Below are 57671 nucleotides of genomic sequence, written 5' to 3' on the forward strand. Positions count from 1 at the left end.
GTGGGCCGGCGCAGCGGTGTCGTCGGCGGGTCGACGGGCGGTGGCGCGGGGCCGGCCGAGCGGGGGATCAGCTGCGGCGGCTCCGGCCCGCGCGGCGGCCGGGGGCCGCGCCGTCCCGGTGATCGGTCGCCGTTCACCCGGATAACCTACGTGCCGGGTGGGGACCGGGGTTACCAGCGGTTACCTCCGGGCCCGCAGCCCGTTGAGGAACGGGCAGCCCATCAGCAGCCGGATGGCCTGGCTCAACCCGGTCATGTCGTCCACCGGTTTGTGAAACGGGAGCCGGACGTCGTGGTCGCCGTCCTTGCCCTCGACGCGGAACCGCATGCCGTATCGGTCGAGCCCGAGCGGGCGAACCTGCCCGCGGCGCAGTGGCGGCGGCAGCCTCGACACCAGGCGCGCGACCACGTCGTTGTGGGCGGTGTCCAGGTGCCACAGGAGGCCGGCCTCGACTTCGCAGAAGGGATCTGGCCGGGCGGCGAGCAGGTCCGCGACGCCGACGGGTTCGGCGCCGGTGGCATCGGTGACGACCACGGACGCGATCTCCAGCCGGAACAGCGCGTACCGCGGGTCCCCGTGGGACGGCGCCGATCGCGGCGTCTCGACCTGGAGCAAAGCCGGGTTCGGGTGCTCGGCGGCGATCAGGTCGAGCGTGTCGGTCACGTCGTCGGCTGGGACCCGCTGCAGGCGCCCGCGCACCCACACCAGCGAACGAACCGGCTCCCGCAGCGGCAGCGGGGCGTAGTCCGTCAGCTCCAGCAGCGCCTGCGATCCGGACGCGCTGCCGTCCGCACGGCCGGCGCAGTCGACCGGCAGCGCGATGGCGAAGGAGCCGTCGGCCAGCAGGTGACGCACCGGTGCGGCGACCGGGCCCCCACCCTCGACTGCCACCAGCGCGGCACCGGCCCGCGCGCAGGCGCTGCGAATACGTTCCGGAGTCGTCGGTGCCGGGCCGACCGTCGATGCCATCGTGCTCCTCAATCGATTAGGTAAGCCTAAGTTAACTTACGACCCATCGCGCCGCAAGGACCGTTTGACGTGGACCGCCGTTAGGGTTGGGGCGTGGTCCGCATCGCTTACCTCGGTCCGGAAGGGACGTTCACCGAGGCGGCGCTGCGGCAGATCACCGCCGCCGGCCTGGTTCCGCAGGAGGAGCCGGGCCCCATCCGGCAGATGCCGCTGGAAAGCACGCCCTCGGCGCTCGACGCGGTGCGCGACGGCGATGCCGACTACGCGTGCGTGCCGATCGAGAACTCGATCGACGGTTCGGTGGTCCCCACCCTGGACAGCCTGGCCATCGGTTCGCCCCTGCAGGTGTTCGCCGAGACCACGCTGGATGTGGCGTTCAGCATCGTCGCCAAACACGGCCTGGGCGCCGCCGACGTGCGCACGTTGGCCGCCTTCCCGGTCGCGGTCGCGCAGGTGCGCCAGTGGCTGGACGCCCAGCTGCCCGGTGTCGAGTTGCGGCCGGCGTACTCCAACGCCGACGCGGCGCGCCAGGTGGCCGAGGGCCAGGCCGACGCCGCGGTGACCTCGCCGCTGGCCGCCGCCCATTGGGGACTGGGCGTCATCGCCGACGGCGTCGTCGACGAGCCCAACGCCCGCACCCGCTTTGTCCTGATCGGCCTGCCCGGCCCGCCGCCGGGCCGCACCGGGGCCGATCGAACGTCGGTGGTGTTGCGCATCGACAACGTGCCGGGCGCGCTGTTGTCCGCACTGGCCGAATTCGGCATCCGCGGCATCGACCTGACCCGGATCGAATCCCGGCCGACCCGAACCGAACTCGGGACCTACCTGTTCTTCGCCGATTGCGTCGGCCACATCGACGACGGCGCCGTCGCCGAGGCACTCAAAGCGTTGCACCGTCGTTGTGCCGATGTGAGGTATCTGGGTTCGTGGCCGACGGGGTCGGCCGTCGGGGTGCCGCCACCGCCGGCGGACGAGGCCTCGCGCTGGTTGGCGCGACTGCGGGACCCCAAACCCGGGCAGACGTTCGGGGCCGGGGGGTAGGAACGATGGGCGGTCGTTTGGTGCTGTTGCGGCACGGACAGTCCTACAGCAACGTCGAGCGCCGGCTGGACACCCGGCCGCCCGGCGCGGAGCTGACGCCGTTGGGCCGTGACCAGGCCCGGGCCTTTGCCCGGGGTTCGGGGCGGCCGGCGCTGCTGGCGCACTCGGTCGCGACGCGGGCGTCGCAGACGGCCGAGGTGATCGGCGGGGAGGTCGAACTGCGTGGCATGGAAGTGGCCGACATCCACGAGGTGCAGGTGGGGCGCTTGGAGAACCGCAGTGACGACGACGCGGTCGCCGAATTCAACGCGGTCTACGAACGCTGGCATCGGGGTGAGTTGGACCTGCCGCTGCCCGGCGGGGAGTCCGGCAACGACGTCCTGGACCGCTACGTGCCGGTGCTGACCGGGCTACGGATGCGCTACCTGGACGACGACGAGTTCAACGGCGACATCGTCGTGGTCAGCCATGGCGCGGCGATCCGGCTGGCGTCGGCGGTGCTGGCCGGGGTGGACGGCGACTTCGCGCTCGACAACCATCTCGACAACGCCGAATCGGTGGTGCTGGCCCCGATCACCGACGGGCGGTGGAGCTGCCTTCGCTGGGGACAGCTGACGCCGCCGTTCTGTCCCCAGGCCGACGAGGCGACCCCGGTGGCGGACGCGGTGCGCTCAGGCACCGATCCGATGGGCTAGCGACTCGTCCGCGCATGCGCAGCCGACGGCGTCGCAATCGATGACGAACGTGTGCACCACCAGCTCGGGGCTGTCGCAGTCCGGCTCGGTGCATTCCCACCGGTGCAACGAATGGCGAATGATGGTGCCGTGGCAGTGATCTAAGCCCGCCCGGCACTCGCGGCACTCAGCGCTCATAAGCCGTTCATAGCACCCGGGCCGGACAATGTCGGGTTGCCGCGCCCGGAAATCGGCGGCGCGTCTCAGGCCCAGCCCAGCTCCTCCAGCCGGTCGTCATCGATCCCGAAGTGGTGGGCGATTTCGTGGATGACCGTGATCGCCACCTCCTCGACAACGTCGTCGTCCGAGTCGCAGGCGTCGAGCAGCGCCTCGCGGTAGATGGTGATGGCGTCCGGCAGCGACCCGGCGTAGTCGGAGTCGCGTTCGGTGAGCGCCACCCCTTCGTAGAGCCCGAGCAGCTCGGCGTCCTCGGGATGGCGGTCCTCGACGAGGATCACGACGTTGTCCATCGCGGCCGCGAGCTCGGCAGGGATCAGGTCGAGCGCATCGGAGACCAGCTCGTCGAACCGCTGCGGATCCATCCGCACGGGCACCCGGCTAGCCTCCCGGGGCGGGCGGCGGTGGGGGTGCCTCCGGTGCCGGTGGTGCCCGTGCGGATGGATCCGCAGCGGTTCGACCTGCGCGGGCGGCGCCTGAGTGGCCGGCGCTTGAGTGGCCGGCGCCTGCGGCTGCGTCACCACAGGCTGTTGCCCGGGCAGGTGCTGGTTGTTCGGCGGGATGGCGTCCGGCGCGGTGCTGGCCTGGGTCGGCTGGCTCGGCGCCTGAACCGGAATTGGCGGCATCGTCAGCCGCTCCTCGGGGATGTCCGGCGGCGGGACCGGCGCCTGGCCGTTGATGAGCAGCTGGCCCTTGGCGCTGTTGACCAGCGTGGCCCAGCCCCCGTTGCCCAGCGTCGCGCCGATGCTGCACGCGACCTGGCGGCTGCCCGCCGACCAACTGGGCAGCGACACGGTCGGGTAGATCAAAGTCAGGGTGGTGGTCCGCAGCTTGGTCGGCGCGAGGTAGGCGTCCGTCATCTTCGTGCACGAATCCTTGATGAACCCGTCCTGGTCGGGCTCGGCGGGCAAGGCGCCCGGAAACTTCTCGGCCAGGTTCACCGTGCCGGTGACCTCCATCGCGTGCGGAGCAGCGCAGTCGACTGGGACGTCGGTCGGCTGGTTGGTCGCCGAGTCGATGCCCAGGCAGGTGCCGGCGGGCCAGACCTTGGACTGGTCGACGTCGGCGACCTTGCCCTTGAAGACCTCCTGCTGGTTGTTGGCGCCCGGCAGCTGCAGGCCGCACAGCATGCGGCGGTCGCCGGACTGGCGCCAGGCCCGGTCACCGGCCCACAGCAGGCTGACCATGAACTTGCTGGCCGGGTCGAATTTGGGTCCCAGGTAGTTGTGGACGGCGGGCTCGCACTGCTCCTGCGTCATCTGCTGGATCCGCGCCGGCGACGGGGGGGAGGCGCCCGGCCCGTACTCGGCGCCCGGGAAAGTCCGCATGTCGACGGACTCGGCGACTTCGAACTTGTGGTCGTCGGCGCAGTTGACGATGCTGGCCGACTCCGGGGTGGCATCCGGCCACGTCAGGCAATCGCCGCCCTTGGCGCGGTTGAAGGCGGCGTCGCTCTTGGTGCCGGTGCTGGGCACCGGCTCGCTGTTGATGTAGCCGGCCAGCCGTCCCGGGCCGCTGCCGGCCGGGATCGCGGTGACCAGTCCCGCGATCAACAGTCCGCCCAACGCGGTGAGCAACAGCGCTCGCCGGGTCGCCGTCGCCTGCAACCCGCGCGGCCAGGCGAAGCCGGGCGGTGGCCGTTTGGCGGGGTCGCCGGGGGAGCCGGCGGCGGTCCCGGCTTCCGGGGCTTCCTTCTCGGGCGCTTGCGACATCGGCTCCATTCTGACAGGGCCGGCTAAGTGGCGTGACAAAAGTTACGGATGTGAAACTCCCGGGATGGGCCTGGTGGGGTGCTCTGCCGGCGCGGCGGCGCGGCAAAAGTAGTCTCAGGCGCGTGATCGACCTGAAGCTGCTCCGGGAAGACCCCGACGCCGTGCGCCGCTCCCAAGTCAGCCGGGGCGAGGACCCGACACTGGTGGACGCGCTGGTGACCGCCGACGCCCACCGCCGCTCGGCGATTTCGGCCGCCGACGATCTGCGCGCCGAACAGAAGGCCGCCAGCAAGAGCGTCGGCGCGGCGTCGCCCGACGAACGCCCGGCCAGGCTGGCGCGCGCCAAGGAGCTGGCCGAGCAGGTGAAGGCGGCCGAAGCCGCCCAGGCCGAGGCCGAGGCGGCGTTCACCGCGGCGCACATGGCGATCTCGAACGTCATCATCGACGGGGTGCCCGCCGGCGGGGAGGACGACTACCGGGTCCTCGACACGGTCGGCGAGCCCGCGGCGATCGAAAACCCCAGGGACCACTTGGAACTGGGCGAGTCGTTGGGGCTGATCGACATGCAGCGCGGCGCCAAGGTGTCCGGATCGCGGTTCTACTTCCTGACCGGGCGGGGCGCGCTGTTGCAGCTGGGCCTGCTGCAGCTGGCCCTGCGGCTGGCCGTCGAGAATGGCTTCATCCCGATGATTCCGCCCGTGTTGGTGCGCCCGGAGGTGATGGCCGGCACCGGGTTTCTGGGCGCCCACGCCGACGAGGTGTACCGGGTCGAGGCCGACGACCTCTACCTGGTGGGCACGTCCGAGGTGCCGCTGGCCGGCTACCACGCCGACGAGATCCTCGACCTGTCCGGCGGCCCGCTGCGCTACGCGGGCTGGTCGTCGTGCTTCCGGCGGGAGGCCGGCAGCTACGGCAAGGACACGCGCGGCATCATCCGGGTGCACCAGTTCGACAAGGTGGAGGGTTTCGTCTACTGCCAGCCGGCCGACGCCGAGGCCGAACACCAACGGCTGCTGGGCTGGCAGCGCGAGATGCTGGCCCGCATCGAGGTGCCGTACCGGGTGATCGACGTCGCCGCGGGCGACCTCGGCTCGTCGGCCGCGCGCAAATTCGACTGCGAGGCATGGGTTCCCACGCAGGGCGCTTACCGCGAGCTGACGTCGACGTCGAATTGCACCACGTTTCAGGCGCGCCGGCTGGCCACGCGCTACCGGGATGCGAATGGCAAGCCGCAGGTGGCCGCCACGCTCAACGGCACGCTGGCCACCACCCGGTGGCTGGTGGCGATCCTGGAGAACCATCAGCGGCCCGACGGCAGCGTGCGCGTGCCCGCCGCGCTGGCGCCGTTCGTGGGTACCGAGCTGTTGGAGCCGGCCGGCTAGAGGCGCCGTGCGCCCGGGGTGTGGCCGAAGGCGCGCCGGTAGGTGTCGATGAAGGCGCTGGGCGTGGCCCAGCCACACGCCTGCGCCACCGCGGTGACGCCGCGATCCTCTGCGAGCAGCATCAACGCGTGCTGCAGGCGGACCTGGGTGCGCCACCGCGGGTAGGTCATGCCCAGCTCGTCGGCGAACAAGCGGCTCAGGGTGCGCTGGCTGACGCCGACCCGGCCGCCGAGTTGCCGCAACGTCAACGGGTTCGTCAGGTCGTCGGTGATGAGCGCGCACGCTCGCCGCAGACGGATGTCGGTGGGCGTCGGAATCCAAAGCGGCTCATGAATACTCGTGGTCTGCAGCTGGTCGTGAACCACCGCCAGCATGCGCTGGTGTTGCTCGCTGTCGAGCGCATCGGATTGCGAGCAAGCGATGATCAGTTCTCTCAGCAGGGGATTGATGGCGAGCACCGCCGGTGTCGTGGGACCTCGACGGTAGCGGTGCGGGTCGAGCGCGACGCCGTGAAAATGGGTGTGGCCGTGGAACCTGTGTTCGTGCCAGATGCCCGCCGGTATCCAGATGGCGCGGTTCGTCGGGGTGATCCACGTGCCGGCGGGGGTGGTCACCGAGACAGCACCGGAGGAGGGGTAGACGATCTGGTGCAGGTGATGCCGGTGCCGCGGGATCCGCGCGCCCGGCGGCAGCGACTGGGATGACGTCACCAGCCCGTGCTGGCCGATTTCCGACATATCACGGCAGAATATCGGAAGTCCGCATGCGGAGGAACGCCTAGCGTTGGCGATATGGCGATGAACCTTGTGCACCGGTGGCGGTGCAGCTCGACGGGCTGGCAGGACACGGTCACCGACCGGCTGCTGCCCTGGGTGCTGCGCGATGTCGAATTAGGCTCTCGGACACTGGAAATCGGCCCGGGGTACGGTGCGACGACGCGTGCCCTGCTGGATCGGGCCGAATCGCTCACCGCCGTCGAGGTCGATGCCTCGCTGGCCGATCGACTGGATCGGCGCTACGGCGATCGGGCGCGCGTCATTCACGGGGATGGCACCGAGACCGGGCTGCCCGAGGGTCACTTCAGCTCGGTGGTGTGCTTCACGATGCTGCACCACGTCCCCACCGCGGACTTGCAGGACCGGCTGTTCGCGGAAGCATTCCGGGTGTTGCGGCCCGGCGGCGTCTTCGCCGGCAGCGACGGCGTGCCGTCGCTGACCTTCCGGCTGCTCCACATCGCCGACACGTACAACCCGGTGCCACCGGCGGATCTGCGCAGGCGGCTGACGGCCGCCGGATTCGCCGACGTCCGGATCGACGTGTCGGGTGGCCGGCAGCGCTGGCGCGCCACCAAACCGGCCTGAGGGCCGGGCTTTTCGCTCAGGCGTCCACGGTCGCGGGCGCGGGCGACGATTTCTCGTGCCGGCGCTGCCGCTCCATGGTGGCGAAGTAGAAGGCGAACGCGAACGCGAAGCTGGTGAACAGGCTGGACACGAAGTACAGCCACGGGCGGCGCAGCCCGCGACGGTAGCCGTCGACGATGGTGAACAGCGGCAGCAGGATCACGTTCGCGATCGTGTAGTCCTGACTGGCCGAGCTCGCGGCCGGGTTGGTGAACATCAGCTGGATGTATTCGGCCCAACTGCCGTGGCCCCAGATCGGGTTGGTCGACCCCTTTGCGTACTCCTGCACGAAGTGGATGTTGAAATACCAGCCCAGCGCGACCGACGCGATGCCTACGACGTAGTACACGGCTTCCAGGGGTGAGAACAAGGGGCCGTCGGCCGGCCGGGCGAAAACCTTGGAATTGGACGCGACGATCCAGCCGATGACACTAAGCCCGAGAACCGCATGCACGAGAAGCGAGACCATGGCCGAAGTGTCGCTCGCGGGCGGAAGTTTTGTCAATAATGACAGAAGGCGAAGGGGGTACGTTACTGGGATGGTCCGACCCGCGCAGACGGCGCGCAGCGAGCGCACCCGCGAGGCGCTGATCCAGGCCGCGCTGGTGCGCTTCTTGGCCCAGGGCGTCGAGGACACGTCGGCCGAGGAGATCGCCTCGGACGCGGGGGTCTCGCTGCGGCCCTTCTACCGCCACTTCCGCTCCAAGCACGACCTGTTGTTCGCCGACTACACCGGGCTGAACTGGTTTCGTGCCGCGCTGGACGCCCGGCCCGCCGACGAGCCGATCATCGATTCGGTGCAGTCGGCCGTCTTCTCGTTCCCCTATGACGTTGAGGCCGTGACGAAGATCGCGGCATTGCGGGGCGGCGAGCTCGACCCCGGCCGCATCGTGCGCCATATCCAGGAAGTCCAGGCCGACTTCGCCGACGCCATCCAGGAGCAGCTGCAACGGCGTCGCTGTGCGGCGCTGCCCACGCCCGACGCGCGGTTGCGCGCGGCGGTCACCGCGCGCTGCATCGCGGCGGCGGTTTTCGGCGCGATGGAACTCTGGATGCTCGGTGAGGATCGCTCGCTGGGCGAGCTGGCCCGGATGTGCCACACCGCGCTCGAGTCGCTGCGGGCCGGCATCACCGACGCCTGGGCGGTCGGCGGCTGAGTCCAGTTTCGTCATAATTGACAAAACATGGCGGGCGTGCCAGCCTCCATTCCTGGAGGGCAGGACATGACTGAATACGACGCGATCGTCATCGGCGCGGGACACAACGGGTTGGCCGCGGCGGTGCTGCTACAAAAGGCCGGGCTGCGGACGTTGTGCCTGGACGCCAAGCTCTATGCCGGCGGGATGGCTTCCACGGTCGAGCTTTTCGACGGCTACCAATTCGAGATCGCCGGCTCGGTGCAGTTCCCGACCGCGTCGGTGGTGGTCGAGGAATTGGGCCTGGACACCCTCGAGACCATCGATCTGGAGGTGATGTCGGTCGCGGTGCGCGGCGTCGGCGACGATCCGCTGATCCAGTACAGCGACCCCATCAAGCTGTTCACCCACCTCAATGAGGTGCACGGGGCGGACGCCGTCAACGGGATGGCGGGGCTGATGGCCTGGAGCCAGGCGCCGACGAGGGCACTGGGCCGGTTCGAGGCGGGGACCCCTCCCAAAACCTTCGACGAGATGTATGCCTGCGCCACCAACGAATTCGAACGTTCGGCCATCGACGACATGCTGTTCGGTTCGGTCACCGACGTGCTGGACCGCTACCTGCCGGACCGCGAGAAGCACGGGGCGCTGCGCGGCTCGATGACCGTGCTGGCCGTCAACACGCTGTACCGCGGGCCCGCCACGCCGGGCAGCGCCGCGGCGCTGGCGTTCGGGCTGGGCGTGCCCGACGGGGACACCATGCAGATGAAGAAGCTGCGCGGCGGAATCGGCGCGCTGACCGCCCACCTGGCGCGGCTGTTGGAAAGCCTGGGCGGAGAAGTGCGGCTGCGCACCAAGGTCACCGACATCCTGGTCGACAATGCCCAGTCCGGAGGCCGGGTCACCGGAGTGCGCACGGAGGCGGGGGAGACGCTGGCCGCGCCGATCGTCGTCTCCAACCTGGCGCCCGACGTCACGCTCAACGAGCTGATCGATCCCGCCGCACTGCCCGCCGACATCCGCCAGCGGTACGCGGGGATCGACCACCGCGGCAGCTACCTGCAGATGCACTTCGCGTTGGCAGAGGCCCCGAAATTCGCCGCGCCCTACGAGGCGCTCAACGAGCCGGCCATGCAGGCGTCCATCGGCTTGTTCTGCACGCCGGAGGAAGTGCAGCAGCAGTGGGAGGACGCCCGGCGCGGGATCGTGCCGGCCGACCCGACGCTGGTGCTGCAGATCCCGTCGCAGAACGACCCGGACCTGGCGCCCGAGGGCAAGCACGCCGCGTCGGCGTTCGCGCTGTGGTTCCCGATCGAGGGCGGCGCGGACTACGGCCAAACGAAGGTCGAGATGGGCCAGCGGGTGATCGACAAGATCACCCGGTTGGCGCCGAACTTCGAGGGCAGCATCATCCGGCACACGACCTTCACGCCCAGGCACATGGGGGTGATGTTCGGCGCGCCCGGCGGCGACTACTGCCACGGTCTGTTGAGCTCTGACCAGATCGGGCCGAATCGCCCCGGCCCGAAAGGCTTTCTCGGCCAGCCGATCCCGATCAAGGGGCTGTACCTCGGCGGCGCCGGGTGCCATGGCGGCCCGGGGATCACCTTCATTCCCGGCTACAACGCCGCCCGCGCGGCGCTGGAGGAGCTGGGCCGCTAGCCGCGCTCGCCCAGCAGTTCGTCCAGCAACGCGGTGAACTCCTCCGGACGCTCCGGCGTCAGCGCGGGGCTGGGCCAGGTCCCCGGTACGTCGAGGGTGATCAGCGTCGACTTGAAGGGCCGCTGGATGTCCAGGGGCAGCCAGCGACGGAAGTCGGAGCTGCCCCAGATGCGGAACCGCTGCATGAACATGCCCAACGACTCGACCTTGTACCCGCGGATGCTGTCCAGCGCGATGACCTTGGACGTGCCAGAAGGAAAGTGGTAGCGGCGCAACGTGATCGCCGCGCGATCCAGCTGGACCAGCCCGTCGTCGTAATTGGCGTTCATTTCTTGGCGCTCCGCAGTTGGTGGCCCCGGGCGGTCAGGCAGTGGCCGTCGTCCAAGCGCCACTGCCAGCCGTGCAGGTTACAGGTCAAGGTGTTGCCCTCTACCACACCGAATTTCGACAGGTCGGCCTTGAGGTGGGGACAGCGACGCTGAATTTCCCAGCCGTCCACGGTGATCGATGCGGAGTCGTCGTGGGTCTCGGCGAACCATCCGTCGGCGTAGGCGATCCGCTCGTCGGTCAGGCACTTGAAGAACGTGTACAGGTATTCGTTGTAGCCGCCCACCCGCCATGCCGTGAAACGGGTGGACAGGAAGATGGTGTTGACCCAGTCCGGTTCGTGGTCGCGCAGCACGGTGCGCACCAGCTCCGGCGCGATGCCGAAACCGTACCGGACCTTTTCGTCCGGAATGCGTTCGCGCACGGTCCTTTTGGGGAAGTCCAGAATTACCGTCTCGGGACCGATGACGAGCTCGACGGGGTAGCCGATGCCGTCGCAGATCTCGTCGCTTTGCAGCATGATCGGCTCGAACAGCGCGCGCAGTTGGTCCAGCAACGGCTCGCCGGTGGCGGGGGCCCAACCCGCGCGCTCCGCGGCCAACACGGGCGCCATCCGGTCGGCGTAGTCGGCGATGTAGGCCGACTTGCCGGTGGTGAAGATGGCCTCGACTCCCCCGCAAGCGGGTGGTGCCCCCACGTCGGCCGGCGGCGGATGACGCAGTGAATTCAGCGTCGCGCCGGTGAAGTCCGCCCTCGACCCGGGAATCATCAGCAGGCCACCGTCGTGCCCGTGCGCGCGCATCTGCTCCAGGAAGACGATTTGGTCGGGGAAGATGTTGGCCGGGTCGCCGTGGTCGTCGTTGAGGTGGCGCAACTCGGGGTCCAAAAAGCACGGCGGCCCCGCCGACGGCACCACCCACCTCGCACCCACCTGGGCGATGTACTGGCGGGCGCGGTCCATCTGCCGCTGCCTCTTCTGGATGCCGAACGACTCCTTGGCGCGGGCCGGCATGTCGTAAACCATCGGATACCAGATCGCGCCGGAGTACTGCAGCAGGTGCACGTCCACACCGCCGAATTCGGTTTCCAGCGCATCCAGGTCCACCGGCCGGGCGTCGTTCATGTCGAAAACCGTTGTGGTGCCGTCGGAAACCACCAGCGCCGAGTCGCCGATCGGGCCGTCGGCCGGGGCGCGCAGGGCGATGATCATGATGTCGAGGTCGCCCTTTGGGCCGCTGATCCGGTGCTTGGTCGAGTCGCTGGTCTCGTAGAAGCGATGAAACCCGAGTTTTTGCAACTCGTTTCGCAGGTCGGGCACGGGGAAGTCGGGCAGCAGCACCACGGCGTCCTTGTTGACATGGTCGCTGAGATTCTTGGCGTCGAAGTGATCCTTGTGCAGGTGGGAGACGTACAGGTAGTCGCAGTCGCCCAACCCGTCCCAGTCCAGCGCGCTGTTGTCGGGGAACGGAAACCACGACGCGAAGTAGGCGGGATTGACCCAGGGGTCACAAAGGATGGTGCCCGCGCGGGTCTCGATCAGGAATCCGGCGTGGCCGACGCTGGTGACCTGCACTGATACCTTTCGGGGGACTGGGGGGACGTGCCGACGGTTGACGGCCGCGTCAGCCCCCGAGCTTAGCGCGATCCCGCGGCCGCCCTTCGGGCACTTCAGGCGGCTCATAGCCGGGCGCACTAGGCTGAAGTGCTGTGGAACCGGTATACGGGACGATCATTCAGCTGACCCGCTTGATCTGGCGCCTTCAGGGCCTGAAGATCACTGTCTCGGGGGTCGAGAACTTGCCCAAGAGCGGTGGCGCGGTGATCGCGATCAACCACACCGGCTACCTGGACTTCACCTTCGCGGGGTTGCCCGCCTACAAGCAGGGCCTTGGACGCAAGGTCCGGTTCATGGCCAAACAAGAGGTCTTCGACGACAGGATCACGGGGCCGATCATGCGCAGCCTGCGGCACATCTCCGTGGACCGGCAGGACGGGGCCGCGTCCTACGAGGCCGCCGTCCGCAACCTCAAGGACGGCGAGCTGGTCGGCGTCTACCCCGAAGCCACGATCAGCCGCAGCTTCGAAATCAAGGAGTTCAAGTCCGGGGCCGCCCGGATGGCCGTCGATGCCGGGGTGCCCATCGTGCCGCACATCGTCTGGGGCGCGCAGCGAATCTGGACCAAGGGCCACCCCAAGAAGCTGCTGCGTCCCAAGGTGCCGATCGTCGTTTTGGTGGGCGAGCCGATCGAACCGACGCTGGCGATCGAGGAGTTGAAGGGCCTCCTGCATTCGCGGATGCAACATTTGCTGGAACGGGCGCAGGAACTCTATGGCCCCCATCCGGCCGGCGAGTTCTGGGTGCCGCGCCGGCTCGGCGGCGGCGCGCCGTCGCTCGCGGAGGCGGCCCGGATGGACGCCGAGGATGCCGCCGCGCGGGCGGCCCGCCGCACCCGAGCCGCCGGGCCGCCGGAGCAGTAGCCGATGGCGGAGCCGACCTTTCGCGCCCTCGAGATCCTGGCCCGGCTCGTGGTGCTGGCCACCGGCACACGCATCACCTATCGGGGTGAGGAGAACGTCCCCGATACCGGCGGAGCGGTGATCGCGATCAACCACACCAGCTATGTCGATTTTTTACCTGCCGCGTTAGCTGTGCATCGGCGGCGCCGTCGGCTTAGATTCATGATCAAAGCCGAGATGCAGCAGGTGAAGGTCGTCAATTTCTTGATCAAGCACACTCGCACCATTCCGGTGGACCGCGGCGCCGGGGCAGACGCCTACGCGGTCGCCGTGCAGCGGCTGCGTGAGGGCGAGCTGGTCGGTGTCTATCCGGAGGCCACGATCAGCCGGAGTTTCGAGCTCAAGGAATTCAAGACCGGCGCGGCGCGGATGGCCGTCGAGGCGGACGTGCCGATCGTCCCGGTGATCGTCTGGGGGGCTCATCGCATTTGGACCAAGGACCATCCCCGGCAGATCGGCCGCAAGAAGCTGCCGGTCGCCGTGCAGGTGGGTGGGCCGCTGCGCGCGGCCGGGGACGTCGCGTCCACCACGGCCGCCCTGCGAGAATCGATGACCGCACTGTTGCACCGGGCGCAGCACCGGTATCCGCACCCCGCCGGCGCCTACTGGGTGCCGCACCGGCTGGGCGGCGGCGCGCCGACTCCGGCGGAGGCGGCGCAGATAGAGGCCGACGAGGCGGCGGCGAGGTCGGCCGGCAGGGACGCCCACCGTACGCCGCATCGGTCGCGTTAGGGGGAAGGAGAGAAACATGGCAGAGCCATTTTTCCGCTTCGCGGAGATGGTTGTCCCGGCGGTCGTCGCGATGAACGGAACCAAGCTCACGTTCGAAGGCCTCGAGAACATTCCCACGCGGGGCGGTGCCTTGATCGCCCTCAACCACACCAGCTACCTGGACTGGATGCCCGCGTCGATCGCCGCCCACGAACGCAAGCGACGGCTGCGCTTCATGATCAAAGCCGAGATGGCGGACGTGAAGGCCGTCAACTTCGTGATCAAGCACTGCCAGCTCATTCCGGTGGACCGTCGGATGGGGCAGGACGCCTACGCGGTGGCCGTGCAGAAGCTGCGGGAGGGAGAACTCGTCGGTCTGCATCCCGAGGCCACCATCAGCCGCAGCTTCGAGCTGCGGGAGTTCAAGTCGGGAGCGGCTCGCATGGCGCTGGAGGCGCGGGTGCCGATCATTCCGATGATCGTCTGGGGCGCGCATCGGATCTGGCCCAAGGATCATCCAAAGAAGGTGTTCCGCAACAAGGTTCCGATCACCGTGGCCGCCGGCCGCCCGGTACCGCCGGAGGGCAACGCCGAGCAGCTCATCGCCGCAGTGCGCCAGGCGATGAATACGATGCTGTACCGGGTGCAGGAGGAGTATCCCCACCCCGAGGGCGAGTTCTGGGTGCCGCGGCGCCTGGGTGGCGCGGCACCGACCCAGGACGATTCCCGGGCGATCCGGTTGGCCGAATTGCAGGAGCGGATTCAGCGATCCGGTAGCGATGGCGTGACGCGACCGGGACAGACGCAAAGCGGAATCCACTGAGAGGCGAAGGCGGACCCTCTCAATGACCTTGCCGGCGCTGATCGCCTGCGACGTCGACGGCACCCTGTTCGACGAAAACGAGACGATTTCCCCGCGCACCCGTGACGCGGTGCGTGCCGCCGTCGCCGCCGGAGCGCAGTTCGTCGTCGCGACCGGCCGGCCGCCGCGCTGGATACGCCCCGTCGTGGAGGCGCTCGGCTTCGCGCCGATCGCGGTGTGCGCCAACGGCGCCGTCGTTTACGACCCCGCGAACGACCGGGTGCTGTCGTCGCGGACGCTGGCGGTCGACACGCTGGCCGAATTGGCCGAGCTCGCGGCGCGTGTCATCCCCGGCGCGGGGCTGGCCGTCGAGCGGATCGGCGAACGCGCCCACGACACGGCGACCCCGCAATTCATCAGCTCGCCCGGCTACGAGCACGCGTGGCTCAATCCGGACAACACCGAGGTGTCGATCGATGACCTGCTGAGCGCCCCGGCGATCAAGCTGCTGATCCGTAAGGCCGGCGCCCGCAGCGCGGACATGGCCGCCGCGTTGGCCAAACATGTTGGCATCGAGGGCGATATCACCTATTCCACCAACAACGGGTTGGTGGAAATCGTGCCGCTGGGGATCAGTAAGGCCAGCGGCGTCGAGGAGATCGCCAAACCGCAGGGGATCACCCGCGACGAGGTGGTCGCGTTCGGCGACATGCCCAACGACATCCCGATGCTGCTGTGGGCCGGCCACGGAGTGGCCATGGGCAACGCGCACCCCGACGTCGTGGCCGCGGCCGACGAGGTCACCGCGCCCAACACCGACGACGGGGTGGGGCGGGTGCTGGAGCGCTGGTGGTTGTAGGGCAATCGAGCTTGAGGGGCTAACCCGCGGGTGCGATCGCCGCGGCGAGCTGCTGCGGTATGTAATTGACGAATAGCGGCACGAGCCCCATGAACGGCGTGCCGAAGATGGTCACCGGATAGGGGTCCGTAGCGAATGGGCTGCTGAGGGCGATCGTCCCTGTGAGGGGATGGGGCGGAACGAGAAGGCCGTCGAACGGCAGGTGTAGAACGATCTGCGCGGTGAAGGCGATGGGCGGAAGAGGGGGCGGCAGTGGGTAATTCACCGGCACCGGGATCGCCATATCCACGATCGTTTCGCCATTGAGGAAGCCGTTGGCGACGACGGCCGGCGCGTTCGCGAGCGCGCCGAGCGCGCCCACCGGGTTGCCGGCCAATAAGGCCTGCTGAACCGCCGTCGCGGAGGTGGCGAGGCCCTCCAGGCCCGCGAGCGGGGCGCCGGCCGCGGCGTAGGTGATCTGCAGCGGCAAGCCGAAGAAGGCGCTGAGCGATCCGCTCGTCGGACTCGTCAGCGGCAAGGTGGCGGTGGCCGAAATGCTTGGAATCGTAAGCGCGTTGAGCACATTGGTGAGATTCTGCGACATCTGCCGAGGGATCGAGGGGGGCATCAGGTTGGTCAAGTACTGCGCCTCTTGGCCGGGGATGTTGGCGAGGGCGAACAGATTGCCGAGCGGGCCGAGCAGCGTGGGATTGACCGTGGCGTTAACCGTCGGATTGAAGGGGATGATCGTCCCCGTCAGGGTGACCACCGGGGTGCCCGGATTGACGCCCGTGACAAGGAGATTCGCGAAGGCCTGCGCGACGTCCTGCACCGCGCCGAAGTAATCACCGGCCAGGACGGCCTGCAGTGCCACCTGGAGCTGCGCGCCAAAAGCCGGGAGGCCGGCCCAGATTCCGGTCGCCGCGGCGTAGAGGTTGGTGGCAAATTCCTGGGCGAAGCCGATCTGCGTGGTGATGAACTGCTGCGCGTAAAACGCGGCGGGGAAGGTCAGGAGTTGCTGGATGCCGGCCTGGATGGCCGCCGGCAGGCCGGCCAGGAAGGCGGGGAAGTTCTCGATGGTGTTGGTGAGCGCCGTGGCGATCTGCTGCCAATAGCCGATCTGATTGACCAGGACCTGGCGCAGAAACGGGAACGGGTCGGCGGACCAGGTGTTGAAGAGGTTCTGCAGGTTCGCCGAGGTATTGACGACGAGTTGCCCATACGCGCCGCCCGGGGCGGCAGCGGCCAGGCCCGACGCGGCCCCGGTGGACAAGCCGGTCGACAGCAGGCTCCGCTCGGCGTTGGCGATCTCGGTGCCGAGGTAGGCCGCCGCGCCGCCGTTGAGCAGGCTGACGAACTCGTCCTGAAACGCGACCGCTCGGGCGCCGAGGACCTGGAATTCGCGGCCGAACCTGCCGAACACCTCCGAGACCGCGATCGACACCTCGTCGGATGCCGCCGCGGCGACCCCGGTGGTGGGGGCCGCGGCGGCGGCGGTCGCCTCTCCCAGGCTCGAACCGATGCCCGACAGGCGCTCGGCGGCGGCCGTCACCAGCTCCGGTTCTGTGATCACGAACGACACGGCCGTCTCCCCTCGCCTCGGTCCAACCCCGTGCTTGCCGGGCATTTCGAGCGTACTGTGACCGAGCCCACACCGGACCCGAAACGATCCGATCGGCCCTAGGTGGCGGCGGGGTGGCTGGGCAGCGAGAAGTGTTCGGGCGGCACGTCGGGGCCGCTCGGCGATTGCGTCGACAGCGGCGTCGTGATGCCGTCGACAACGGAGGTGACGTTCCCGGTGAGCCGCTCGTAGTTGAGGGTCCCGTGCTGGAAATTCTGCGTAATCTGCAGGGGCTCTTGTATTTCCGCGCTGTTCGGCAGCCCGAGCGGACCGCGCTCGTAGCTCAGCGAGGCCCACGCGTCGTAGATGGCGCCGGTCACCGGCTGCGGGCCGATCTCGGGTGACCAGTACATCGCACCCTTGGCGAATTCGGCGAAGCGGGCGTTGCCCTCCGCGTTGTCTTCCGGGGAGGTGGGTGCGCCCAGGACGCTGTTCATCCCGCCCATCGCCAGCCAATGGTCGTAGATGGCGCCGCCCTTCAGCGCGTTGATCAGCTCCTCGGGCGGGTCGTTGAAATGCGATGCGATGTCGCGGATTTCGTCCATCAGGGCGTAGGCGGCGTTGCCCGGGCAGTCGGTATTGCCGACGTCGCGGTGGGTGAAGATGGTGGGCAGGTTGGCGATCGTGCCGGCCGCGTACGTGGTGTAGTGGCTGCCGGCCGACTCCAGCGCCACCGTGCCCTTGGGGTCGACGCCGTCCATGCCCAGCCGCCACCCGAGCAGCCGGCCCACGGTCCGCAGCTGGATGGGCGTCGGCGGCACGTCGTCGAAGTTCCCGATCATCGCCACGCCCCAGGTGTTGCGGTTGAATCCGCCGGTGTGAAAGGCCTCGACGGCTTTGGTGAGGCCGCCGGCGCTGCCCTCGAACACCTGGCCGTACTTGTCGACCAGCGCGTTGTAAGCGATGTCGCACCAGCCCAGCGTCTTGCTGTGGTAGGTGTAGATCGCCTTGACGATCCCGGCCGATTCGAGCGGGGAGTAGTCGTTGCTGCCCGCGGTGTGGTGGACGACCGCGGCGCGAATCCCGTTGTCGTACTGCGGACTACCGCATCGTAGCGATTCGTCGGCGCCCCACTCCGCCCGGCTGATGATCGCGGGCGGCTGCCCCGGCATCATCACCCCGGTCGGCGGCGTCCAGTGCGTCCTGGCCGGCGCTTGCGGCGGGGAGATGAGGATCGCGGAGATGTTCTGCCCGAAGGGTTGTTCCCTGCTGACCGGCTTGTACCCCAGGCCGTCGGGGGGCGCCACGGCGCCGGGTCCCGCGCCAGCGGGTGGTGCCCCCAGGGTCACCGCAGCATCCATGGGGCGGGTGACCGCGATCTGGACCGTCGTGGTGGTCCCCACGAACACCGGGTCGGTGCTGCGTGGACCCTCGCTCGGGTCGACCGGGCGGCCCGTTGGGGCCGCCGCGTCGTCGCCCACCGGCGCGGCGTCGGGAGCCGCGGTTTCGTACTCGGTCTGATACCACGGCCCCCACGAACCGTCGGGGCGCTTCGCGCGCACCCGGGTGGACGTGCCCGCGAGGTCGCCCGTGAGCGCGACCAACGAAAACGGCTTGCCCTGGGTGAGTTCGCGAACCGTGACCCCGCCCCCGAGCCCGATCAGCGGCTGCTCGACGAGCTGGGTGTCCTGGGTCCGCGGCGGCTCCGGCGCGCCGCGGTCGTGTGTCGCGTGGCCCACCCAGGCGACGATGACGACGGTCGCCGCCATGGCGGTGAGCAACATCGTTGGCGCGCGACTGCGGGACGACACCAGCTGATGTTACGTGTGTTTCTGATGTTATTTATGAGGCGACACGACGCCGGCGCCGAAAAGTCCCCGAAAACCTGTTCGACGGCACCGCAGAGGGGCTCTGCGGTGCCGTCGGGGGACAGGTTCCTCCCGGGTTCTCGTGGGGCTCTAGTGGGGCAGGACCGGCGCGGCGGCACCGGTCAGGGCGCCGGTGGCGCCCGGCACGGCGCCCGCGGCGGCGGGCAGCGCACCCGCGGCGGCCGGCAGCGCACCGGCGGCGGCGCCCGGCAGGGCACCCGCGGCACCCGGCAGGGCGCCCGCGGCACCCGCGGCGGCCGGGAGCGCACCGGCGGCGGCGCCCGGCAGGGCCTTGGCGGCGCCCGGCAGCGCACCCGCGGCGGCCGGCAACGCGGCACCCGGCGCACCACCCGCGGCGCCCTGCTGGACACCTTGCATGATGGCCGGCATCACCAGGCCCTTGAGCAGGTCGATGGCCTGGCCGGCGCCCAACTGGTTGGCGGCTTGCATCAGGTCGTTGACCAGGCCACCACCGCCCGAGCTGCCCCCGGTGCCCCCGGACGCGATCGGCGAGGCGCCGCCCAGCGTGGACGGGTCACCGAGGATCGGGTAGGTGCCGCCGGCGCCCGGGTCCAACCCGGTCGTCGAGTCGATCGGCACCTCACTGGGCGACAGGGTGGGACTCCCGATGCCCGGCGTGACTCCGGCCGGGCTGGTCAGCGCCGGGTTGAGTCCGGCGGCCGGTGTCGTGGGCACCGCGCCGGGCGTGGTGACCCCGGGCGTGGTGGGCGGCAATCCCGGGTTCGCGAGTGCCGGGCTCGTCAGGCCAGGGCTGGTCAGCCCCGGGCTGGCGAGGCTCGGGCTGGTCAAACCAGGGCTGGTCAAGCCCGGGCTGGTGAGGCCCGAGGTGCCCAAGCCGGGACTGGCCAGGCCCGGGGTGCTGGCCCCGGCCCCGCTCAACGCCGGCACGGGCGGCAAGTTGATCCCGAACTGCGACAGGCCCTGCGACAGCGCACCCATCAGTTCACCGGGCAGGTCGGTCATCACCGCGGCCTTCTTGAACTCGTGGTGTTCGGCCGGCTTGCTGTCGGCGGTCGATTCGTAGACAAGGAAGTATGCGCAAGGACTCGCCACTGCCACGGCGGCGACCGCGCTCATGGCTGTCGAAAGCTTGCGTCGGCGTCGGTTCGGCACGGAAGTCTCCTCAAATCTGGACAACTAGTGGAACTGTGTTGTGTCGGCGTGCCCCGCCCGTCCTATCCGGTATGGAGCACACAGATCCGATGGTACGAGTGGGATTGCTGTGACTAGAGTGCTGATATTGAATCGTGAGGTAATTGGGACTCCGACTGTGACCGGCGCGGCGGGCCCCCAAAGTCGCTGTCATTTGGCTTAACCCGGACTCCCTGGCCTCGCCAAATGGGTTAGGCCCGCGCGGTCGGATACCCTAAGCAACCGATGACCGCTCGTTTCGATCTTTTTGTCGTCGGTTCCGGATTCTTCGGCCTGACCATCGCCGAGCGCGTGGCTACCCAGCTCGGAAAGCGCGTGCTCGTCGTCGAACGGCGCCCGCACATCGGGGGCAACGCGTACTCCGAGGCCGAGCCCCAGACCGGCATCGAAGTGCACAAGTACGGCGCGCACCTGTTCCACACCTCTAATAAGAGGGTCTGGGATTACGTGCGCCAGTTCACCGAGTTCACCGACTACCGCCACCGGGTGTTCGCGATGCATAACGGCCAGGCCTACCAATTCCCGATGGGCCTGGGCCTGGTGTCGCAGTTCTTCGGCAGGTACTTCACCCCGGACGAGGCGCGGCGGCTCATCGCCGAGCAGGCCGCCGAGATCAACACCGCCGACGCGCAAAACCTGGAGGAGAAGGCGATCTCGCTGATCGGCCGGCCACTCTACGAGGCGTTCGTCAAGGGCTACACCGCCAAGCAGTGGCAGACCGATCCCAAGGAATTGCCGGCCTCCAACATCACCCGGCTCCCGGTGCGCTACACGTTCGACAACCGGTACTTCAGCGACACCTACGAGGGCCTGCCGGTCGACGGCTACACCGCCTGGCTGGAGAGGATGGCCGCCGACGACCGCATCGAGGTCAGGCTGGACACCGATTGGTTCGACGTGCGCGATCGACTGCGCGCGGACAGCCCCGACGCGCCCGTCGTGTACACCGGCCCGCTGGACCGTTACTTCGACTACGCCGACGGCCGGCTCGGCTGGCGCACCCTGGACTTCGAGGTGGAAGTGTTGCCCATCGGCGATTTCCAGGGCACACCGGTGATGAACTACAACGATCCCGAGGTGCCCTTCACCCGGATCCACGAGTTCCGGCACTTCCACACCGAGCGGGACTATCCGACCGACAAGACCGTGATCATGCGCGAGTACTCCCGGTTCGCCGAGGACGACGACGAGCCCTATTACCCGATCAACACCGAGGCCGATCGCGCCCTGGTGGCCGCGTACCGGGCCCGCGCGAAGTCCGAGACCGCTTCGTCGAACGTGCTGTTCGGCGGGCGGCTCGGCACCTACCAATATCTGGATATGCACATGGCCATCGCCAGCGCACTGAACATGTACGACAACGTCCTCGCGCCGCACCTGCGCGAGGGCAAAGACCTAGTGGAGGAAGGTGCGGGGGGATGACCGCAGTGAGCCTGCTTTCCCGAATCATCTTGCCGCGTCCGGGTGAACCGCTCGACGTGCGCAAGCTGTACCTGGAGGAGTCGACGACCAACGCGCGGCGCGCGCACGCGACCTCGCGGACGTCGCTGCAGATCGGCGCGGAGTCCGAGGTGTCGTTCGCCACGTACTTCAACGCGTTCCCCGCCAGCTACTGGCGCCGGTGGTCGATCTGCCAGTCGGTGGTGCTCCGCGTCGAGGTGACCGGGTCGGGCCGCGTCGACGTCTACCGGACCAAGGCCACCGGGGCCCGCATCTTCGTCGAGGGCCGCGAGTTTGCCGGCACCGAGGACCAGCCCGTCGTGGTCGAGATCGAGGTGGCGCTGAAGCCGTTCGAGGACGGCGGCTGGATCTGGTTCGACATCACCACCGACAGCAAGGTCACCCTCGTCGGCGGCGGCTGGTATGCGACCCAGGCCGCCCCGGGCACGGCCAACATCGCCGTGGGGATTCCCACGTTCAACCGCCCCGCCGACTGTGTCAACGCGCTGAGCACGCTCACCGCAGATCCGTTGGTGGACGAGGTGATTGGGGCGGTCATCGTCCCCGACCAAGGCGTCCGCAAGGTGCGCGATCACCCCGACTTTCCCGCCGCGGCCGCCCGCCTGGGTAATCGGCTGTCCATCCACGACCAGCCCAACCTCGGCGGTTCCGGCGGCTACAGCCGGGTGATGTACGAGGCGCTGAAAAACACCGATTGCCAACAGATCCTGTTCATGGACGACGACATCCGCATCGAACCGGACTCCATCCTGCGGGTGCTGGCGATGCACCGCTTCGCCAAGAGCCCGATGCTGGTGGGCGGTCAGATGCTCAACCTGCAGGAGCCGTCACACCTGCACATCATGGGCGAGATCGTGGACCGGTCGAACTTCATGTGGACCTCCGCCCCGCACGCCGAGTACGACCACGACTTCGCCGAATATCCGTTGAACGACAAGAACGATCGAAGCAAGCTGCTGCACCGCCGCATCGACGTCGACTACAACGGCTGGTGGACGTGCATGATCCCGCGGCAGGTCGCCGAGGAGCTCGGGCAGCCGCTGCCGCTGTTCATCAAATGGGACGACGCCGACTACGGCCTGCGGGCCGCCGAACACGGGTACCCGACCGTCACGCTGCCCGGCGCGGCGATCTGGCACATGGCCTGGAGCGACAAGGACGATGCCATCGACTGGCAGGCCTACTTCCACCTGCGCAACCGGCTGGTGGTCGCGGCGATGCACTGGGACGGCCCCAAAACGCAAGTGACCGGGCTGGTCCGCAGCCACCTCAAGGCGACGCTGAAACACCTTGCCTGCCTTGAATATTCGACCGTGGCGATCCAGAACAAGGCGATCGACGACTTTCTGGCCGGTCCCGAACACATCTTCTCCATCCTGGAAAGCGCGCTGCCGGAAGTGCACCGTCTGCGCAAGGAGTACCCGGACGCCGTGGTGCTGCCGGCGGCGAGCGAGCTGCCGCAGCCGATGCACCGAAGCAAGGCGATGAAGCCGCCGGTGAACCCTTTGTCCATCGGATACCGGTTGTCCCGTGGGGTCTTTCACAACATGACCAAGGCCGACCCGTCGGCCCACCTGCGCCCGGAGTACAACGTGCCCACGCAGGATGCGCGCTGGTTCCGGCTGTGCACCGTCGACGGCGTGACCGTGACGACCGCGGATGGCTGCGGTGTGGTCTACCGGCAGCGCGACCGCGGCAAGATGATCTCGCTGCTGCTCAAGTCGCTGCGGCGGCAGCGCCTGCTGCTGAGCCGGTTCGACGAGATGCGGCGGGTGTACCGGGAGGCGCTGCCCGTGCTGTCGAGCAAGCAGAAGTGGGAAGCGGCGTTGTTGCCCGCGGCCGGCCACGAGCCCGACAAAAGACCGGCGCATGGCTGAAACGGCCGCTCCGCGCGGTGAAGTGGCCGCGCTGGTGGCCGTCCAGTCGGCACTGGCCGACCGCCCCGGCGTGCTGACCGTGGCGCGCGGGCTGTCGCATTTCGGGGAGCACAGCATCGGCTGGGTGGCCGCCGCGGCGCTCGGCGCGGTGCTGATGCCGGGGCGCCGCCGCGATTGGCTGATGGTGGGGGCCGGCGCGTTCGCCGCGCACGCCGCCGCCGTGGTGGTCAAGCGGTTGGTGCGGCGCCAACGGCCGCATGATCCGGCGGTGGCGGTCAACGTCGGCACACCCAGCCAGCTGAGCTTCCCCTCCGCGCACGCCACCTCCACCACCGCCGCCGCCATCCTGATGGGCCGGGTCACGGGCCTGCCGCTGCCGGCGGTCCTGGTGCCGCCGATGGCGCTGTCGCGGATACTGCTGGGCGTGCACTACCCCAGCGACGTGGCTTTCGGCGTCGCCCTGGGTGCAGCCGTCGCGGGGATCGCGGGCCGAGCGCGAGAGGTGTGTGCCGAATGAGCGAAGACGTGATGATCGGGCCCCCGTCGAACCTGATCGTCGGGGTGATCAAGGCGATCCGCCCCCGGCAATGGGTGAAGAACGTGCTGGTCCTCGCCGCGCCGTTGAGCGCGGCGGGCCGGGGCCATCGCTACGACTACGGCCAACTGGGAATTCAGGTGGCGATGGCCTTCGTGGTGTTCAGCCTGGCCGCCTCCGCGGTGTACCTGATCAACGACGTTCGCGACGTCGAGGCCGACCGGGAGCATCCCACCAAGCGGTTCCGCCCGATCGCCGCCGGCGTGGTGCCCGAATGGCTGGCCTACGGCCTGGCCGTTGTGCTCGCGGTGGTGTCGCTCGGGCTGGCCTGGTGGCTGACGCCGAACCTGGCGCTGGTGATGGCGGTCTACATCGCCATGCAACTCGCGTACTGCTTCGGCCTCAAGCACCAGGCGGTGATGGACATCTGCATCGTGTCGTCGGCGTATCTGCTGCGGGCCATCGCCGGGGGTGCGGCCACCGATACCCATCTGTCGCAGTGGTTCCTGTTGATGGCGGCGTTCGCGTCGCTGTTCATGGTGGCCGGCAAGCGGTACGCCGAGCTGCAGCTCGCCGAGCGCACCGGCGCGGCCATCCGCAAGTCGCTGGAGAGTTACACGAGCACCTACCTGCGGTTCGTCTGGACGATGTCGGCCACCGCGGTGGTGCTGTGCTACGGGCTGTGGGCGTTCGAGCGCGAACACGGCGAGGCGGGCTGGTTCGTGGTGTCGATGGTCCCGTTCACCATCGCGATCCTGCGCTACGCGGTCGACGTCGACGGCGGGCTGGCCGGGGAGCCCGAGGACATCGCGTTGCGTGACCGGGTGCTGCAGCTGTTGGCGCTGGCCTGGATCGCGACAGTTGGGGCCGCCGTTGCCTTCGGCTAGCCCCCACCTAGAAGGTCTGAAGGCGCTGAAGGGCACTGTGCTGCGCCGTCGCCCGGTGATCAGGCGGGCAGGTCGGCCGCTGTTCCCCTACGTCACCATGGTGCGGGTCAGCCTGTGGATCAGCGTGGTGGTGGTCGCCGTCCTGTTCGCATGGGGCGCCTGGCAGCGACGCTGGATCGCCGACGACGGGCTCATCGTGCTGCGCACCGTGCGCAATTTGCTGGCCGGCAACGGACCGGTCTTCAACGCCGGCGAACGGGTCGAGGCGAACACCTCCACCGCGTGGACCTACCTGATGTATGTCGGCAGCTGGGTGGGCGGGCCGATGCGCATGGAGTACGTGGCGCTGGCGCTGGCCCTGACCCTTTCGGTGCTGGGCGTGGCGTTGTTGATGCTGGGCGCCGGCCGCTTGTACGCCCCCAGCCTGCGGGGCCGCAGGGCGATCATGCTGCCCGCCGGGGCCCTGGTCTACATCGCGTTGCCGCCGGCGCGTGACTTTGCCACCTCCGGCCTGGAGAGCGGCCTGACGCTGGCCTATCTCGGGTTGCTGTGGTGGATGATGGTGTGCTGGGCGCAACCGGTGCGGGGGCGTCCGGGCGGCGGAGTGTTCATCGGAGCGCTGGCCTTCGTCGCGGGGTTCAGCGTTCTGGTCCGGCCCGACCTGGCCTTGATGGGTGGGCTGGCGCTGATCATGCTGATCGTCGCCGCGCGCAACTGGCGGCGCCGCGTGCTGATCGTGGTGGCCGGCGGATTCCTTCCGGTGGCCTACGAGATCTTCCGGATGGGCTATTACGGGCTGCTGGTCCCCGGGACGGCCCTGGCCAAGGACGCGGCCGGCGACAAGTGGTCGCAGGGGATGATCTACCTGTCGAACTTCAACTCGCCCTATGCGGTGTGGGTGCCGGTGGTGCTGCTGGTGGCGCTCGGGGCGCTGTTGGTGGTCGCGCGCCGCCGCCCCTCGTTCCTTCGCCCCGTGCTCGCGCCCGATTACGGCCGCGCGGCGCGGGCGGTGCAGAGCCCGCCGGCGGTCGTCGCCTTCGTCGTCGTCAGCGGCCTGCTGCAGGGCTTCTACTGGATCCGGCAGGGCGGCGATTTCATGCACGCGAGGGTGCTTTTGGCGCCCCTGTTTTGTTTGCTGGCGCCGGTGGCGGTCATTCCGGTGCCGATCCCCGACGGCGCGGACTATTCGCGGGAGACCGGCAATTGGGTGGCCGGCGCCGCCGCCGCGTTGTGGCTCGGAATCGCCGGCTGGTCGCTGTGGGCAGCAAACTCCCCGGGGATGGGCGACGACGCCACCCACGTCACCTACACGGGAATCGTCGACGAGCGCCGCTTCTACGCGCAGGCCACCGGGCACGCGCACCCGCTGACCGCGGCGGACTACCTGGACTACCCGCGGATGGCCGCCGTTCTGACGGCCCTTGACAACACCCCGGACGGGGCGTTGTTGCTGCCTTCCGGCAATTACATCCAGTGGGACCTGGTCCCGATGGCGCAGCCCGCTCCCGGGGATGCCAAGGCGCCGCAAAAGCCCCAGCACGCGGTGTTTTTCACCAACCTGGGCATGCTCGGCATGAACGTCGGCCTCGACGTCAGGGTGATCGACCAGATCGGTCTGGCAAACCCCCTGGCCCAGCACACCGAACGGCTGAAGCACGGCCGGATCGGGCACGACAAGAACCTTTTCCCGGACTGGGTGATCGCCGACGGCCCCTGGGTCAAGGTGTATCCGGGCATTCCGGGGTATCTGGATGTGAATTGGGTTGCCCAGGCCGTGGCGGCCCTGAAATGTCCGGAGACCCAGGCGGTGCTCGCCTCGGTGCGCGCCCCAATGACCTTGCACCGCTTCGTGTCCAACGTCGTGCACTCCTTCGAGTTCACCACGTACCGAATCGATCGTGTTCCGCTCTACGAGCTCGCGCGGTGCGGGCTGCCGGTGCCGGAGGCAATCCCCCCGCCTCCGCGCGAGTAGAGGCGGGCGACCGAAAATTTTTTTCCGCGGGTGTCGAATTGGGCCCGCCGGCGAGTCGCCGGATATTGCCAGCAATCTCACATCTGTGCCCTCACCAGTGCGCCCCCGGGGCCAAGCACATGCGGAAACGCAATTCTCGATGCCGGTGTTTGGCCCGAAAATCATTAGGTAGGAGCGCCAAATCGCGGTTTGCCCGATCGGCTCGATGAGAGGGGATGCCCCGACGTGTGGTTGACTACACGAGCACTGCTGCGCCCGACGCGTATGCAGTCGGACCCAATTCGGGGATGCGTCCAATCGGAGAAATGCGCCGAAAGGCCGAAAGAAGGATGAGGAAGCAAGGATGACGCTTGTCAACAGGTTTCGCGGCGCCGTGGCTCGGATGCCACGACGGCTCGTGGTGGGGGCCGTTGGCGCGGCCCTGCTCTCGGGTCTGATTGGCGCCGTGGGGGGCTCGGCGACCGCCGGGGCGTTCTCGCGCCCGGGTCTGCCGGTGGAGTACCTGCAGGTTCCCTCGGCCGCAATGGGCCGCGACATCAAGGTTCAGTTCCAGAGCGGCGGCGCCAACGCGCCCGCGCTCTACCTGCTCGACGGCATGCGCGCGCAGGACGACTTCAACGGCTGGGACATCAACACCCCGGCGTTCGAGTGGTACAACCAGTCGGGCATCGCCGTCGTCATGCCGGTCGGCGGGCAGTCCAGCTTCTACTCGGACTGGTACAAGCCAGCCTGCGGTAAGGCCGGCTGCACCACCTACAAGTGGGAGACCTTCCTGACCAGCGAGCTGCCGTCTTACCTGCAGGCCAACAAGCAGGTCAAGCCGACGGGCAGCGCCGCCGTCGGTCTGTCGATGGCCGGTTCGTCGGCGCTGATCCTGGCCGCCTACCACCCCAACCAGTTCGTCTACGCCGGCTCGCTGTCGGCGCTGCTGGACCCGTCGCAGGGCATGGGGCCGTCGCTGATCGGCCTGGCCATGGGCGACGCCGGCGGCTACAAGAAGGACGACATGTGGGGGCCGTCGAGCGACCCGGCCTGGCAGCGCAACGACCCGTCGCTGCAGGTGGGCAAGCTCGTCGCCAACAACACCCGCATCTGGATCTACTGCGGTAACGGCAAGCCGTCCGACCTCGGTGGCGACAACCTGCCCGCCAAGTTCCTCGAGGGCTTCGTGCGGACCAGCAACCTGAAGTTCCAGGACGCCTACAACCAGGCCGGTGGCCACAACGCGGTGTTCAACTTCGACGCCAACGGCACCCACGACTGGCCGTACTGGGGCGCGCAGCTGCAGGCGATGAAGCCTGACCTGCAGTCCACGCTGGGCGCCACGCCCGGCGCGGGTCCGGCTACCGCCGCGGCCGCCGGCAACCAGGGCACCGGCACCTAAACACCACAGCGATGCGACTGGCGGCGGGCACCCTTCGGGGTTCCCGCCGCTAGTTGTTCGCAGCCTGTGTGACCTGTTTCACTACCCGCGGGACGGGCGACTTCCGTCGCTGGCTAATGTGCAGACAGCGACTAGACGATGGAGGGTGGACATGAGGGTCGTGCGGGGTCTGTCAACGTTGCTGCTGGCCGTGGTTCTGGCCCTGGGGGTGGGGGGTCCCCTCGGGAAGGCGCGCGCGGCGGGTTTCGACACCCTGATGGTGCCGTCCGCCGCGATGGGCCGTGACATCCCGGTGGCCTTCCTGGCGGGCGGTCCGCACATGGTCGTGCTGCTGGATGCGTTCGACGCCGCACCGGACGTCAGCAACTGGGTTACCGCCGGCAACGCGATGAACACGCTGGCGGGCAAGGGCATTTCGGTCGCGGCGCCCGCGGGCGGCGCGTACAGCATGTACACCAACTGGGAGAACGACGGCAGCAAGCAGTGGGACACCTTCCTGTCCAGCGAGCTGCCCGACTGGCTGGCCGCCAACAAGGGCCTGGCGCCCGGCGGCCACGCCGCCGTCGGGGCCTCCCAGGGCGGCTATGCCGCCATGGCGCTGGCCGCCTTCCACCCCGACCGCTACGGCTTCGCCGGTTCGCTGTCCGGGTTCCTGTACCCGTCGAACACCACCACGAACGGTTCGATCCTGGCCGGCCTGCAGCAATTCGGCGGGGTCGACGGCAACGGCATGTGGGGAGCCCCGCAGCTGGGCCGGTGGAAGTGGCACGACCCGTACGTGCACGCCTCCCTGCTGGCGCAGAACAACACCCGCGTCTGGGTCTTCAGCCCGACCACCGACGCGGCCAGCGATCCCGCCGCCATGATCGGCCAGGCCGGCGAGGCGATGGGCAACAGCCGGATGTTCTACCAGCAGTACCGCAGCAACGGCGGGCACAACGGCCACTTCGACTTCCCGGGCGGCGGTGACAACGGCTGGGGCACGTGGTCGGGGCAGCTGGGCGCCATGTCGGGCGACATCGTGGGGGCGATCCGCTAGTCCAGACGCCGGTACCGTGTAGGGAGCGCAGCAGCGGGCGGGACGGCCGTTTTCCCGGTATCGAGCTGCGCTCGACCGACACTGCCAGCAGGAGAACATGACCACGAGCGCGCGGCGTAAACGCCACCGGACCCTCGCCTGGATCGCCGCCCTTGCGGTGGCCGGCGTCGTGTTGCTGGTCATCGTGGCCGTGGTGATGCTGCTGCGCGGCCCCAAAACACCGCCCAGCGCGGTGCCGCCCGGTGTCCTGCCGCCGCCCTCCACGACCACGCACCCGCACAAGCCCCGGCCCGCTTCCCAGGACGCGTCGTGCCCCGACGTGCAGCTGATCAACGTGCCGGGCACGTGGGAGTCCGCGCCGCAGGACGACCCGCTCAACCCGGCGCAGTTCCCGAATGCGTTGCTGCACAAGGTGACCGCGGACATCTCCCAGCAGTTCCCCTCCTCGCGGGTGCAGACCTACACCACTCCTTACACCGCGCAGTTCCACAACCCGCTGAGCGGTGACACGCAGATGTCGTACAACGAGAGCCGGGCCGAAGGCACCCGCGCGACCGTGCAGGCGCTGACCGACATGAACAACAAGTGCCCGCTGACCAGCTACGTGCTGATGGGGTTCTCCCAGGGGGCGGTCATCATCGGTGACATCGCCAGCGACATCGGCAACGGGCGCGGCCCCGTCGACGACGACCTGGTGCTCGGTGTGACGTTGATCGCCGACGGTCGCCGCCAGGACGGGGTCGGCAACGACATCGGGCCCAACCCGCCCGGCGAGGGCGCCGAGATCACCCTGCACGAGGTGCCGGTGCTGTCCGGCCTCGGACTGACCATGACCGGTGCCCGGCCGGGCGGTTTCGGCGCGCTGAACAGCAAGACCAACGAGATCTGCGCGCCCGGCGACCTCATCTGCGCCGCGCCGAACGAGGCGTTCAGCGTGGCCAAGCTGCCCGACACCTTGAACACCCTCGCCGGTGGCGCCGGCCAACCGGTCCACGCGCTGTACGCCACGACCGAGTTCTGGAACTCCGACGGGGCGCCGGCGACCGATTGGACGCTGAATTGGGCCCGCGGGCTGATCGAAAACGCGCCGCACCCCAAGCACGGGTGACATGCCGCGACGTAGGCGAATCCGTGACGCGATCGGCGGTACCTTGTGATTTGGTCTGCCGCGAGGCGGCCCTTAACATTAAGAGAAAATTAAGAGCAACTAGAGCTTCGTTGGCCGCAGGGACCGGCGCTCCCGGGCGCGGGCCGTTCAAAGCCGGCTCGTGTATAGAGGGACCCGTCGGCGCGGCCGGCACCAGAGCGGTCGGCCACGCCGACCGACAAGGTTGTAACAGGAGAGGGCGGCATGGCGTACCACAACCCGTTCATCGTGAATGGAAAAATCAGGTTCCCTGACAACACGGACCTGGTTCGTCACGTTGAGAAATGGGCGAAGGTCCGCGGCGACAAGCTGGCCTATCGATTCGTCGACTTCTCCACCGAGCGGGACGGTGAATACCGCGACATCTCGTGGGCCGAGTTCAGCGCCCGCAACCGCGCCGTCGGCGCCCGCCTGCAACAGGTCACCCAGCCCGGCGATCGCATTGCCATCCTGTGCCCGCAGAACCTCAACTACCTGATCGCGTTCTTCGGGGCGCTGTATTCCGGCAGGATCGCCGTGCCGCTGTTCGACCCGAGCGAGCCGGGTCACGTCGGCCGACTGCACGCCGTGCTGGACGACTGCACGCCCTCGACGATCCTGACCACCACGGAGGCCGCCGAAGGCGTCCGCAAGTTCATCCGCGCCCGCTCGGCCAAGGAGCGGCCCCGCGTCATCGCCGTCGACGCGGTGCCCAACGAGGTCGCCTCGACCTGGCAGGCGCCCGAGGCCGACGAGAACACCATCGCTTACCTGCAGTACACCTCCGGCTCCACCCGCACCCCCACGGGCGTGCAGATCACCCACCTGAACTTGCCCACCAACGTGCTCCAGGTGCTCAACGGGCTGGAGGGCAAGGAGGGCGACCGCGGACTGTCCTGGCTGCCGTTCTTCCACGACATGGGCCTGATCACCGCGCTGCTGTCGCCGGTGCTCGGCCACAACTTCACCTTCATGACCCCGGCCGCGTTCGTGCGCCGCCCCGGCCGCTGGATCCGGGAGATGGCGCGCAAGCCCGACGACGACCCGGACTGCGAGGTCTTCACCGTCGCGCCGAACTTCGCCTTCGAGCATGCTGCCGTGCGCGGCGTGCCCAAGGAGGGCGAGCCGCCGCTGGACCTGAGCAACGTCAAGGGCATCCTCAACGGCAGCGAGCCGGTGTCACCGGCGTCGATGCGCAAGTTCTACGAGGCGTTCGCGCCCTACGGCCTGCGCGAGACGGCCATCAAGCCGTCCTACGGTTTGGCCGAGGCGACGCTGTTCGTGTCCACCACCCCGATGGACGAGGCGCCCCGGGTCATCTATGTCGACCGCGACGAGATGAATAACCAGCGCTTCGTGGAGGTCCCCGCCGATGCGCCGAACGCCGTCGCCCAGGTGTCCGCGGGCGTCATCGGCGTCGACGAGTGGGCGGTGATCGTCGACCCCGACACGGCCAGCGAGCTGCCCGACGGGCACGTCGGCGAGATCTGGCTGCACGGCAACAACCTGGGGATCGGCTACTGGGGCAAACCGGAAGAGACCAACCACACCTTCCGCAACATCCTGAAGTCCCGCATCAGCGAGTCACACGCCGAGGGCGCGGCCGACGACGGGTTGTGGGTACGCACCGGCGACTACGGCACCTACCACGACGGCCACCTCTATATCGTCGGCCGCATCAAGGACCTGGTCATCATCGATGGCCGCAACCACTACCCGCAGGACCTCGAGTACTCGGCGCAGGAAGCCAGCCGGGCGCTGCGGACCGGCTACGTGGCCGCCTTCTCCGTCCCGGCCAACCAGCTGCCCCAGGAGGTATTCGACAACCCGCACGCCGGCCTCAAGCACGACCCCGAGGACGGCTCCGAGCAGCTGGTGATCGTCGCCGAGCGCGCCGCCGGCACGCACAAGCTCGACTACCAGCCCATCGCCGACGACATCCGCGCGGCCATCGCCGTGCGGCACGGCGTCACCGTGCGCGACCTGCTGCTGGTGCAGGCCGGCACCATTCCGCGTACCTCCAGCGGCAAGATCGGGCGCCGCGCCTGCCGCGCCGCCTACCTCGACGGAAGCTTGCGCAGCGGCATCGGTTCGCCGACCGCCTTCGCCGGCGCTAACGACTGAACCCAGGAACCATGGCTGATACAGACGACCTCCAGGACCAGCAGGAGAACCTGCCCGCCAAGAAGACCGCAGACATGACGGTCCCCGAGATGCGCGAGTGGCTGCGCAACTACGTGGCCAAGGCGACCGGGCAGTCGCCCGATTCGATCGACGAGTCGGTGCCGATGGTCGAGCTGGGCCTGTCGTCGCGCGACGCCGTGGCGATGGCCGCCGACATCGAGGACATGACCGGGGTCACCCTGTCGGTCGCGGTGGCGTTCCAGCATCCGACCATCGAATCGCTGGCGACCCGGATCATCGAGGGCGAACCCGAACGGCCCGACGACGACGTCGACATCGTCGACTGGTCGCGCAACGGGCCCGCGGAGCGCGTCGACATCGCGGTCGTGGGCCTGGCCACCCGGCTGCCCGGCGACATGAACAGCCCCGACGAAACCTGGCAGGCGCTGATCGAGGGCCGCGACGCCATCACCGACCTGCCCGAGGGCCGCTGGGAGGAATTCCTGGAAGAGCCGCGGCTGGCCGAACGGGTCGCCAAGGCCCGCACCCGCGGCGGCTACCTGAAGGACATCAAGGGCTTCGACTCCGAGTTCTTCGCGATCGCCAAGACCGAGGCCGACAACATCGACCCGCAGCAGCGGATGGCGCTGGAGCTGACCTGGGAGGCGCTCGAGCACGCGCGCATCCCGGCGTCGAGCCTGCGCGGCGAGGCGGTCGGCGTGTACGTCGGCGTCTCCAACCATGACTACGGCTTCCTGGCCATCTCCGACCCGACCGTCGCGCACCCGTACGCGATCACCGGTAACTCGCCGTCGATCATCGCGAACCGGGTGTCCTACTTCTACGACTTCCGCGGGCCTTCGGTCGCGGTCGACACCGCGTGCTCGAGCTCGCTGGTGGCGATCCACCAGGCCGTGCAGGCGCTGCGCAACGGCGAGGCCGACGTCGCGGTGGCCGGCGGCGTCAACGCGCTGATCACGCCCGCGGTGACGCTGGGCTTCGACGAGATCGGCGCGGTGCTGGCCCCCGACGGCCGGATCAAGTCGTTCTCTTCCGACGCCGACGGCTACACCCGCTCGGAGGGCGCCGGCATGCTGGTGCTCAAGCGGGTCGACGACGCGCGCCGCGACGGCGACCAGATCCTGGCCGTGATCGCCGGCACCGCGGTCAACCACGACGGCCGGTCCAACGGCCTGATCGCACCGAACCAGGACGCGCAGGCCGACGTGCTGCGCCGGGCCTACAAGGACGCCGGCATCGATCCGCGGAACGTCGACTACATCGAGGCGCACGGCACGGGTACCGTCCTCGGTGACCCGATCGAGGCCGAGGCGCTGGGCCGGGTCATCGGCAGGGGCCGTCCGGCCGACCGTCCGGCGCTGCTGGGCGCGGTGAAAACCAATGTGGGGCACATGGAGTCGGCCGCCGGCGCGGCCAGCATGGCCAAGGTTGTGCTGGCGCTGCAGCACGACAAGCTGCCGCCGTCCCTCAACTTCGCGGGTCCCAGCCCCTACATCGACTTCGACGCGATGCGCCTGAAAGTCATTGACACGGCGACCGATTGGCCGCGCTACGGCGGCTACGCGCTGGCCGGGGTGTCGAGCTTCGGCTTCGGTGGCGCCAACGCGCACGTGGTGGTGCGCGAGGTTCTGCCGCGCGACGTCGTCGAAAAGGAGCCGGAGCCCCAGGCCGAGGCCAAGGCGGCCACCGAAGCGGCCGAAGCGCCCACGTTTGAGGCGCATTCGCTGCGGTTCGACGACTTCGGCAACATCATCCCCGACGCCTCCGCGGCGGCCGAGGAGGAAGAGCCCGACCTCCCGGAGATCACCGAAGAGGCGCTGAGCCTCAAGGAGGCGGCGCTGGAAGAGCTTGCGGCGCAAGAGCTTCCGCCGCCGGTTATCCCGCTCGTCGTCTCGGCGTTCCTGACGTCGCGGAAGAAGGCCGCGGCCGCCGAGCTTGCCGACTGGATGGAAAGCCCCGAGGGCCAGGCGTCGTCGCTCGAATCGATCGGGCGGTCGCTGTCTCGCCGCAACCATGGTCGCTCGCGCGCGGTGGTGCTGGCACACGACCACGAGGAGGCCATCAAGGGCCTGCGCGCGATCGCCGAGGGCAAGCAACGGCCGAACGTGTACAGCGTCGACGGGCCGGTGAGCAACGGCCCGGTGTGGGTGCTGGCCGGTTTCGGTGCGCAGCACCGCAAGATGGGCAAGAGCCTGTATCTGCGCAACGACGTCTTCGCGCAGTGGATCGAGAAGGTCGACGCGCTGGTCCAGGACGAGCTGGGCTACTCGGTGCTCGAGCTGATCCTGGACGACTCGCAGGACTACGGCATCGAGACCACCCAGGTCACCATCTTCGCGATCCAGATCGCCCTGGGCGAGCTGCTCAAGCATCACGGCGCCAAGCCCGCCGCGGTGGTCGGCCAGTCGCTGGGCGAGGCCGCGTCGGCGTACTTCGCCGGCGGCCTGTCGCTGCGCGACGCCACCCGGGCCATCTGCTCCCGCTCCCATCTGATGGGCGAGGGCGAGGCGATGCTGTTCGGCGAGTACATCCGGCTGATGGCGCTGGTGGAGTACTCCGCCGAGGAGATCAAGACGGTGTTCTCCGACTTCCCCGACCTGGAGGTGTGCGTCTACGCCGCGCCCACCCAGACCGTCATCGGCGGCCCGCCCGAGCAGGTGGACGCGATCATCGCCCGCGCGGAATCCGAGGGCAAGTTCGCCCGCAAGTTCCAGACCAAGGGCGCCAGCCACACCTCGCAGATGGACCCGCTGCTGGGCGAGCTCGCCGCGGAACTGCAGGGAATCAAGCCGATGAGCCCGAAGTGCGGGATCTACTCGACCGTGCACGAGGGCAGCTACATCAAGCCCGGGGCCGAGCCCATCCACGACGTCGACTACTGGAAGAAGGGGCTGCGCCACAGCGTCTACTTCACCCACGGCATCCGCAACGCCGTCGACAGCGGACACACCACCTTCGTCGAGCTGGCCCCCAACCCGGTGGCGCTGATGCAGGTGGGCCTGACGACGGCCGACGCCGGCCTGCACGACGCCCAGTTGATCCCGACGCTGGCCCGCAAGCAGGACGAGGTCGAGTCGATCGTCTCGACCCTGGCGCAGCTGTACGTCTATGGGCATGACCTGGATCCTCGGACGCTGTTCACCCGCGCGGCGGGGCCCCAGGACTACGCGAACATCCCGCCGACCCGGTTCAAGCGCAAGGAGCACTGGCTGGACGTGCACGTCGCCACCAGCAGCGGCTCGGTGCTCATGCCCGGCAACCATGTCGCGCTGCCGGACGGCCGCCACGTCTGGGAGTACGCGCCCAAGGGCTTGACGGACCTGGCGGCGCTGGTGAAATCCGCTGCGGCCGAAGTCCTTCCGGGCGCGCAGCTGACCGCCGCGGAGGAGCGGGCCAAGCCGGGGGAGGGCTCCCGGCTGGTGACCACGCTGACCCGGCATCCCGGCGGCGCGTCGGTCCAGGTGCACGCCCGCATCGACGAGTCATTCACGCTGGTGTACGACGCGCTGGTGACCCGGGGCGGCGCCGAGTCGGTGCTGCCGGCGGCGGTGGGCGCCAGCACCGCGATCGCGGCTCCCAGCAATGGGGCCGTCGCGGAGGCTCCCTCCGACCGCCCGGAGGAGGAGGCGCTCGGCGACAGCCTGACCAACCGGTACATGCCGGCCGGCTTCACCAAGTGGTCACCGGACTCCGGCGAGACCATCGCCGACCGGCTGGGCGCGATCGTCGGCGCCGCAATGGGTTACGAGCCCGAGGACCTGCCGTGGGAGGTGCCGCTGATCGAGCTGGGCCTGGACTCGCTGATGGCGGTGCGGATCAAGAACCGGGTCGAATACGACTTCGACCTGCCGCCGATTCAGTTGACGGCCGTGCGCGACGCGAACCTCTACGCCGTCGAGAAGCTGATCGAGTACGCGGTCGAGCACCGCGACGAGGTCGAGCAGCTGCACGAGCACCAGAAGACCCAAACGGCCGAGGAAATCGCCCGGGCGCAGGCGGAGTTGATCAGCGGCGCCACGCCGGCCTCGGTGGTGGCTCCGGCCCCCGACCCGCAAGCCGAGCCGGAGACACAGCCGCCGCCGGCCTCCGACGTCCCGATCCCGCCGCCGCCGACCGACCCCTCTGGCCCGTCGGGGCCCGGTGTCAACGGGGGACAGCCGAAGGTGTCCGGTGTGGCCGAAGCGCTCAACCAGGAGCCGGTCGCCAAGGCGCTGAACTCCGACGTGCCGCCGCGCGACGCCGCCGAGCGGGTCACCTTCGCCACGTGGGCGATCGTGACCGGCAAGTCGCCGGGCGGCATCTTCAACCCGCTGCCCAAGCTGGACGCCGACGCCGCCGCCAAGATGGCGGAACGGTTGTCGGAGCGGGCCGAAGGTGCGATAACGGCCGAGGACGTGCTGACGTCGCAGAACATCGAGGCGCTGGCCGAGAAGGTGCGCGAGTACCTGGAGGCAGGGGTGGTCGACGGGTTCGTCCGTACGCTGCGGGCCCGGCCGGAGGGCAGCGCGAAACCGCCGATTTTCGTGTTTCACCCGGCCGGCGGCTCGACGGTGGTCTACGAGCCGCTGCTCAACCGGTTGCCGCCCGACACCCCGATGTACGGCCTCGAGCGGGTCGAGGGGACGATCGAAGAGCGTGCGGCGCAATACGTTCCGAAGCTGATCGAGATGCAGGGCGACGGGCCGTACATTCTGGCCGGCTGGTCGCTGGGCGGCGCGCTGGCCTACGCCTGCGCGATCGGCCTCAAGCGGATGGGCAAGGACGTCGAATTCGTCGGCCTCATCGACGCGGTGCGGCCGGGCGAGGAGATCCCGCAGACCAAGGAGGAGATCCGCAAGCGCTGGGATCGCTACGCCCGGTTCGCCGAGAAGACCTTCAACGTCACCATCGACGAGATCCCCTACGAACAGCTCGAGGAGCTCGACGACGCGGGGCAGGTCCAGCTGGTGCTCGAGGCGGTCAAGGCGAGCGGGGTGCAGATCCCGGGCGGGATCATCGAACACCAACGCACGTCGTACCTGGACCAACGGGCCATCGACACCGCGGAGATCCAGCCGTACGACGGGCACGTCACGCTTTACATGGCCGATCGCTACCATGACGACGCGATCATGTTCGAACCGCGCTACGCCACCCGCAAGCCGGACGGCGGGTGGGGCGAGCACGTGACCGACCTCGAGGTCGTGCCCGTCGGTGGCGAGCACATCCAGGTCATCGACGAGCCGATCATCGCCAAGGTGGGGGCGCACATGACCCAGGCGCTGAACGCGATCGCGGCAAAGCACGCGCCGGACGCGACCGAAAAAGTTAGGTAGGCAAGCAGTGACGGAGACCCTCCCCGCCTCAGGGCAAGCTCCCGTTCAGCACACCACCGCCGAAAAGCTGGCCGAGCTGCACGCCCGCCTCGAGCTGGCCAAGGAGCCCGGCGGGGAGAAGGCCGCCGCCAAGCGCGACAAGAAGGGCATCCCGAGCGCCCGCGCCCGCGTGCACGCGCTGGTCGATCCGGGCACCTTCTTCGAGATCGGCGCGCTGGCCAAGACGCCGAACGACCCGAACGCGCTCTACGGCGACGGGTGCGTCACGGGTCACGCCATGATCGACGGCCGGCCGGTCGGGGTGTTCTCGCACGACCAGACGGTGTTCCAGGGCACCGTCGGTGAGATGTTCGGCCGCAAGGTCGCACGGCTGATGGAGTGGTGCGCAATGGTCGGCTGCCCGATCATCGGCATCCAGGACTCCGGCGGTGCCCGGATCCAGGACGCGGTCACCTCGCTGGCGTGGTACGCCGAGCTGGGCCGCCGGCACGAGGCGCTGTCCGGCCTGGTGCCCCAGATCTCCCTCATCTTCGGCAAATGCGCTGGGGGAGCAGTGTATTCGCCGATCCAGGACGATCTGCTCGTCTCCGTGCGCGACCAGGGCTACTTCTTCGTCACCGGGCCCGACGTGATTCGGGAAGTCACCGGCGAGGAGGTCACCCTCGACGAGCTCGGCGGCTCCGACGCCCAGGCCCGCTACGGCAACATTCACCAGGTGGTCGACTCGGAGGCGGAGGCCTTCCAGTATGTCCGCGACTACCTGTCGTTCCTGCCGTCGAACTGCTTCGACAAGCCGCCGATCGTCAACCCCGGGCTGGAGCCCGAGATCACCCCGACCGACCTGGAGCTGGACGCGATCGTGCCGGACTCCGACAACGCGGCCTACGACATGCACGAGATCCTGCTGCGCATCTTCGACGACGGCGACTTCCTCGACGTCGCCGCGCAGCACGGTCCCGCGATCATCACCGGATACGCGCGCGTCGACGGCCACCCCGTCGGAGTGATCGCCAACCAGCCGATGCACATGTCGGGGGCGATCGACAACGAGGCGTCCGACAAGGCCGCGCGGTTCATCCGATTCTGCGACGCGTTCAACATCCCGCTGGTCTTCGTCGTGGACACGCCCGGGTTCCTGCCGGGTGCCGAGGAGGAGAAGAGGGGCATCATCAAGCGCGGCGGACGGTTCCTCTACGCGGTGGTCGAGGCCGACGTGCCGAAGGTGACGATCACGATCCGCAAGTCCTACGGCGGCGCGTACGCCGTGATGGGCTCCCGGCAGCTGACCGCCGACTTCAACTTTGCCTGGCCGACCGCCCGCATCGCGGTGATCGGCGCCGAGGGCGCCGCCCAGCTGCTGATGAAGCGGTTCCCGGACCCGACAACGCCCGAGGCGCAGCAGATCAAGAAGGACTTCATCGAGGGCTACAACCTCAACATGGCGATCCCGTGGACCGCCGCCGAGCGCGGCTTCATCGACGCGGTGATCGACCCGCACCAGACCCGGCTGCTGCTGCGCAAGTCGATGCACCTGTTGCGGGACAAGCAGCTGTGGTTCCGCGTCGCCCGCAAGCACGGGCTGATCCCGGTCTAATCGCTCGCGACGGACTAGAGCCGCAACGCCCCGTCCGCCAGCTCGTCGAACCGGTCCAGCGCCTCGTCGGAGTCGGCGTCGATGCCGCGCAGCGGGCCCCGATCGGCGAGGTAGCGCTGCGCGTACAGCCGCGCGACGAGCGCCTTGCGCTCCCCGCCGCGGGTCTCCCGCTCCCACGCGGCCTGCTCGGTGAGCAGCGCACCCGCGTAGACGTCGCCCATGAACTGGGCCAGCGGGAACAGCCGCGCCTCGGCGACCTCCCGATCGAGCTTGCCCCACGCGGTGATCGCCGCGTCGAGGTCCTCGACGCGGCGCGCCACCAGGCGGGTGGTCTCGTCGTCGTCGGACACCGAGACGGCGTCATGCAGCCTCGCCAGCAGCGCCTCGTGCGCGGCGGCCCGCTCGATGCCGCGCCGCACATCGAGGCACAGGATGTTGTCCGGGCCCTCCCAGATGGTGTTGACCTGCGCGTCGCGCAGCAGCCGGGCCACCGGCCACGTCTCGATATAGCCGTTGCCGCCGTGGATTTCGATCGCGTCGGACGCCGCGGTGATCCCGAGCCGGCACACCTTCAGCTTGGTGACGGGGACCGCGATGCGCTGCCGCACGCCGCGGGGCTGGCGGTGGTTGGCGGCGCCCGTGCCGTCGAAGACCAGCGCAAGGGCCGCCTCCACGTCGACGATCATCTCGGCGAGCTTGCGCCGCATCAACGGCTTGTCGATGAGCGCCCCGCCGAACGCGTGCCGCTGCCGGGCGTAGCACAGCGACTCCACCAGGGCGCGGCGGGCGTTGGCGAGCCCGAACTGGGCGATGCCAAGCCGAGCGGCGTTGGTCAGCTCCATCATGCGACCGAGTCCCTTGCCGTCACCCGGCCCCGCGTCCGCGCCGGGTTCGCCGGACAGCAGGAAGGCCTCGGCGTCGACGAACTCGACCTCGCCGGAGGCGACCGAGCGGGTGCCGAGCTTGTCCTTGAGCCGGCGCACCCGCACCCCGTTGCGCGACCCGTCGCGCCGGTCGCGCAGCACGAGGAAGTTGGCGACGCCGCGGGACGAGTCCGGGGCCCCTTCGGGCTTGGCCAGGACGACGAACGCCTCACCCGCGCAGTTGGAGGCGAACCACTTGAACCCGTTGAGCAGCCACGCGTCCCCGGACCGGGTTGCCGTCGTCTCGAGCGCGCCCAGGTCGGAGCCGCCGGTGCGTTCCGTCAGCAACTGGGCCGTCTCGCCGGCCCACTCGCCGGAGGCGAACTTGGCCAGCACGTGCTCGGCCACGTCGGGCGGCGCGTACGCGGACACCAGCGACTGCACCATCCCGCCGCCCGTGCCCAGTGCGCAGCCCATCCCGATGTCGGCCTGGTTGAGCAGATAGTTCGACGCGAACAGCGCCAGGCCCGAGCTCACGGCGGCGCCCCGCGCCGCGTCGCGCAGGGCCTGCTGCGCGTCGAGCACCGCGCGCTTGGACTGCGTGAACGACGCCGGCATGACGACGCGGCTGACGTCGTGTCCCCACCGGTCGTACCGTTCCAGCCGGGGCGGGTTGCGGTCGGTCTCCTCGGCCCAGCGCGCCACCGGGCCGCCCATCAGGTCGCCGATGCGGGCCAGATGGGGCTCTAGGACGGCCAATTCGTCGGGTCGCAGGTAATAGGCCATGGTGAACTGCAGGGTGGGATCGGTCAGGTACCAGTTGAGACCCACGGCTCCGCGGTAGTTGTCCGTCCGGTAGCGCCGCGACTTTTCTTCCGTGGAGAACGGCAGCCGGTCCACCGCTTCTGAGGTGTAGTCGCTCATGTCGCGACGGTATTACAGGCGCGACGCCGAGTGAAGGAAGCTGCGGCCAATTCTCATGCGGTGGCGCGCAGCGGCCGCCTCCGATAGACGCCCAAGGCGGCCCCCGCCGCCGCCCGGCGGGCGAGCGCATCGACGTCGGTTATCAGAACGCTCTTGCCCTGCAACGTGATCCAGCCACCGGAAGCGAAATCGCGCAGTGCTTTATTGACCGACACGCGGTCGGCCCCGACAAGTTGAGCCATCTCGTCCTGGCTCAGCTCGTGCGTGACCCGCAGCCCATCGCGCTCGTGGGTTCCAAAGCGCCGCGCCAACACCAACAGCTGGTGCGCCACGCGGGTGGCCACGTCGCTGGAGATCAGCTCGATGAGTTGGTCCTCGGTATGTTGTAGCCGCTGGTTCAGCGCCTGCAGCAGTTGCTCGGCGATCACCGGCCGGCGGGCTATCCAGGCGCGCAACGTGGCACGATCCACCCACACCGCGCGAACGTCGGTGATCGCCGTCGCGGTGCAGGATCGGGGACCGGGATCGAACACCGCCAGCTCGCCGAAGACGTCCGTCGGCCCCATGATCGCCCGGAGATTCTCGCGGCCGCCGGGGCCCCGCAGGCTGATTTTGACCTTGCCCGTGACGATGATGTACACGCGGTCGCCCGGGTCCCCCTGGGAGAAAAGTGTCTGCCCCGCCGTGAACTCGGCCGTGTGCAGCTGCTTGATCATCGCCGACGCGGTCTCGGGTTCGACGTGGCGCAATATTCCGGCCTCGCCGAGCAGCTGCCTCAGGATCCGGTCCACCTCGCCTCGGTCGAGGCCGGGTGCAGCGCTCACGAAGGCCTCCTCATCGGTGTCAACCGGTCGCCGGTCCGATGAGAAAAACCAGACGGAAGTTGCCGATCTGGATCTCGTCGCCGTTGGCCAGCACCGCCGAATCTACGGCTTCGCGGTTGAGATAGGTGCTGTTCAGGCTGCCGAGGTCAACGACGCGGAATTGGCCGTTCTCCCTTCGGAATTCGGCGTGCCTGCGGCTGACCGTGATGTCGTCGAGAAAAATGTCGCTGCCCGGATGCCTTCCCGCCGACATGATGGGCTGCCGCAACGGAAACTGCGACCCGGCATTGGGACCCCGCTTCACGATGAGCATGCCCGAGCCCCTTCCCATTGTCGCCATGTCCTCGACCGCCGCGTCGGCGACGGCCGCCGACGTGTCGAACTCGTCGCGCAGGTTTGCGCGCAGAGCGGGGCCGATATCGGCGGTGCTTTCTTCGGGCGCTGGCGTTGACACCGTCGTGGTCACGCCGCCCGGGGAAGATCGGGGACCGCGGTCGCCGGGTGCGATGCCGGCCGGCGGGACGCCGGAGCCCACCCGACGTAGGTCAGATACAGCCCGACGAGGGCGAAGACGATGCAGAGCGAAACCCACCAGCCCTGCGCGCCGATCATGCTGTTGGCCACCGCGACGAAAGCCCTGGGAAAGGCCACCAGGAGCAGCCCGCGCAGCACGATGAGCCAGCCCAGCGACGAAACGATGATCGCCGGGGCGCCGGTCCAGTACTGGTGAGCGGCGACCATGATCAGTCCGAACAGCAGAATGAAGGCGCCGCTGACAAACGCCCACATCGAATTTGCTTCAAACTGCGACAGCAGCGCCTGCATGTCCGAAGCGCGCGCCACCGCCGTGACGTCGACAATGACGAGGAAAGGACCGAGGGCGCGCGCGAAAAAGCGCGTCCTTGCCTGAGACTCTGCTGAAGCATTCATCGGCGTGCCCTCCATCCGGCATCGTTAGTCGACACTTGTATAGGACCACTTGACCCAGGGTGGAGATAGGGACCGAAGTCCCGTTCGTCCGGGGCGTTCGTCCTCGCGCGCCAACGGTGACCTATGGCCCTCCCTCGCCGGCCGCGCTTCGGCGCATGATCGGCATATCAGTCAACGAGGGAGTCGATGATGAAGGCCGACGTAGGTGACTGGCTCGTGATCAAGGGGACGACGACCGAGCTACCGGATCAGCGTGGGGTGATCACCGAGGTGCGCGGCGCCGACGGCGCGCCGCCATACGTGGTGCGCTGGCTCGCCAGCGGTCACGTCGCCACGGTGTTTCCGGGATCGGACGCGCTCGTCGTCCCCGCGGCCGCGCAGTGATCTTCGCCCTGGCGGGCTATGCCGGGACGAGGAATTCGGACGTGTAGTACTCGGCGGGGTTTTGGGAGTTGGGGTTTGCGCGCTCGACAATCACCCAGACACCCGTCGTGCCTTGGCGAACGCTGTCTTGAACGGTCACCGTTGCGTTGCCGGCCCCGTCGGTGTCCATTCCGGTGAAGGCGGTGCCGGGTGCCCCGGGGCCACATGTCGCCGATGACGGACGAGGTTCCTCGACGAGGCCGACGTCGTAATGAGTCCCCGGTTCGTTGGGGATCGCCATGTGCACCTGCGCGACGGCCCTCGATCCCGAGACGCTGATCAGCGCCGAACCGGTCCCCTCGGGCGGCCGGGGAATCCACGCCGCCTCGTTCACCCTGCTGAAATCGCAGCGCCGCTCGTCACTGTCCAGCACGACGGTGGTGCCTCCTTGGGCGGCCGCGGCGGCGATTTGGAGGGTCGCCGCCGGGGAGATCACCACGGCGATGGCCGCGGCGGAGGTACCTAAACGTGTCAGCATGTGCATTGGGCCACCTTTTAACGCGTGTGTTAGTTACCCCACAGGGGAATAGGTAATGACCCGCAATTCGAGAAATTAAACATTCGGCGCGCAATTACCCGAACGTTAATTTCCGCTGTTATTTGACGAATGACGAATTAATCGCCCGAATTCAAACCCCGTCGCAATAGAAGTGTTTCCGCGTTAGCTACGGCTTGATGCGAATCTCGCCGGGTGACCACAATCCGCTGCGGGTCGCGGTGCCCAGATCGAGCTGCGCGGGTTGGGCATCGGCGATCGTCTCGAATTTGCGCAGTGAGCCCCAGTCGCGGCCCCAGTCGCGGGACAGGTAGGTGGACATCACGTGGGCGCGCAGCAACAGGTCGGTGATGCCCAGCAGGCCGCCGTTGACGCCGTCCTCCCAGGTATCGGTGTCTTGCTTCTTGGCGTTGTAGTCCGGCGTGATGCGGAACTTCGGGATCTCGGTGACGCCGTTGGCGTGCAGCATCGGCTTCTGGCACGGAAACGCCAGCCCGACCGCCCAATCCAGCAACACCGGCTGCGACGAGCCGACGTACTCCTGCAGCGAGCGCAGTTCCGGCACCCGCGGCGGGGTCACGGCGATCCAGTCGTCCGGCGTCAGGGACAGGTCCTCGGCCACCACCCGGACCGCGACGGCGTCCGCGGGCATCTGCGAGCGGGCGAAGCGCAGGTTGCGCCACGCCTTCGGCTGTTCGCCATTCAGGTCGTAAGGCACCAACCGGCCGGCGGGCAGCACCTCGCCACCGGGACCGGGCCGGCCGTACTCGAGCACGACGGTCTGTCCGCTGGTGTGCCCGTGCAGCACGCTGTTGCCGGCGATGGTGCCCGCGGCGGTGACCACCAGCAGGGGATGCCCGTCGTCGGGCTTCGGCAACTGGTACCAGGCCGAGGTGAGCCGGCTCTGCTGCTGGGCGCCGGTGGTGTAGCTGCCGGCCAGCGGGACCTGGTCGGGGTTCAGGCCGTAGGGCAGCGGCACCAGTGATCCGTTGACGCCCGGCGCCTTGAGCTTGGTGGGTGCGCGCCAGTCGTACGCGTACCAGTCGTAGTCGGTGCCGGGCTGTGGCACCGACGTCTCCTGAACCGCCTCGGCGACGGTGTGATCCGGCACGCCGTTGGGGGTGAACCCGACCGGGTTGGCGCCCCCCAACGGGCCCAGCGGACCGTAGTCGCCGGGCAGGGGCGCCATGAATCCGGCGTTGCTGTCGGGTTCGACGAGCACGTCGTCGGCCAGGGCGCAGCCCCCGGTGAATTCGCGCAGGTTGTCCCAGCCGTTGGAGTAGGTGGGGTACTGACGCACGACTCCCGCAACCATCGACGCGACGAACACCAGCGCCATGAAGCCGGCGGCGATCGGTACCGGCGCGGCGGTGACCGCGCGCGCCAGGCGGCCCTCGCCGTGGGTTCGCGACGCGAAATGCAACCAGAACGCCCAGACCGCCGCGATGGCGAACAGCACGAAAAACACTGTGCTGACGCTGATTCCGGCGAATCGCGGCATGACGTTGTTGAACGGGACGCCGTAACTGGAGACGTACCACCAGCCGTTGGTGGTGGCGAAGCACAGCGCCAACACGAACAACACCGCCGCCGCGAACGCCATCCGGTTGCGCGACCAGCGCAGCACCTCATGCGACACCAGCACCGTGGTGAGCGCGGCCATCGCCGCGCCCACCGCGGCGAACAGCCCGAAGTGGTGCACCCACTTGGTGGGGGTGAACATCAAAAAGAACATGGTGCCGAAGATGACGCCCATCAGCCGCCACGCCGGGCCGCGGGCCACGCCGGGAATTCGCTTGCGCCGCAACATGATGAACACGGCGGTGAACAGGCACAGGGCGGTGATCAGGAAGCCGAAGCGGCGCGACAGCGAACCGTCGACGGTGGGCAAGATGAGGTAGTAGTAGCGCAAGTTCTCGGTGTACCAGGCCTGGCTGGGGCCGATAGCGGTGCGAATCCTGGTGGCCTCCAACACCGTTGACAGGGTCTGGTCGGCGAACACCACCGTGAGGATGACGGTCCCGGCCGCCAGCATGGGGGCCACCAGCGGCCAGGTGCCGACCAGGCGATGCCTGCGCACCAGGATCCGCAGGATCGGGCGGCCACCGGCGACCAGGGCGGCCACCGCGATCAGGCCGGTGGGCTGCACCCCCAGCGTGAAGGCCGCGGTGACCACCGCCAGCGCCGCCGGCGTCAGCCGCGAGGCGCACATAGAGCGCTCGATCAGCACGTAGGTGATCAGCGCGCCCGCCGCGATGATCGGCTCGGGGCGCAGGCCGTTGTTGAACGGCATCCACGCGGTGAGCAGCACCATGCCGGCCGCCCAGTTGGCGGCCGTGCTGCCGGTCACCGCCGGGCCCAGCCGCGGCAACACCTCACGCGACAGCAGCAGCCAGCAGAGCAGCCCGGCGACCAGGTCGGGCAGTCGCATCCACAGGCTGCCGTCGCTGACGTGGGTCATCAGCGCCAGCAGGTTGTAATACCAGCCGAACGGGTCCTCGGGGCTGCCGAACCAGCGGAAGTAATTGGACATGTAGCCGGCGTGATCGGCGACGCGGGCCATGCCGAGGATGTAGCCGTCGTCGGAGGAATTCGCGCCGATCAGATGCCACAGCAGGAAGCCGAATATCACGGTGGCGTCGACGAGCGTGAACTTGCGCCAGCGAGTCGGAATCAGCCGGTGCATCCGGCGGCCGTCCAGCTGGTCGAGGCGCCACAGGGCGACCAGCGCCACGGTGGTGGACACGATCGCCAGCACCATCGCGGCCAGTTTCAGCGTCGTGGGGGTGGTGGAGAACCGGGTGTCGATGGTCGCCGAAAGGCGCAGGCCGTCCGGCGCCGGGCCCGTCAGGTCCGTGAAGACCCCGACGATCTGCGGGCGCAGGTTGGGATCGGGGAAACCGCCGCGCTGGAGCTTGCCCGCGGGATCGGTCAATCCGACGAAGGTCGCGAAGGTCCCAGCGCTCGTGGAAGTGATCTCGATGCGCTGACATTGCGGCGAAAGAGCCTGATCCCGGGGCACGCTGGCGATGACTACGTTGCGGTCGGTGACGTCGACGCGCTGGCTGCTGGCGACGACGAACAACGCGTTGAGCGCGGCGTCCTTGCCCTTCTTGGGCGCGGTGCTCAGCACCACCCCGCCGTCGGGCGGCAGCGCGCGCACCACCGAGCACGGCACCGTCGCCGTCACGTCGACGGGCGTCAGCGAAATCAACGGCGCCGTAACGCTGTTCAACTGTCCGTTCTGTGGCCAGTTCAGCGTTGCGGTGGTCTGCACGACCGGCAGCAGCGGCGTGGCGACCGACAGGACGAAACCGATCAGCCCGGCGATCGTCGCGACCCAGCGCGTGACCCGCACGTCGCGACGGGCTTCGATGACGCTCATGGCAGGGCCCTGATCGGTCCCGGCCGCGCCCAGCCGCGCACCGTGGTCACACCTTGCACGACGCCGGCCTCCGGCGCCTGATCCGCCGGCACCAACGGGTAGTACTGCTCGACCGATCCCCAGTCCCGGTACCAGTCACCGCTCAGGTAGGTCGAGACCGTCGAGGTGCGCAGCATCGCCTGGGTGATCAGGAACGGCCCCCCGGTCTCGCTGGCCTCCCACCCGTTCGACGACGACGCGGTCTGTTTGTGATCGGGCAGGATGCGGTAATGCGGAAGTTCGGCAACGCCAAGGTGTTCGGCGAACGGCCGCTGGCAGGGGAAGTTCGCGGCGGTCGCGATGTCCATCAGCACCGGGGCCTGCGACCCGATCAGCGCCTGCAGCGTCCGTAGCACCGGCACCCGCGGCGGCGTGAACGCGAACCACTGCTCGGAGCTCAGGTTCGGGTCGTAGGCGACGATGCGTGCCACGTTAGCCTCCGGCGGCGCCCAGGCCAGCGGGAAGCGCAGGTTGCGCCACGCCGGCTCCGGACCGATGTCGATCGGCTGCACCTCCGCGAGCGGCTGGGTGGTGCCGTCGGGGCGCGCGACCCCCCACTGCAGTTTCAGCGACTGCCCGTAGGTGAAGGTGCCGTCCTCTTTGTACGACCAGATCGCGCCGGCGGCGGAGACGACCACGAGCGGTCGGTCACCGGTGCGAGGCGGCAACTGGTACCAGGCCGAGGTGGCGGTGGCGGCCAGGGAGTTCTCGCCGTAGCTGCCCATCACCGGCGTGCGCGCGGGATCGAGGCCGAACGGCAGCGCCGCGTGTGACCCGTTCACGCCGGCGGGGCCCTTCCCGCCGGCGGTGCCCGCGGAGTCACTCATGGCGGCGTTGGGTTTGTTCGGCGACGCATCGGAGTTCACCACCCCCGGCTTGGTGACCACCGGGTTGGACCTCAGGTCGTCGCCCACCCCCTCGGGTTTGAAGCCGACGGGATTGATCCCCCCGAGCGGGCCCGCGGGTCCGAACGGCTGCCCCGGAACGGGTTGCAGCAGACCGGCATTGGGGTCGGGCTCGGCCAGCACGTCGTCGGCCATGGCGCAGCTGGTGGGCGACAGTCCCGATTCGAGCGTGGCGAGGTTGGCCTTGGCCGTCGTGTACAGCGGATAGCGGACGACGGCGGCCTTGGCCAACGAGCCGACCTCGCCGAGCACCATGATCGTCGCGACCACCAGCAACGGGGTGGACGCCAGCACGCGGTTACGCCGGTTGTCCTTGACCTCGGTGTGCCCGGCGTAGTCCATCCGGAAGTGCTGCCAGGCGGCCAGCAGCCCGGTCAGGATCGACAACGTCAGGAACATCGACGTCACCGGATGGCTCGCGATCACGGGCTGGATATCCCACCAGGGGACCCCGTAGTTGCCGACGTAGAACCAGCCGTTGACCCCCGAGGTCGCCCACGCCAGCACGAACAGCAGCGCGGTCACATACAGCGTCAGGTTGCGGCGGCTGTGCAGGCCGATCCGGGCGAAGGCGAACGCGGTGACCGCACCCAGGGCGCCGGCCAGCCCGGCGAACGCGCCGAACTGCACGGCCCACTTCGTCGGGGTGAACGTCAGCAGCAGCAGGCCGACCGCGGTGGTGCCGATCAACCGCCACGCCGGCCCGCTGGCCAGCCCCGGCACCCCGCCGCGCCGCAGCAGCACCACCAGCATGCCGAACATGCACAGGAACAGCACCAGCACCGCGAACCGCCGGGACATGGACCCGTCCGGGTTGGACTCCACCGTGAGGAAGTAGTAGCGCAGCCAATCCTGGTACCACGCGATCGTCGGCCCGACCTTGTACTTGATGCGGGCCGACTCGGCGACGGTGGCCAGCGTTTCGCTGCGGAACACCACCACGGTGATCAGCGACAGGGCCGCGCCCAGCACCAGCAGCGGGGCGAGCAGCCCGTCGGTGTCCCGGCGCCGCCGGATCACCCGCGCGATGGCCCGCGAGCCCGTCAGCAGCGCGGCGACGGCGATCAGCCCCTGCGGCGCCAGCGTGGCCGTCAGCGTCGCGACGATGATCGCGACCGCCGCGGGGGCCAGCCGCCCCAGCGCGATGGCGCGTTCCACCAGCACCCAGGTCACCATCACGCCCAGCGCGATCAGCGGCTCGGGCCGCAGCCCGTTGTTGAACGGCAGCCACGCGGCCAGGAACACCGCGCCCGCGGTGAGCACCGCCACCCGGTTGGCCGCCAGGCCGCCCCGCCCCGGTCCCAACCGCCGCAGCACCCAATGGCCGATGATCAGCCAACACGCGATTCCGGCGAGCGTCGCCGGCAGCCGCATCCACACGCCGGCGGTGCTGATCGCGGCCAGCTTGGCCAGCACCGCGAGATACCAGTCGAACGGCGCGTCGGTCGTCCCGAAGTAGCGGTAGTAGTTGGCCACGTATCCGGCCTTGGGGGCGACGCGGGCGATGGTCAGGTTGTAGCCGTCGTCCGACGAGGTGGCGCCGATGACGTGCCAGAGCAGCAGCGTTGCGATGACTCCGACATCGGCGAGCCACGTCGCGGCGCCGACGCGCCGCAGCCGGGTGAGCAGGGAACGCCAGTCGATCCGCAGGTTGCCGCCGCGGCTGCGCCGATCCAGCGCCGCCATCGCGGCGATGGCCGCCAGGACCGCCAGGGTGCCCACGGCCATCACCACCGTCTTCAGGGCGGTGGGCGACGTGATGAACCTGGTGTCGACGTCGACGCGCGCCGAAAGTCCCGGCTGCGCAGGCACTTTCAGGTCGGTGAAGATCCCGCCGACCTGGGGCTTTTTCTCCGACGGCAGGGTGCCCGAGGCGCCGGGGATGCCGACGAAGTCCGCGCCGGCGGCACCGGCGTCGGCCCAGATGTGCAGGACGCTGCAGGCGCCCGCCGCGACCGCCGCGCGCTTCGCGACCGTGGCCACGGTGTCGCGGAACGCAACGACGATCACGTCCTTGTCGGCGCGCACGAACAGCCCGTTCTTGCCGGTGTCCACCCCGCCCGCGGGCAGGGTCGATACGACGAGGCCGCCGGCCGCGGGCAAGGTGGCCATCGCGGCGCAGGGGATGGAGATGTCCAGCGCGCGCGGCGCGCCCGACACCAGCGGGGCGGTGATCTGGGTGACGTGCCCGTCCGTGCTGCCCTGCGGCCACAGCACGGTCGCGGTCGTCTGCTTCACCGGAAGCAAGGGAACGGTGACGCACAACAGCAGGCCCACGAGTCCCGCGACGACGGCGATCGACCGCGGGACGCGCAGCGATCGCTCATTACGGTCGTGGGGCACGAGGCTCGATGGTAAGGGACGCGGCTTAGCGCGGTGAGGACGCAGGGCCGCGCCGGCGGCCCGAGGACGAACCGGACAATCGGCCCAGCGCGGTAAGCACGCGGGGCCGCCGCCGCGGCCCGGTTATTTGCCGCGGCCCTCCGGCGAAATAAACTCTCGTGTCAAGAACGGCCCCGATGACCCAGAAGGCTGGCGGCGCGATGACGAATGCAGGTCTCGGGTTCGGTGTCTTGGGACCGTTGCTGATGACCAGCCACGGGGTCCGGGTCCCGGTCGGCGCGCCGAAGCAGCGGGCGGTGCTGGCCATGCTGTTGATCAACCGCAATCGGCCGGTGTCCGTCGACTCGTTGATCAACGCGGTGTGGGACGAGGACCCGGTGCCCGCCGCGCGCACCAGCATCCAGGCCCACGTGTCCAACCTGCGCCGGTTGCTGCGCAGCGCCGGCGTCGACCCGTACCAGGTGCTGGCGAGCGCGCCGCCCGGGTATCAACTCAGCGTCGCCGACGCCGACTGCGACCTGGGGCGCTTCACCGCCGCGAAGGTCGCGGGAAACCAGGCCGCCGCCGCGGGACGCTTCGACGAGGCCAGCCGGCACTTCTCGTTGGCGCTGGGCGAATGGCGCGGGCCGGTGCTGGACGACCTGCGCGACTACGCCTTCGTCGACGCCTTCGCCACCGCGCTGATGGAGGAAAAGGTGGCCGCCCACACCGCGCGCGCCGAAGCCGAGATCGCGTGCGGCCGCGCCGGGGAGGTGATCGGCGAGCTCGAGGCGCTCACCGCCGAGCATCCGTACCGCGAACCTCTGTGGGCGCAACTGATCACCGCCTATTACGTCACCGAGCGCCAGTCCGACGCGCTCGGCGCCTTTCGGCGGCTCAAGACGGCCCTGGCCGAGGGGCTCGGCATCGACCCGGGCCGCACCGTCAGCGCCCTGCACGAGCGGATCCTGCGGCAGGAACCGTTGGGCCTGAAACGGGCCGATCTGACCACGCACAAGCGCGGCGTCTACCGGCAGGAGTCCACGACCGCGGGGATCCAGCTGGCCGAGTCGGCGGTCGCCGGGCTGCGCGACCAGACGGGACGGCTCCACCCGCTCACGGGAGCGATCACCCGCATCGGGCGCTTCACCGACAACGACGTCGTCCTGGACGACACCGACGTCAGCCGCCACCACGCCGTCATCACCGACACCGGAACCGGCTTCATGATGACCGACCTGCGGTCCACCAACGGCGTCGAGGTGCAGGGCCAGCGCATCCGCGCCAGCGCCGCCCTGGCCGACGGCGACCGCATCCGCATCGGCGGCCACGAGTTCACCTTCGAAGTCCGCCGGGGCTGAGGCTATTTCGCCAGCCGCTTGGCCAGGGTGGGCAGGCCCGGCCCGTCGAGGTCCGCCAGCGCCGCCGGCCGGCCCGTCATGGCCATCAGCAGCGCCTCGCCCGGGCCGGTGACCTCGCGCCCGCTGCCGTGCTCCCAGTCGATGTCGTTGGCGCGCAGGCGAAGTCCCCTGATCCGGCGCCCGGCGCCGAGCCTGGGGTTGCCGGGCACCAGGTCCAGCACCCGCTTCAGCCGGTCCTCGGGAACGGCGCGCGGCCGGCCGAGCGAGCGCCGGATGTCCTGATGGTGGATGGTGCCGTCGACGAGCGCGATCATGCCGCCGAAGCCCGCGGTCAGCCCCTTGGGCGTGAGGTGCTCGCGCAGAAATTCCAGCAGCTGCTGCGGGCTCAGCGCGGCGAACTCGTCGACGCCCACCTGATTGGCCCGCACCACCCAGCCCTTGGCGAACCGCCTCAGCAGCCCCGCGACGCCCAGCTCCTCGTAGCTGACCACATGCGCCACAACGTCTTTGACCGTCCACTTCGAGCACAGGGTGGGCGCCGCCCAGTCCTGCGGCGCGCACGTGGCCAGGAAGTCGGCGAGGTCGGCCCGCTCGGTGTGCGCCATCGTCATCAGGGTGGCGGTCATGGGTGCGCCTCGACGCTGAGCAGGCGCGCGTAGCGATCGAGATACAGCGGCCAGCCGGCGTCCCCGTCGACGCCGTCGGCGACCGACTCCCAGCCCGGGCCGTGCCGGTCCAGATTGCGGTGTTGCAGCTCGACGCGGGTGCGGTCGCCGGACTCGGCGGTGAAGCGGACCTCGACCTCGCTGGTCTTGGACGGATCGGCTTCCACCTGCCAGGTCGGGCCGATGTCCCACGTGAACACCACGCGGTGCGGCGGCTCGTAGACCAAGACCCGCGCCCAACGGCATTCGCTGCCGTCGACGCCGCGGTCGTAGATGCGACCGCCCACCCGCGGCTCGAACACCGTCGCGGCGATGGGAACGGCGAGCAGGTTGTGCTCGCGCGGCTTGAAGTCGCCGAAGCGCTCGGTGAAGACGGCGAACGCGCGCTCGATCGGGGCGTTGACGACGACGTGGTGCGCGACGTCCGGTGTTCGCGTCATGACGGTTCTCCCTCCATCTCCTCGACGGTTTTCGCATAGGCGGCCAGCGCCTGGGCCCAGAACCGGTCGAGCTCGGCGCGCAACGCCTCGAGGCCGGTCGGGTCGAGCTGATAGACGCGCCGCGTGCCGGCGGCGCGGTCGCGGACCAGCCGGGCGGACTTGAGGACCTTGAGGTGCTGCGACACGGCCGGCCTGCTGACGGGCAGGTCGCGGGCCAGCTCACCCACGGCCGCCGGGCCCCGCGCCAGACGCTCCACGATCGAGCGCCGGGTCCCGTCCGCCAGCGCCAGCCATGCGTCGCCGACCGGTTGGTAAGTGGTCACGAACCGTAAGTTTACGCTTACCGAATCGCCTGGATCAAGGCTGCTCGCACGGGACGCGTCAGGCTATCCTGACACCGTGAGCCTTTCTGACGCGTGGGAGCAGGCGCAACGGGCGTGGCGCCGACTCGCAGCGCGCAGCGGGCGTCCCAGCGACGACGGGCTGGAGGCGCTGTCCGACATCGGCGTGGTGCGCCGGATGCTGGACCAGGCGGAGTTGGCTGCCGTGCGGACCGCCCGGCGGCACGGAAAGTCCTGGGCCGAGATCGCCACGGAATTGGGCGTCACGCGCCAATCGGCGTGGGAACGCTGGCGGGACCTTGACGACTCCGCGCGTGGTGCCGAGTCGACGCCGGTCGGCGACATCGCCGCGGATCTGGTGGAGGTCCGTGTCCGGGAGGCGTCCTGGAGTGCGAAGGTGACCGTGCCGAATGTCGTCGGGCTCGAGTGGGCCGCGGCCCGCGAGGCGCTCAACGACGAGGGGCTGATCGCGATGAACGCCGAAGGGGACTTCCCTTCCGCACCCGGAGACCGGGACTGGATCGTCACGGACCAGAGCCCCGAGTCCGGCGCGCGGGTCAAATCCGGATCCGCGGTCCGGCTGTGGCTCACCGGTGACGGGGGCGCGGGCGTTCGCGAACCGCGCCGCCCGCGACCCACGCCCATATCGGCCCGGGAGATGCGGCCCGAACCCCGCGACCAAGCGGTCGGATAGGCCCGCGGCGCAAGAATTCCGCAATCGACGCGCGTCACACTTCCCCTGTCCTCAACCGCCGAGGCAGAGGAGGAAACGGATGAGCGCCCCTCGCTCCCCGAGGCTGGTCGTGGCCGGGGTCCTGCTTTCGGGCATCCTCGCGGCGGCCGGATTCGGCCTGGCCACCGGCACCGCGCAGGCCAAGCCGCGAGGCCCGTACCAATGGTGTCCCGGCCAGCACCTGCCGGAGACCGACGTCGTGTGGGACATGAACGTCTGCCACACCTGGTACTGGGTCGACTATGGGTTCCAGGCCAACCGCGGTCACTTCGTCTACGAGGGCGACACCCCCCCGCCGGACCTGGGCTGCATCCCGGGGCTGTGCCTGCCCGGGCTGTAGGGCTAGGTACGGCGCAGCGGGCCCGGGTTCCACAGGCCGCTGCGCGTCGCGATCCCCAGCTGCAGATCGGCGGGTTTTGCGTTGGGGTAGTACGGCGTCAACCTTTGCAGCGAGCCCCAATCGCGCGACCAGTCGTCCTTAAGGTAGGTGGCCAGGGTGGTCGCCTTCACCAAGAGCTCCGTGACGCCCAACGGGCCGCCCCCGTTGTTGTCCATCACCGGCGAGTTCGCCTCGGCGCCGAATCGGTCCGGCAGGATGCGCCACTTCGGTGTCTCGTCGACGCCGTTTTGATGGCCGAAGGGTCGCTGGCAGGGGAAGGCCAGTCCGACGAGCCAGTCCAGGAACACCGGGTCCCGGGACCCCACCACGTCCTGCAGCGTGCGCAGCTGCGGAATCCGCGGCGGCGTCAGCGCGATCCAGTGCTGTGGCGCCAGGTCTTCGTCGTCGGCGACCAGGCGGATCTGGGTGGCGGTGCTGGGGATGGCGGATAGCGCCAGTCGCAGGTTGCGCCAGGCGGGGGACGCGCCGACGTCGGCCAGTTGGAACGACCCGCCGGGGTGGCCGCCGGCCGCCTGGTCGTCGGTGGCCCACTGCACCTGGACCTCCCGGGGGTCGAAGCGGCCGGCCGCGCTGACCACCAGCAGCGGGCCCGCCTTGTCGCGCGCGGGCAGCCGATACCAGCCCGACCGCAGATGCGCGGGCAACTGGATTCCCGGGCGCCAGCTGCCGAGCACCGGCGTGCGCGCCGGGTCGAGGTTGTAGGGCAACTGCGCCGCCGAGCCGTTGATTCCCGGTGCGGGGGTGGTGCCGCCCTCGGTGCCGGCCTCCGCGCCGGTGATCAGCTTGTCTTCGCCGACGAAGCTGCGGTCGCCGGGACGTTCCATCACCGGGTCGGCGCGGACGTCGGCGGGAATGCCGTTGGGGGTGAACGCTTCCGACAGGCCCGCGCCCAGGGCGTCGGCGACCGTGGCGCTCACCGGCGCCAGCATGCCGGCGTTGGGGTCCTGCTCTACCAGCACGTCCTCGGCCAGGCCGCAGGACTTGCCGGTCAGCGCCTCGAGGTTCGAGCGGCCCACCGTCCACGCCGGGTACTGGTCGGTCATCGCCAGCGTCAACGACGCGACCTCGAAAACCACCAGGATCCACGTCGCAATTGCCAACGGGGACTGGACAAGTCCGGCGACTCGCGCGCCCAGACGAGTTTTGGGTGCGCCGTTGTCCGGATCGACGAAGTGGAACCACGCCGCCAGCAGTAGCACCAGCAGGGTCAGCCCGAGCAGCGCGGTGGCGAAGGCGTAATGCCAGGCTGGGAACGAATTCGACCAGGGCACACCGAAATTGGAGACGTACCACCACCCGTTGACGCTGGCGAACGACAACGCCACCAAGAACAGCACCACGGCGGCGAACACGGTGCGGTTGCGCCGCGACCGCATCGCCACGGCCGTCACCGCGACGGCGGCGAGCGCACCCAGCGGCCCCGCCAGGCCGGCGAACACCCCGAAGTGGTGGGTCCATTTGGTCGGCGTGAACATCATCGCGACGAACGAAATGATGGTGATCCCCACGATGCGACGGCTCGGTCCGGCGGCGGTACCCGGAATCTTCCCCTTGCGCAAGGACATTGCGACGGTTATCCCGAGCGCCAGCACCAGCGCCAGCACCGCGAAGCGGCGGGCGACGGATCCGTCGGGGCTGGCCATGAACAGCCGCTCGTAGCGGAGGTGTTCGTCGAACCAGCTCAGGCTGGGCCCGACGGCGCGCTTGAGAGCGGTGGCCTGGATCTCGCCGGCCAGCGTCTGGTCGCGGAAGATCAGGATCACGGTGACGGTGACCGCGGCCAGCAGGGGCGCTATGAGGGGCAGCGCGCCGAACAGTTTGGATCTGCGGTGCAGGATCGTCCGCAGCGGCCCGATCGCGACCAGCAGCGCGCCGATCGAGGCGATGCCCGTCGGCCCGGAGAACAGGGTCAGCGCGCCGATGATGCAGGCGATGGCCACCGGCAGCAGCCGGCTGGTGGCCACCGCGCGTTCGACCGAGCACCAGGTCAGCAGGATGCCCAGGGCGATGATCGGCTCGGGGCGCAGGCCGTTGTCGAGCGGCAGCCAGACCGCGAGGAACATGCCCGCCGCCGTCCACGCCGCGGCCCGGTTCCGCTTGACCGCGTCGCCCAGCCGGGGCATCACCTCGCGGCTGATCACCCACCAGCACGTCAGCGCCATCGCCAGGGTGGGCAGCCGCATCCAGATGCTGGTGGTGCTGACGTGGGCCCACACCGCCAGCAGGTCGTAGTACCAGCCGAACGGGGCCTCGGGGGTGCCGAACCAGCGGTAGTAGTTGGCCATGTAGCCGGCGTGCTCGGAGACCCGCGCCATGGTCAGGATGTAGCCGTCGTCGGACGTGTTGGCGCCGACGAAGTGCCACCACGCCAGCACGGCGATGACGAGCGCGTCCAGGCCGCCGACGGACCACCAGCGCGCGGGCAGGAAACGGCGGTGCCGGGTCCCGTCCGCGGTGTCGAGGACGTGCAGGGCGAGCAGCGCGGCGGCCGTCAGCACCACCCCGAGGATCATCGCCGCCATCTTCAGTGTGGTGGGGCTGCTGCTGTAGCGGGTGTCGACGGTCGCCGAAAAGCTCAGGCCCGGCGGCGCCGGCCCGCTCAGGTCGGTGAAGACGCCGACGATCTGCGGCCGGAAGTCGTAGCCGCTTTTCTCACCGCGCAGCGGCGCGCCGGGATGCTCGGCGTTGGGGCCCTGCGTCAGGCCGACGAATTCGGCGGTGACCTTCTCGGCGTGTGCGGTGAAGGTCAACCGCTGGCAGGCCGGGCTGAGCACCTCGCTCAACGGGGCGGTGACCACGGCGACGTTGCGCACCACGACCACCAGGTAGTCGTTGGCGCGCTGGATGAGCAGGCCGCGGTCGACGGCCTTGGGGGCCTGCTTGGGCACCGTGGACAACAGCACCGTCTTGCCCGGGTTCTGCGGTCCCGCCAGCCCGGCGGCGGCCTGACATGGCACGGTGACGTTCAGATCGGTGGCGACGTAACCGATCAGCGGGGCGTCGACGCTGCCGAACGCGCCGTTCTGCGGCCAGTTCAGTTGGGCGGTGGTTTGGTTGACCGGCAGCAGCGGCGTGGCGATCGCCAGCAGGGTGCCGAGCAGACCGGCGACGATAGCAACCACCCGAGCGATCCGGTAGTTACCTCCCGCGTCGTCCACGGGGGTAGATGCTAGTTCTAGCCACTACGACGTCGGCTTGCGGATCGCCAGCACGAACGGCCCGACGCCGTCGACGACGAAGCGGGGATCGGCGAAAAGGGCCGCCGGCAGATCGAC

The 57671-nt window shown here is 69.2% G+C and carries 46 protein-coding genes and 2 pseudogenes (1 of these 48 only partly in view); 25 read left to right on the forward strand and 23 right to left on the reverse strand.

The annotated features are described in order from the left end of the window. Window positions 1-180 precede the first annotated feature (180 nt). A complete protein-coding gene (locus MTAB308_RS16920) occupies window positions 181-969 on the reverse strand; it encodes a DUF2470 domain-containing protein (protein ID WP_077100597.1) in 789 nt (262 codons plus the stop codon). Window positions 970-1062: 93 nt separating this feature from the next. Here MTAB308_RS16920 and pheA point away from each other — a divergent pair, with 93 nt between their 5' ends. Both pheA and MTAB308_RS16930 read left to right on the forward strand, forming a co-directional pair. Then, window positions 1063-2010: a prephenate dehydratase gene (pheA, locus tag MTAB308_RS16925; RefSeq protein WP_077100599.1), complete on the forward strand. Its 948-nt coding sequence runs from the start codon at window positions 1063-1065 to the stop codon at window positions 2008-2010. 5 nt (window positions 2011-2015) lie between these two features. Further along, window positions 2016-2705: a histidine phosphatase family protein gene (locus MTAB308_RS16930; RefSeq protein ID WP_077100600.1), complete on the forward strand. Its 690-nt coding sequence runs from the start codon at window positions 2016-2018 to the stop codon at window positions 2703-2705. Here MTAB308_RS16930 and MTAB308_RS16935 read toward each other — a convergent pair. The 3 genes and pseudogenes from MTAB308_RS16935 to MTAB308_RS16945 form a co-directional block, all read right to left on the reverse strand. Beyond that, window positions 2682-2882, reverse strand: a complete 201-nt coding sequence (locus MTAB308_RS16935) for a hypothetical protein (RefSeq protein ID WP_077100602.1) — start codon at window positions 2880-2882, stop codon at window positions 2682-2684. The genes MTAB308_RS16930 and MTAB308_RS16935 overlap by 24 nt on opposite strands. After that, window positions 2879-3298: pseudogene (locus MTAB308_RS16940) on the reverse strand (metallopeptidase family protein). The gene MTAB308_RS16935 and the pseudogene MTAB308_RS16940 overlap by 4 nt, the downstream one beginning before the upstream one ends. A 4-nt stretch (window positions 3299-3302) precedes the next feature. Beyond that, window positions 3303-4642: pseudogene (locus MTAB308_RS16945) on the reverse strand (septum formation family protein). Between the two features lie 113 nt (window positions 4643-4755). Between MTAB308_RS16945 and serS the strand changes: the two are divergent. Next, the gene (serS, locus tag MTAB308_RS16950) at window positions 4756-6015 is read left to right on the forward strand and encodes a serine--tRNA ligase (protein ID WP_077100606.1); all 1260 of its coding nucleotides are present in this window, start codon (window positions 4756-4758) and stop codon (window positions 6013-6015) included. On the opposite strand, the gene MTAB308_RS16955 is transcribed toward serS, so the two are convergent. Further along, complete coding sequence (locus MTAB308_RS16955; RefSeq protein WP_077100608.1) at window positions 6012-6752, reverse strand: AraC family transcriptional regulator; 741 nt, start codon at window positions 6750-6752, stop codon at window positions 6012-6014. The two genes, serS and MTAB308_RS16955, sit on opposite strands and share 4 nt — an antisense overlap. Window positions 6753-6806: 54 nt before the next feature. Between MTAB308_RS16955 and MTAB308_RS16960 the strand changes: the two genes are divergently transcribed. Next, window positions 6807-7376, forward strand: coding sequence for a class I SAM-dependent methyltransferase (locus MTAB308_RS16960; protein WP_077100610.1), 570 nt, complete (start codon window positions 6807-6809; stop codon window positions 7374-7376). 16 nt (window positions 7377-7392) lie between these two features. Here the strand turns inward: MTAB308_RS16960 and MTAB308_RS16965 are convergent, their stop codons facing one another. Next, window positions 7393-7884 carry a DUF2834 domain-containing protein gene (locus tag MTAB308_RS16965; RefSeq protein ID WP_077100612.1) on the reverse strand — a complete coding sequence of 164 codons (492 nt, stop codon included), beginning with the start codon at window positions 7882-7884 and terminating at the stop codon, window positions 7393-7395. Between the two features lie 70 nt (window positions 7885-7954). On the opposite strand from MTAB308_RS16965, the gene MTAB308_RS16970 reads away from it, so the two are divergent. Then, the gene (locus MTAB308_RS16970) at window positions 7955-8572 is read left to right on the forward strand and encodes a TetR/AcrR family transcriptional regulator (protein WP_077100614.1); all 618 of its coding nucleotides are present in this window, start codon (window positions 7955-7957) and stop codon (window positions 8570-8572) included. A 66-nt stretch (window positions 8573-8638) separates the two neighbouring features. Further along, a complete protein-coding gene (locus tag MTAB308_RS16975; protein ID WP_077100616.1) occupies window positions 8639-10213 on the forward strand; it encodes a phytoene desaturase family protein in 1575 nt (524 codons plus the stop codon). On the opposite strand, the gene MTAB308_RS16980 is transcribed toward MTAB308_RS16975, so the two are convergent. Continuing rightward, window positions 10210-10542 (reverse strand): hypothetical protein, encoded by a 333-nt coding sequence (locus tag MTAB308_RS16980; protein ID WP_077100618.1) that lies wholly within the window; start codon window positions 10540-10542, stop codon window positions 10210-10212. The genes MTAB308_RS16975 and MTAB308_RS16980 overlap by 4 nt on opposite strands. After that, window positions 10539-12113 (reverse strand): MBL fold metallo-hydrolase, encoded by a 1575-nt coding sequence (locus MTAB308_RS16985; protein WP_077100620.1) that lies wholly within the window; start codon window positions 12111-12113, stop codon window positions 10539-10541. Before MTAB308_RS16985 ends, MTAB308_RS16980 begins: the two co-directional genes overlap by 4 nt. A 134-nt stretch (window positions 12114-12247) precedes the next feature. On the opposite strand from MTAB308_RS16985, the gene MTAB308_RS16990 reads away from it, so the two are divergent. Genes MTAB308_RS16990 through MTAB308_RS17005 form a run of 4 tightly spaced genes read left to right on the forward strand, consistent with a single transcriptional unit; the run spans window position 12248 to window position 15429 of the window. Further along, window positions 12248-13018, forward strand: coding sequence for a lysophospholipid acyltransferase family protein (locus MTAB308_RS16990; RefSeq protein WP_077100622.1), 771 nt, complete (start codon window positions 12248-12250; stop codon window positions 13016-13018). Window positions 13019-13021: 3 nt separating this feature from the next. Further along, window positions 13022-13789 carry a lysophospholipid acyltransferase family protein gene (locus tag MTAB308_RS16995; protein ID WP_077100624.1) on the forward strand — a complete coding sequence of 256 codons (768 nt, stop codon included), beginning with the start codon at window positions 13022-13024 and terminating at the stop codon, window positions 13787-13789. A gap of 16 nt (window positions 13790-13805) precedes the next feature. Then, on the forward strand, window positions 13806-14591 hold the full coding sequence (locus tag MTAB308_RS17000; RefSeq protein WP_077100626.1) for a lysophospholipid acyltransferase family protein: 786 nt from the start codon (window positions 13806-13808) through the stop codon (window positions 14589-14591). 22 nt (window positions 14592-14613) lie between these two features. Continuing rightward, entirely contained in the window at window positions 14614-15429 is an 816-nt protein-coding gene (locus MTAB308_RS17005; RefSeq protein WP_077100628.1) for a Cof-type HAD-IIB family hydrolase, read from the forward strand. 19 nt (window positions 15430-15448) lie between these two features. Here MTAB308_RS17005 and MTAB308_RS17010 read toward each other — a convergent pair whose 3' ends face one another. From MTAB308_RS17010 to MTAB308_RS17020, 3 genes are all read right to left on the reverse strand, one after another. Further along, window positions 15449-16990 carry a PE family protein gene (locus MTAB308_RS17010; RefSeq protein WP_077100630.1) on the reverse strand — a complete coding sequence of 514 codons (1542 nt, stop codon included), beginning with the start codon at window positions 16988-16990 and terminating at the stop codon, window positions 15449-15451. A gap of 98 nt (window positions 16991-17088) precedes the next feature. Next, the gene (locus MTAB308_RS17015) at window positions 17089-18780 is read right to left on the reverse strand and encodes an LGFP repeat-containing protein (RefSeq protein WP_216823674.1); all 1692 of its coding nucleotides are present in this window, start codon (window positions 18778-18780) and stop codon (window positions 17089-17091) included. A 147-nt stretch (window positions 18781-18927) separates the two neighbouring features. Then, complete coding sequence (locus MTAB308_RS17020; RefSeq protein WP_173842196.1) at window positions 18928-19971, reverse strand: PirG; 1044 nt, start codon at window positions 19969-19971, stop codon at window positions 18928-18930. Between the two features lie 264 nt (window positions 19972-20235). Here MTAB308_RS17020 and glf point away from each other — a divergent pair, with 264 nt between their 5' ends. The 11 genes from glf (at window position 20236) to MTAB308_RS17075 (ending at window position 39345) form a co-directional block, all read left to right on the forward strand. Then, entirely contained in the window at window positions 20236-21432 is a 1197-nt protein-coding gene (gene glf / locus MTAB308_RS17025; protein WP_077100636.1) for a UDP-galactopyranose mutase, read from the forward strand. After that, window positions 21429-23348, forward strand: coding sequence for a glycosyltransferase (locus tag MTAB308_RS17030; RefSeq protein ID WP_077100638.1), 1920 nt, complete (start codon window positions 21429-21431; stop codon window positions 23346-23348). The genes glf and MTAB308_RS17030 overlap by 4 nt, the downstream gene beginning before the upstream one ends. Then, window positions 23341-23865 (forward strand): phosphatase PAP2 family protein, encoded by a 525-nt coding sequence (locus MTAB308_RS17035; protein ID WP_077100640.1) that lies wholly within the window; start codon window positions 23341-23343, stop codon window positions 23863-23865. The genes MTAB308_RS17030 and MTAB308_RS17035 overlap by 8 nt, the downstream gene beginning before the upstream one ends. Further along, window positions 23862-24770, forward strand: a complete 909-nt coding sequence (locus MTAB308_RS17040; RefSeq protein ID WP_077100642.1) for a decaprenyl-phosphate phosphoribosyltransferase — start codon at window positions 23862-23864, stop codon at window positions 24768-24770. Before MTAB308_RS17035 ends, MTAB308_RS17040 begins: the two co-directional genes overlap by 4 nt. Further along, the gene (gene aftB / locus MTAB308_RS17045; protein ID WP_281253121.1) at window positions 24757-26742 is read left to right on the forward strand and encodes a terminal beta-(1->2)-arabinofuranosyltransferase; all 1986 of its coding nucleotides are present in this window, start codon (window positions 24757-24759) and stop codon (window positions 26740-26742) included. Before MTAB308_RS17040 ends, aftB begins: the two co-directional genes overlap by 14 nt. A gap of 343 nt (window positions 26743-27085) precedes the next feature. Continuing rightward, on the forward strand, window positions 27086-28126 hold the full coding sequence (ag85A, locus tag MTAB308_RS17050; protein ID WP_077100645.1) for a diacylglycerol acyltransferase/mycolyltransferase Ag85A: 1041 nt from the start codon (window positions 27086-27088) through the stop codon (window positions 28124-28126). Between the two features lie 160 nt (window positions 28127-28286). After that, on the forward strand, window positions 28287-29165 hold the full coding sequence (locus tag MTAB308_RS17055) for an esterase family protein (RefSeq protein WP_108637436.1): 879 nt from the start codon (window positions 28287-28289) through the stop codon (window positions 29163-29165). Window positions 29166-29262: 97 nt separating this feature from the next. After that, complete coding sequence (culp6, locus tag MTAB308_RS17060) at window positions 29263-30273, forward strand: carboxylesterase Culp6 (RefSeq protein WP_077100647.1); 1011 nt, start codon at window positions 29263-29265, stop codon at window positions 30271-30273. Window positions 30274-30516: 243 nt separating this feature from the next. After that, window positions 30517-32415, forward strand: coding sequence for a long-chain-fatty-acid--AMP ligase FadD32 (gene fadD32, locus MTAB308_RS17065; protein ID WP_077100648.1), 1899 nt, complete (start codon window positions 30517-30519; stop codon window positions 32413-32415). 11 nt (window positions 32416-32426) lie between these two features. After that, on the forward strand, window positions 32427-37751 hold the full coding sequence (gene pks13 / locus MTAB308_RS17070) for a polyketide synthase Pks13 (RefSeq protein ID WP_077100649.1): 5325 nt from the start codon (window positions 32427-32429) through the stop codon (window positions 37749-37751). A 7-nt stretch (window positions 37752-37758) separates the two neighbouring features. Then, window positions 37759-39345, forward strand: a complete 1587-nt coding sequence (locus MTAB308_RS17075; RefSeq protein ID WP_077100650.1) for an acyl-CoA carboxylase subunit beta — start codon at window positions 37759-37761, stop codon at window positions 39343-39345. A gap of 14 nt (window positions 39346-39359) precedes the next feature. Here MTAB308_RS17075 and MTAB308_RS17080 read toward each other — a convergent pair whose 3' ends face one another. From MTAB308_RS17080 to MTAB308_RS17095, 4 genes are all read right to left on the reverse strand, one after another. Further along, the gene (locus MTAB308_RS17080) at window positions 39360-41132 is read right to left on the reverse strand and encodes an acyl-CoA dehydrogenase family protein (RefSeq protein WP_077100651.1); all 1773 of its coding nucleotides are present in this window, start codon (window positions 41130-41132) and stop codon (window positions 39360-39362) included. A 53-nt stretch (window positions 41133-41185) separates the two neighbouring features. Next, on the reverse strand, window positions 41186-41911 hold the full coding sequence (locus MTAB308_RS17085; RefSeq protein WP_077104444.1) for a Crp/Fnr family transcriptional regulator: 726 nt from the start codon (window positions 41909-41911) through the stop codon (window positions 41186-41188). 64 nt (window positions 41912-41975) lie between these two features. Next, window positions 41976-42410: an FHA domain-containing protein gene (locus MTAB308_RS17090; RefSeq protein ID WP_077104446.1), complete on the reverse strand. Its 435-nt coding sequence runs from the start codon at window positions 42408-42410 to the stop codon at window positions 41976-41978. A gap of 8 nt (window positions 42411-42418) precedes the next feature. Continuing rightward, a complete protein-coding gene (locus tag MTAB308_RS17095; RefSeq protein ID WP_077104449.1) occupies window positions 42419-42886 on the reverse strand; it encodes a hypothetical protein in 468 nt (155 codons plus the stop codon). Between the two features lie 189 nt (window positions 42887-43075). Between MTAB308_RS17095 and MTAB308_RS17100 the strand changes: the two genes are divergently transcribed. Then, window positions 43076-43270 (forward strand): DUF1918 domain-containing protein, encoded by a 195-nt coding sequence (locus MTAB308_RS17100; RefSeq protein WP_077104451.1) that lies wholly within the window; start codon window positions 43076-43078, stop codon window positions 43268-43270. 16 nt (window positions 43271-43286) lie between these two features. Here MTAB308_RS17100 and MTAB308_RS17105 read toward each other — a convergent pair whose 3' ends face one another. The 3 genes from MTAB308_RS17105 to MTAB308_RS17115 all read right to left on the reverse strand — a co-directional run bounded on the left by MTAB308_RS17105 (window position 43287) and on the right by MTAB308_RS17115 (window position 50477). Continuing rightward, window positions 43287-43793: a hypothetical protein gene (locus MTAB308_RS17105; RefSeq protein WP_077100652.1), complete on the reverse strand. Its 507-nt coding sequence runs from the start codon at window positions 43791-43793 to the stop codon at window positions 43287-43289. A 181-nt stretch (window positions 43794-43974) separates the two neighbouring features. Beyond that, window positions 43975-47190, reverse strand: coding sequence for an arabinosyltransferase domain-containing protein (locus MTAB308_RS17110; RefSeq protein ID WP_077100653.1), 3216 nt, complete (start codon window positions 47188-47190; stop codon window positions 43975-43977). Beyond that, entirely contained in the window at window positions 47187-50477 is a 3291-nt protein-coding gene (locus MTAB308_RS17115; RefSeq protein ID WP_077100654.1) for an arabinosyltransferase domain-containing protein, read from the reverse strand. The genes MTAB308_RS17110 and MTAB308_RS17115 overlap by 4 nt, the downstream gene beginning before the upstream one ends. A gap of 200 nt (window positions 50478-50677) precedes the next feature. Between MTAB308_RS17115 and MTAB308_RS17120 the strand changes: the two genes are divergently transcribed. Continuing rightward, window positions 50678-51817 (forward strand): BTAD domain-containing putative transcriptional regulator, encoded by a 1140-nt coding sequence (locus tag MTAB308_RS17120; protein WP_077104453.1) that lies wholly within the window; start codon window positions 50678-50680, stop codon window positions 51815-51817. A gap of 2 nt (window positions 51818-51819) precedes the next feature. Here MTAB308_RS17120 and MTAB308_RS17125 read toward each other — a convergent pair whose 3' ends face one another. Genes MTAB308_RS17125 through MTAB308_RS17135 form a run of 3 tightly spaced genes read right to left on the reverse strand, consistent with a single transcriptional unit; the run spans window position 51820 to window position 53245 of the window. Next, window positions 51820-52443, reverse strand: a complete 624-nt coding sequence (locus MTAB308_RS17125) for a maleylpyruvate isomerase family mycothiol-dependent enzyme (protein ID WP_077100655.1) — start codon at window positions 52441-52443, stop codon at window positions 51820-51822. Further along, window positions 52440-52922 (reverse strand): SRPBCC family protein, encoded by a 483-nt coding sequence (locus MTAB308_RS17130; RefSeq protein ID WP_077100657.1) that lies wholly within the window; start codon window positions 52920-52922, stop codon window positions 52440-52442. The genes MTAB308_RS17125 and MTAB308_RS17130 overlap by 4 nt, the downstream gene beginning before the upstream one ends. Then, a complete protein-coding gene (locus MTAB308_RS17135; protein WP_077100659.1) occupies window positions 52919-53245 on the reverse strand; it encodes an ArsR/SmtB family transcription factor in 327 nt (108 codons plus the stop codon). The genes MTAB308_RS17130 and MTAB308_RS17135 overlap by 4 nt, the downstream gene beginning before the upstream one ends. 76 nt (window positions 53246-53321) lie before the next feature. Here MTAB308_RS17135 and MTAB308_RS28920 point away from each other — a divergent pair, with 76 nt between their 5' ends. Continuing rightward, complete coding sequence (locus MTAB308_RS28920; protein WP_157900959.1) at window positions 53322-53957, forward strand: PASTA domain-containing protein; 636 nt, start codon at window positions 53322-53324, stop codon at window positions 53955-53957. Window positions 53958-54036: 79 nt separating this feature from the next. After that, window positions 54037-54336 (forward strand): hypothetical protein, encoded by a 300-nt coding sequence (locus MTAB308_RS17145; RefSeq protein WP_077100661.1) that lies wholly within the window; start codon window positions 54037-54039, stop codon window positions 54334-54336. 2 nt (window positions 54337-54338) lie between these two features. Here MTAB308_RS17145 and MTAB308_RS17150 read toward each other — a convergent pair whose 3' ends face one another. Together MTAB308_RS17150 and MTAB308_RS17155 are read right to left on the reverse strand one after the other, a co-directional pair. Continuing rightward, window positions 54339-57554 (reverse strand): arabinosyltransferase domain-containing protein, encoded by a 3216-nt coding sequence (locus MTAB308_RS17150; RefSeq protein WP_077100663.1) that lies wholly within the window; start codon window positions 57552-57554, stop codon window positions 54339-54341. 24 nt (window positions 57555-57578) lie between these two features. After that, on the reverse strand, window positions 57579-57671 hold the 3' portion of the coding sequence (locus tag MTAB308_RS17155) for a galactan 5-O-arabinofuranosyltransferase (RefSeq protein WP_108637438.1). The gene runs 1764 nt beyond the window's last position; 93 of the gene's 1857 nt are visible here — the last part of the coding sequence; the start codon falls outside the window, past its right edge; the stop codon is at window positions 57579-57581.

This window comes from Mycobacterium terramassiliense (genome assembly GCF_900157385.1).
In the GTDB taxonomy this organism is placed as follows: domain Bacteria; phylum Actinomycetota; class Actinomycetes; order Mycobacteriales; family Mycobacteriaceae; genus Mycobacterium; species Mycobacterium terramassiliense.

Coding starts and splice junctions, on each gene's coding strand:
- MTAB308_RS16920 (WP_077100597.1), bottom strand. CDS start 969: ATGGCATCGACGGTCGGCCCGGCACCGACGACTCCGGAACGTATTCGC.
- MTAB308_RS16930 (WP_077100600.1), top strand. CDS start 2,016: ATGGGCGGTCGTTTGGTGCTGTTGCGGCACGGACAGTCCTACAGCAAC.
- MTAB308_RS16935 (WP_077100602.1), bottom strand. CDS start 2,882: ATGAGCGCTGAGTGCCGCGAGTGCCGGGCGGGCTTAGATCACTGCCAC.
- MTAB308_RS16955 (WP_077100608.1), bottom strand. CDS start 6,752: ATGTCGGAAATCGGCCAGCACGGGCTGGTGACGTCATCCCAGTCGCTG.
- MTAB308_RS16960 (WP_077100610.1), top strand. CDS start 6,807: ATGGCGATGAACCTTGTGCACCGGTGGCGGTGCAGCTCGACGGGCTGG.
- MTAB308_RS16965 (WP_077100612.1), bottom strand. CDS start 7,884: ATGGTCTCGCTTCTCGTGCATGCGGTTCTCGGGCTTAGTGTCATCGGC.
- MTAB308_RS16970 (WP_077100614.1), top strand. CDS start 7,955: ATGGTCCGACCCGCGCAGACGGCGCGCAGCGAGCGCACCCGCGAGGCG.
- MTAB308_RS16975 (WP_077100616.1), top strand. CDS start 8,639: ATGACTGAATACGACGCGATCGTCATCGGCGCGGGACACAACGGGTTG.
- MTAB308_RS16980 (WP_077100618.1), bottom strand. CDS start 10,542: ATGAACGCCAATTACGACGACGGGCTGGTCCAGCTGGATCGCGCGGCG.
- MTAB308_RS16995 (WP_077100624.1), top strand. CDS start 13,022: ATGGCGGAGCCGACCTTTCGCGCCCTCGAGATCCTGGCCCGGCTCGTG.
- MTAB308_RS17000 (WP_077100626.1), top strand. CDS start 13,806: ATGGCAGAGCCATTTTTCCGCTTCGCGGAGATGGTTGTCCCGGCGGTC.
- MTAB308_RS17005 (WP_077100628.1), top strand. CDS start 14,614: ATGACCTTGCCGGCGCTGATCGCCTGCGACGTCGACGGCACCCTGTTC.
- glf (WP_077100636.1), top strand. CDS start 20,236: ATGACCGCTCGTTTCGATCTTTTTGTCGTCGGTTCCGGATTCTTCGGC.
- MTAB308_RS17030 (WP_077100638.1), top strand. CDS start 21,429: ATGACCGCAGTGAGCCTGCTTTCCCGAATCATCTTGCCGCGTCCGGGT.
- MTAB308_RS17035 (WP_077100640.1), top strand. CDS start 23,341: ATGGCTGAAACGGCCGCTCCGCGCGGTGAAGTGGCCGCGCTGGTGGCC.
- MTAB308_RS17040 (WP_077100642.1), top strand. CDS start 23,862: ATGAGCGAAGACGTGATGATCGGGCCCCCGTCGAACCTGATCGTCGGG.
- ag85A (WP_077100645.1), top strand. CDS start 27,086: ATGACGCTTGTCAACAGGTTTCGCGGCGCCGTGGCTCGGATGCCACGA.
- culp6 (WP_077100647.1), top strand. CDS start 29,263: ATGACCACGAGCGCGCGGCGTAAACGCCACCGGACCCTCGCCTGGATC.
- fadD32 (WP_077100648.1), top strand. CDS start 30,517: ATGGCGTACCACAACCCGTTCATCGTGAATGGAAAAATCAGGTTCCCT.
- pks13 (WP_077100649.1), top strand. CDS start 32,427: ATGGCTGATACAGACGACCTCCAGGACCAGCAGGAGAACCTGCCCGCC.
- MTAB308_RS17080 (WP_077100651.1), bottom strand. CDS start 41,132: ATGAGCGACTACACCTCAGAAGCGGTGGACCGGCTGCCGTTCTCCACG.
- MTAB308_RS17095 (WP_077104449.1), bottom strand. CDS start 42,886: ATGAATGCTTCAGCAGAGTCTCAGGCAAGGACGCGCTTTTTCGCGCGC.
- MTAB308_RS17100 (WP_077104451.1), top strand. CDS start 43,076: ATGAAGGCCGACGTAGGTGACTGGCTCGTGATCAAGGGGACGACGACC.
- MTAB308_RS17105 (WP_077100652.1), bottom strand. CDS start 43,793: ATGCACATGCTGACACGTTTAGGTACCTCCGCCGCGGCCATCGCCGTG.
- MTAB308_RS17110 (WP_077100653.1), bottom strand. CDS start 47,190: ATGAGCGTCATCGAAGCCCGTCGCGACGTGCGGGTCACGCGCTGGGTC.
- MTAB308_RS17120 (WP_077104453.1), top strand. CDS start 50,678: ATGACGAATGCAGGTCTCGGGTTCGGTGTCTTGGGACCGTTGCTGATG.
- MTAB308_RS17125 (WP_077100655.1), bottom strand. CDS start 52,443: ATGACCGCCACCCTGATGACGATGGCGCACACCGAGCGGGCCGACCTC.
- MTAB308_RS17130 (WP_077100657.1), bottom strand. CDS start 52,922: ATGACGCGAACACCGGACGTCGCGCACCACGTCGTCGTCAACGCCCCG.
- MTAB308_RS17145 (WP_077100661.1), top strand. CDS start 54,037: ATGAGCGCCCCTCGCTCCCCGAGGCTGGTCGTGGCCGGGGTCCTGCTT.